The 55,765-nt window shown below is 65.7% G+C and carries 51 protein-coding genes and 1 tRNA gene (1 of these 52 cut by a window edge); 21 read left to right on the top strand and 31 right to left on the bottom strand.

Annotated elements, in window-relative coordinates; all coding sequences use genetic code 11:
• The 4 genes from PIJ50_RS14285 to PIJ50_RS14270 all read left to right on the top strand — a co-directional run.
• Positions 1-60, top strand: the 3' portion of a protein-coding gene (locus tag PIJ50_RS14285) for an N-acetylmuramidase domain-containing protein (RefSeq protein ID WP_271976142.1). Its footprint begins 774 nt before the window's first position; 60 of the gene's 834 nt are visible here — the last part of the coding sequence; its start codon lies off the left edge, out of view; the stop codon is at positions 58-60.
• Positions 57-266 carry a hypothetical protein gene (locus PIJ50_RS14280; RefSeq protein WP_271976141.1) on the top strand — a complete coding sequence of 70 codons (210 nt, stop codon included), beginning with the start codon at positions 57-59 and terminating at the stop codon, positions 264-266. Before PIJ50_RS14285 ends, PIJ50_RS14280 begins: the two co-directional genes overlap by 4 nt.
• Positions 266-496: a hypothetical protein gene (locus PIJ50_RS14275; protein ID WP_271976139.1), complete on the top strand. Its 231-nt coding sequence runs from the start codon at positions 266-268 to the stop codon at positions 494-496. Before PIJ50_RS14280 ends, PIJ50_RS14275 begins: the two co-directional genes overlap by 1 nt.
• Positions 497-836: 340 nt before the next feature.
• Positions 837-1,733, top strand: a complete 897-nt coding sequence (locus tag PIJ50_RS14270; protein ID WP_271976137.1) for a glycosyltransferase family 8 protein — start codon at positions 837-839, stop codon at positions 1,731-1,733.
• On the opposite strand, the gene PIJ50_RS14265 is transcribed toward PIJ50_RS14270, so the two are convergent.
• Both PIJ50_RS14265 and PIJ50_RS14260 read right to left on the bottom strand, forming a co-directional pair.
• Positions 1,720-2,679, bottom strand: coding sequence for a mitochondrial fission ELM1 family protein (locus tag PIJ50_RS14265; protein WP_271976136.1), 960 nt, complete (start codon positions 2,677-2,679; stop codon positions 1,720-1,722). The genes PIJ50_RS14270 and PIJ50_RS14265 overlap by 14 nt on opposite strands.
• Before the next feature lie 152 nt (positions 2,680-2,831).
• Positions 2,832-3,890, bottom strand: coding sequence for a site-specific integrase (locus PIJ50_RS14260; protein ID WP_271976135.1), 1,059 nt, complete (start codon positions 3,888-3,890; stop codon positions 2,832-2,834).
• A 168-nt stretch (positions 3,891-4,058) separates the two neighbouring features.
• On the opposite strand from PIJ50_RS14260, the gene dusA reads away from it, so the two are divergent.
• On the top strand, positions 4,059-5,000 hold the full coding sequence (gene dusA, locus PIJ50_RS14255) for a tRNA dihydrouridine(20/20a) synthase DusA (protein ID WP_442900744.1): 942 nt from the start codon (positions 4,059-4,061) through the stop codon (positions 4,998-5,000).
• On the opposite strand, the gene ruvX is transcribed toward dusA, so the two are convergent.
• The 6 genes from ruvX to PIJ50_RS14225 form a co-directional block, all read right to left on the bottom strand.
• Complete coding sequence (ruvX, locus tag PIJ50_RS14250; RefSeq protein WP_271976132.1) at positions 4,997-5,449, bottom strand: Holliday junction resolvase RuvX; 453 nt, start codon at positions 5,447-5,449, stop codon at positions 4,997-4,999. The two genes, dusA and ruvX, sit on opposite strands and share 4 nt — an antisense overlap.
• Positions 5,446-6,636, bottom strand: a complete 1,191-nt coding sequence (gene ccmI, locus PIJ50_RS14245; protein WP_271976131.1) for a c-type cytochrome biogenesis protein CcmI — start codon at positions 6,634-6,636, stop codon at positions 5,446-5,448. The genes ruvX and ccmI overlap by 4 nt, the downstream gene beginning before the upstream one ends.
• A 28-nt stretch (positions 6,637-6,664) precedes the next feature.
• Entirely contained in the window at positions 6,665-7,354 is a 690-nt protein-coding gene (gene rpe, locus PIJ50_RS14240; protein WP_271976130.1) for a ribulose-phosphate 3-epimerase, read from the bottom strand.
• A 69-nt stretch (positions 7,355-7,423) separates the two neighbouring features.
• Positions 7,424-8,299 carry an efflux RND transporter periplasmic adaptor subunit gene (locus tag PIJ50_RS14235; RefSeq protein ID WP_271976128.1) on the bottom strand — a complete coding sequence of 292 codons (876 nt, stop codon included), beginning with the start codon at positions 8,297-8,299 and terminating at the stop codon, positions 7,424-7,426.
• A 1-nt stretch (position 8,300) separates the two neighbouring features.
• Entirely contained in the window at positions 8,301-8,504 is a 204-nt protein-coding gene (locus tag PIJ50_RS14230) for a DUF1656 domain-containing protein (protein ID WP_271976127.1), read from the bottom strand.
• On the bottom strand, positions 8,501-10,564 hold the full coding sequence (locus PIJ50_RS14225) for an FUSC family protein (protein WP_271976126.1): 2,064 nt from the start codon (positions 10,562-10,564) through the stop codon (positions 8,501-8,503). The genes PIJ50_RS14230 and PIJ50_RS14225 overlap by 4 nt, the downstream gene beginning before the upstream one ends.
• 173 nt (positions 10,565-10,737) lie before the next feature.
• On the opposite strand from PIJ50_RS14225, the gene PIJ50_RS14220 reads away from it, so the two are divergent.
• The 3 genes from PIJ50_RS14220 to PIJ50_RS14210 all read left to right on the top strand — a co-directional run bounded on the left by PIJ50_RS14220 (position 10,738) and on the right by PIJ50_RS14210 (position 12,797).
• Positions 10,738-11,034 carry an HNH endonuclease gene (locus PIJ50_RS14220; RefSeq protein ID WP_271976124.1) on the top strand — a complete coding sequence of 99 codons (297 nt, stop codon included), beginning with the start codon at positions 10,738-10,740 and terminating at the stop codon, positions 11,032-11,034.
• 55 nt (positions 11,035-11,089) lie between these two features.
• Complete coding sequence (locus tag PIJ50_RS14215; RefSeq protein ID WP_271976122.1) at positions 11,090-11,251, top strand: hypothetical protein; 162 nt, start codon at positions 11,090-11,092, stop codon at positions 11,249-11,251.
• An 85-nt stretch (positions 11,252-11,336) separates the two neighbouring features.
• Positions 11,337-12,797 carry a serine hydrolase domain-containing protein gene (locus PIJ50_RS14210; RefSeq protein ID WP_271976121.1) on the top strand — a complete coding sequence of 487 codons (1,461 nt, stop codon included), beginning with the start codon at positions 11,337-11,339 and terminating at the stop codon, positions 12,795-12,797.
• Here PIJ50_RS14210 and PIJ50_RS14205 read toward each other — a convergent pair.
• The 4 genes from PIJ50_RS14205 to PIJ50_RS14190 all read right to left on the bottom strand — a co-directional run bounded on the left by PIJ50_RS14205 (position 12,781) and on the right by PIJ50_RS14190 (position 16,249).
• Positions 12,781-13,497: a COG3904 family protein gene (locus PIJ50_RS14205; RefSeq protein ID WP_334212733.1), complete on the bottom strand. Its 717-nt coding sequence runs from the start codon at positions 13,495-13,497 to the stop codon at positions 12,781-12,783. The genes PIJ50_RS14210 and PIJ50_RS14205 overlap by 17 nt on opposite strands.
• Positions 13,494-14,756: a hypothetical protein gene (locus tag PIJ50_RS14200; RefSeq protein WP_271976119.1), complete on the bottom strand. Its 1,263-nt coding sequence runs from the start codon at positions 14,754-14,756 to the stop codon at positions 13,494-13,496. Before PIJ50_RS14200 ends, PIJ50_RS14205 begins: the two co-directional genes overlap by 4 nt.
• Positions 14,757-14,857: 101 nt before the next feature.
• A complete protein-coding gene (locus PIJ50_RS14195) occupies positions 14,858-15,442 on the bottom strand; it encodes an HNH endonuclease (protein ID WP_271976117.1) in 585 nt (194 codons plus the stop codon).
• A gap of 141 nt (positions 15,443-15,583) precedes the next feature.
• Entirely contained in the window at positions 15,584-16,249 is a 666-nt protein-coding gene (locus PIJ50_RS14190) for an alpha/beta hydrolase (protein ID WP_271976116.1), read from the bottom strand.
• A gap of 151 nt (positions 16,250-16,400) precedes the next feature.
• Between PIJ50_RS14190 and PIJ50_RS14185 the strand changes: the two genes are divergently transcribed.
• Positions 16,401-16,475 (top strand) — tRNA-Asn (locus PIJ50_RS14185).
• A gap of 252 nt (positions 16,476-16,727) precedes the next feature.
• Here PIJ50_RS14185 and PIJ50_RS14180 read toward each other — a convergent pair.
• The 4 genes from PIJ50_RS14180 to PIJ50_RS14165 all read right to left on the bottom strand — a co-directional run bounded on the left by PIJ50_RS14180 (position 16,728) and on the right by PIJ50_RS14165 (position 20,892).
• Positions 16,728-17,489, bottom strand: coding sequence for an ABC transporter ATP-binding protein (locus PIJ50_RS14180; RefSeq protein ID WP_271976115.1), 762 nt, complete (start codon positions 17,487-17,489; stop codon positions 16,728-16,730).
• A complete protein-coding gene (locus tag PIJ50_RS14175) occupies positions 17,483-18,541 on the bottom strand; it encodes a FecCD family ABC transporter permease (protein WP_271976114.1) in 1,059 nt (352 codons plus the stop codon). The genes PIJ50_RS14180 and PIJ50_RS14175 overlap by 7 nt, the downstream gene beginning before the upstream one ends.
• Entirely contained in the window at positions 18,534-19,655 is a 1,122-nt protein-coding gene (locus PIJ50_RS14170; RefSeq protein ID WP_271976113.1) for an ABC transporter substrate-binding protein, read from the bottom strand. The genes PIJ50_RS14175 and PIJ50_RS14170 overlap by 8 nt, the downstream gene beginning before the upstream one ends.
• Before the next feature lie 256 nt (positions 19,656-19,911).
• On the bottom strand, positions 19,912-20,892 hold the full coding sequence (locus tag PIJ50_RS14165) for a mechanosensitive ion channel family protein (protein ID WP_271976112.1): 981 nt from the start codon (positions 20,890-20,892) through the stop codon (positions 19,912-19,914).
• Between the two features lie 844 nt (positions 20,893-21,736).
• Here PIJ50_RS14165 and PIJ50_RS14160 point away from each other — a divergent pair.
• Positions 21,737-22,237: an NUDIX hydrolase gene (locus PIJ50_RS14160; protein ID WP_334212732.1), complete on the top strand. Its 501-nt coding sequence runs from the start codon at positions 21,737-21,739 to the stop codon at positions 22,235-22,237.
• A gap of 319 nt (positions 22,238-22,556) precedes the next feature.
• On the opposite strand, the gene PIJ50_RS14155 is transcribed toward PIJ50_RS14160, so the two are convergent.
• From PIJ50_RS14155 to ytfQ, 5 genes are read right to left on the bottom strand one after another with little or no spacing between them, the layout of a single operon-like run.
• Complete coding sequence (locus PIJ50_RS14155) at positions 22,557-23,297, bottom strand: FadR/GntR family transcriptional regulator (RefSeq protein WP_271976109.1); 741 nt, start codon at positions 23,295-23,297, stop codon at positions 22,557-22,559.
• A 1-nt stretch (position 23,298) separates the two neighbouring features.
• Positions 23,299-24,279: a galactofuranose ABC transporter, permease protein YjfF gene (gene yjfF / locus PIJ50_RS14150; RefSeq protein ID WP_271976107.1), complete on the bottom strand. Its 981-nt coding sequence runs from the start codon at positions 24,277-24,279 to the stop codon at positions 23,299-23,301.
• The gene (locus tag PIJ50_RS14145; RefSeq protein ID WP_271976105.1) at positions 24,276-25,280 is read right to left on the bottom strand and encodes an ABC transporter permease; all 1,005 of its coding nucleotides are present in this window, start codon (positions 25,278-25,280) and stop codon (positions 24,276-24,278) included. The genes yjfF and PIJ50_RS14145 overlap by 4 nt, the downstream gene beginning before the upstream one ends.
• On the bottom strand, positions 25,277-26,797 hold the full coding sequence (locus PIJ50_RS14140) for a sugar ABC transporter ATP-binding protein (protein ID WP_271976104.1): 1,521 nt from the start codon (positions 26,795-26,797) through the stop codon (positions 25,277-25,279). The genes PIJ50_RS14145 and PIJ50_RS14140 overlap by 4 nt, the downstream gene beginning before the upstream one ends.
• Before the next feature lie 9 nt (positions 26,798-26,806).
• Complete coding sequence (gene ytfQ / locus PIJ50_RS14135; protein ID WP_271976103.1) at positions 26,807-27,769, bottom strand: galactofuranose ABC transporter, galactofuranose-binding protein YtfQ; 963 nt, start codon at positions 27,767-27,769, stop codon at positions 26,807-26,809.
• A gap of 355 nt (positions 27,770-28,124) precedes the next feature.
• Here ytfQ and PIJ50_RS14130 point away from each other — a divergent pair, with 355 nt between their 5' ends.
• A complete protein-coding gene (locus PIJ50_RS14130; protein WP_271976102.1) occupies positions 28,125-29,162 on the top strand; it encodes a nucleotidyltransferase family protein in 1,038 nt (345 codons plus the stop codon).
• Here PIJ50_RS14130 and PIJ50_RS14125 read toward each other — a convergent pair.
• Positions 29,159-30,259 (bottom strand): glycosyltransferase family 2 protein, encoded by a 1,101-nt coding sequence (locus PIJ50_RS14125; RefSeq protein ID WP_271976101.1) that lies wholly within the window; start codon positions 30,257-30,259, stop codon positions 29,159-29,161. The two genes, PIJ50_RS14130 and PIJ50_RS14125, sit on opposite strands and share 4 nt — an antisense overlap.
• 194 nt (positions 30,260-30,453) lie before the next feature.
• Here PIJ50_RS14125 and PIJ50_RS14120 point away from each other — a divergent pair, with 194 nt between their 5' ends.
• The gene (locus tag PIJ50_RS14120) at positions 30,454-31,149 is read left to right on the top strand and encodes a family 16 glycosylhydrolase (RefSeq protein ID WP_271976099.1); all 696 of its coding nucleotides are present in this window, start codon (positions 30,454-30,456) and stop codon (positions 31,147-31,149) included.
• A 151-nt stretch (positions 31,150-31,300) separates the two neighbouring features.
• Here the strand turns inward: PIJ50_RS14120 and PIJ50_RS14115 are convergent, their stop codons facing one another.
• The gene (locus tag PIJ50_RS14115; protein ID WP_271976098.1) at positions 31,301-32,032 is read right to left on the bottom strand and encodes a sugar transferase; all 732 of its coding nucleotides are present in this window, start codon (positions 32,030-32,032) and stop codon (positions 31,301-31,303) included.
• A gap of 245 nt (positions 32,033-32,277) precedes the next feature.
• Between PIJ50_RS14115 and PIJ50_RS14110 the strand changes: the two genes are divergently transcribed.
• Genes PIJ50_RS14110 through PIJ50_RS14085 form a run of 6 tightly spaced genes read left to right on the top strand, consistent with a single transcriptional unit; the run spans position 32,278 to position 37,687 of the window.
• Positions 32,278-32,415: a lasso RiPP family leader peptide-containing protein gene (locus PIJ50_RS14110; RefSeq protein ID WP_271976094.1), complete on the top strand. Its 138-nt coding sequence runs from the start codon at positions 32,278-32,280 to the stop codon at positions 32,413-32,415.
• 51 nt (positions 32,416-32,466) lie between these two features.
• Complete coding sequence (locus PIJ50_RS14105; protein ID WP_271976091.1) at positions 32,467-32,727, top strand: PqqD family protein; 261 nt, start codon at positions 32,467-32,469, stop codon at positions 32,725-32,727.
• Between the two features lie 4 nt (positions 32,728-32,731).
• On the top strand, positions 32,732-33,175 hold the full coding sequence (locus tag PIJ50_RS14100; RefSeq protein WP_271976090.1) for a lasso peptide biosynthesis B2 protein: 444 nt from the start codon (positions 32,732-32,734) through the stop codon (positions 33,173-33,175).
• Entirely contained in the window at positions 33,172-34,992 is a 1,821-nt protein-coding gene (locus PIJ50_RS14095) for an asparagine synthase-related protein (protein WP_271976089.1), read from the top strand. The genes PIJ50_RS14100 and PIJ50_RS14095 overlap by 4 nt, the downstream gene beginning before the upstream one ends.
• Positions 34,992-35,909, top strand: a complete 918-nt coding sequence (locus tag PIJ50_RS14090) for a serine kinase (RefSeq protein ID WP_271976087.1) — start codon at positions 34,992-34,994, stop codon at positions 35,907-35,909. The genes PIJ50_RS14095 and PIJ50_RS14090 overlap by 1 nt, the downstream gene beginning before the upstream one ends.
• A complete protein-coding gene (locus PIJ50_RS14085; protein WP_271976085.1) occupies positions 35,906-37,687 on the top strand; it encodes an ABC transporter ATP-binding protein in 1,782 nt (593 codons plus the stop codon). Before PIJ50_RS14090 ends, PIJ50_RS14085 begins: the two co-directional genes overlap by 4 nt.
• 283 nt (positions 37,688-37,970) lie before the next feature.
• Here the strand turns inward: PIJ50_RS14085 and PIJ50_RS14080 are convergent, their stop codons facing one another.
• From PIJ50_RS14080 to opgC, 6 genes are all read right to left on the bottom strand, one after another.
• The gene (locus PIJ50_RS14080; protein ID WP_271976083.1) at positions 37,971-40,304 is read right to left on the bottom strand and encodes a GNVR domain-containing protein; all 2,334 of its coding nucleotides are present in this window, start codon (positions 40,302-40,304) and stop codon (positions 37,971-37,973) included.
• Positions 40,301-41,233, bottom strand: a complete 933-nt coding sequence (locus PIJ50_RS14075) for a glycosyltransferase family A protein (protein WP_271976082.1) — start codon at positions 41,231-41,233, stop codon at positions 40,301-40,303. Before PIJ50_RS14075 ends, PIJ50_RS14080 begins: the two co-directional genes overlap by 4 nt.
• The gene (locus tag PIJ50_RS14070) at positions 41,226-42,215 is read right to left on the bottom strand and encodes a glycosyltransferase family 2 protein (RefSeq protein ID WP_271976081.1); all 990 of its coding nucleotides are present in this window, start codon (positions 42,213-42,215) and stop codon (positions 41,226-41,228) included. Before PIJ50_RS14070 ends, PIJ50_RS14075 begins: the two co-directional genes overlap by 8 nt.
• Positions 42,212-43,312 carry a glycosyltransferase gene (locus PIJ50_RS14065; protein ID WP_271976079.1) on the bottom strand — a complete coding sequence of 367 codons (1,101 nt, stop codon included), beginning with the start codon at positions 43,310-43,312 and terminating at the stop codon, positions 42,212-42,214. The genes PIJ50_RS14070 and PIJ50_RS14065 overlap by 4 nt, the downstream gene beginning before the upstream one ends.
• A 167-nt stretch (positions 43,313-43,479) precedes the next feature.
• Positions 43,480-44,478 carry a glycosyltransferase family 2 protein gene (locus tag PIJ50_RS14060; protein WP_271976077.1) on the bottom strand — a complete coding sequence of 333 codons (999 nt, stop codon included), beginning with the start codon at positions 44,476-44,478 and terminating at the stop codon, positions 43,480-43,482.
• 178 nt (positions 44,479-44,656) lie between these two features.
• The gene (opgC, locus tag PIJ50_RS14055) at positions 44,657-45,832 is read right to left on the bottom strand and encodes an OpgC domain-containing protein (protein WP_271976075.1); all 1,176 of its coding nucleotides are present in this window, start codon (positions 45,830-45,832) and stop codon (positions 44,657-44,659) included.
• Between the two features lie 774 nt (positions 45,833-46,606).
• Here opgC and PIJ50_RS14050 point away from each other — a divergent pair.
• The gene (locus tag PIJ50_RS14050; protein WP_271976074.1) at positions 46,607-47,827 is read left to right on the top strand and encodes a glycosyltransferase family 2 protein; all 1,221 of its coding nucleotides are present in this window, start codon (positions 46,607-46,609) and stop codon (positions 47,825-47,827) included.
• Between the two features lie 6 nt (positions 47,828-47,833).
• Here the strand turns inward: PIJ50_RS14050 and PIJ50_RS14045 are convergent, their stop codons facing one another.
• Together PIJ50_RS14045 and PIJ50_RS14040 are read right to left on the bottom strand one after the other, a co-directional pair.
• Positions 47,834-49,003 (bottom strand): glycosyltransferase, encoded by a 1,170-nt coding sequence (locus PIJ50_RS14045; RefSeq protein WP_271976073.1) that lies wholly within the window; start codon positions 49,001-49,003, stop codon positions 47,834-47,836.
• A 90-nt stretch (positions 49,004-49,093) separates the two neighbouring features.
• Positions 49,094-50,596, bottom strand: a complete 1,503-nt coding sequence (locus tag PIJ50_RS14040; RefSeq protein WP_271976072.1) for a lipopolysaccharide biosynthesis protein — start codon at positions 50,594-50,596, stop codon at positions 49,094-49,096.
• Between the two features lie 740 nt (positions 50,597-51,336).
• On the opposite strand from PIJ50_RS14040, the gene PIJ50_RS14035 reads away from it, so the two are divergent.
• Positions 51,337-52,332 carry a glycosyltransferase gene (locus tag PIJ50_RS14035; RefSeq protein WP_271976070.1) on the top strand — a complete coding sequence of 332 codons (996 nt, stop codon included), beginning with the start codon at positions 51,337-51,339 and terminating at the stop codon, positions 52,330-52,332.
• Positions 52,333-52,796: 464 nt separating this feature from the next.
• Complete coding sequence (locus PIJ50_RS14030; RefSeq protein WP_271976069.1) at positions 52,797-55,652, top strand: calcium-binding protein; 2,856 nt, start codon at positions 52,797-52,799, stop codon at positions 55,650-55,652.
• Positions 55,653-55,765: the final 113 nt, after the last annotated feature.

The following is a 55,765-nucleotide window of genomic DNA, read 5'->3' as shown; positions in this document are numbered from 1 at the left end:
GACGGCATCATTGGCCCGAAAACGTGGGCCGTTCTTACCCCTGAATTGGAGACAGCATGAGCCTTGCAAAACAGACCTCCCTCGCACCCACGAACAAGCTGATGGCGGGAGGCATAAGCGCGGCCGTCATCACCTCCGCCTGGTCCGAGGTGTTCGCGGCGTGGCCCGCGTTCTCTGGTCCTGGCATGTCGACGCTGGCGGGGATCCTGATCGCCATGGCGATCGGCTATGTCGTGCCCGATCGCTTAAACGCCCCGGTGGAATGATGGAAGGGCTGATCTCCATCCTCGGAGCGATCGGGACGGCCATTGCGGCTGTTCTGGTCGCCTACCTGCGCGGCAAGTCGAAAGGGAAGGCGCAGCAGGTGCAGGCCGAACGGCAGCGCCAGACGCAATCCTACATCAACACGAGGGAGAACGCCGATGCGGCAGATGTTACTGGCAATGCCCATGCTGGCCGTGAGTGGCTGCGCAACCGCGATCCCGACCAGCGGTGATGCGATCTGCGATGCCACCCGTGGCGATCGGGCCGCGCATGCAGGAGCGCTGGCGGATGAGGGCAGCGATCGGGTGGTGGTTACGGGCCAGACGCTGATCGCGAGGATCGATGCGGGGTGCCGCGCCTCGCGCTGATGAGAACCGCCACCGCCCCTCGGCGGGGGCTTCGGCTGCATCGAAGGTCGTTCCCTCAGCCCGACCGGCTGCGTGACGCCTACGCGATCAGGCCCGACGGTCTCTAGGCTGGTGAATCTAACGCCGAATTGCGTATACTTGGGACTGTTAGCCGACGCTCAAGCGGAGGGTGATTAACGCTTCAACGCACGCGGGGACGGATAATTGGCAGGGATCATAGGGGCAAGGATAGCTTTTGGCACGGACATGGGTTTCTTTGGTCCAACCGCCTTGTCGCTGTGGTCTGCAACGCGATCAACTCCGAACCTGCGACATATCGACATCCTCAGTCTGAACCTTACCAGCCATGCTATGGATGTGCTCCGCAGGATTGCGGGCGAGAGAGAGGTAAACATCCAATTTCACCTGCTTACGGACGATCACTTCGGTTCAGCGCCTGAGAAGGTCCGCCACCTATCGAAAACCTCACTAGCGCGGCTGCTGTTGCCGAGCTTGGTTCAGGAACGGGTCATATATATCGATGGTGATACCTTGGTGAAGCGTGATTTGGACGATTTGTATAATATTGATCTCAAGGGAAATCTTATCGGTGGCGTAAGGGATTTCGGAGTGGTCAAACGTCTGGACCTGTTGACGCACGGGAAAACTTGGGATCGTCAGGCTGAAACCGAGCAAATCATGGCACCATATCCCCCGGCGGATTATGTTAATGCTGGTGTTCTGTTGCTAGACTGCGTTTCCATTCGTGGAAATAAATGTATCTATTCAGGACTTAGCGATTTCAATAAGGCTTCTAACTATCGAAACTTCGATCAAGATCACATCAACCATTTATTCCGCGGTAGGATAAAACATCTTAACCCTGCTTGGAACGACTCCCGCGGGAGAGCGGTCCTGCAACGAACCCGGACCGAACGCCTTTATGGCGCTAGCGCTGAGACAGAACAGGAAAGAAGTGGGATTATCCACTACCACGGGAAGGTCAAGCCTTGGCGAAAGATGGGTTATAAAGATGCCAAGCGAAGCTTACATGCAGTGGCATTGTACAGAATGCACAAATGGATCTTTGACAGGCAGTATTCGAACATCATCTTCTACTGAAGAGAAAGCTAGATTTAGCCTGATGTAGAGAGTTCGACCGGACAAGAGATGCAATGCGTTTCGCTTCGTTTGGCACCGTGTAATCATAGTGTTCCAGTGAACCCAGATAAGGGCGCGTCAACCGGAGCGTCTCTTGCATGTCGGTGTGGAACCGCTCGAACTTTTGTAGTTTCCGCCCTGGCACCTTGCTCAAATCTAGAGAATAGACGGGCTTACCTGTCGAGAGCGCCTCAGAAGGCATAGTGACCGAGTCTTTTGCAATCAAAAATGCATCAGCGGCAGCAAGATATTCCACGTAGGGGTTATGACCCTCACCTTCCCAGATGATAACCCTATCTGACTGGAGAGTTCTAAAGGAGGCTCTTATGTCGCTATTCGTCCTTCGTGACACAGAAAGCAGTACCGTCCACCCTGCCTGAACTTGGTTTTGGATAGCCTCGAATATGGTGGTCAGGCTCTGCCGATCGTATGCGTAGGCGCCGTTTGCGCCACCGATGAGAACAACAGCCACTTGCTCATTATTTGGGGCATAGCGGGCTCGGGCCGCCTCTCGCAGATCTTGCCACATTTCAGGTATAAATCTATGAGGGACACCTACCATTTGGTGGTAGTTGGGACGCGCCTCAAATTCCGTCTTCCAGTCATGTCGAGATACGAATACCATATCATATCCGTCGATCCTCGGGTGCTGGAGATGAACCGCAATTGGCCTGCCACTATAGGCTAATTTCATCTTGATCACATGCGGTTCTGCTTCAGAACCACAGGAAACTATGATGTCAGGTGCGGCTTCATTCGAGTTGAACACAGGCTTCTGAAAAAACCTCGCTAGCCCTTGGCGCGGCACGACTATTTTCTTCTGGAAGTCTTCGTCTAAGATTTTTGCAACCCCGGAACACTGGGATAGCGCACCCATATTTGCCACACTTACAGTCCAAAGCGTCATATTACTCTCCACGGATCTTATTTGGTCACACCTTTAGGCTACCAATTTGAACGGCCACCAGCGCCACCATCGTGATGATCTGGAGAACGAGGGCGATGTGTTGAACTTTCATCCCTTGTTCTCCTGTGCGGGGCGGGACCATCCCGCCCCCTCTACACGTCCCCTTGTAGTGCCGGCGTCCACGGCCATTTAGTATAGCGGTCACCGGTTTGCTGCACGTGCGTATACCGCTGTAGGCTCTGCCAGCTCCTATGACCCGAAACGGCTGCTACATGCGGTATCGTCCACCCCATCTCGAACAGCCTAGTGACACCCTCGTGCCTCAGGTCATGAAATCGCAGGTCTTCGATCCCCAGCAGCTTGCAGGCGCGGGTGAAGGCCGCGCTGATCGCGTCGGTGGAATAGGGGAAGATCTCAACATGGGTCTTGGGCATGCGGCCGATGACAGCCGCGGCCTCGGGAGGGACATCGCACCAGATGTCATTGCCCTTCTTCTCGCCCGGGTTCTTCATGTCGCGCACAAGCACACGTGTTCCCGCGAAATCGTCCCACCGGATCCGCGTGATCTCCTCCTGACGCCGTGTGGAGAACAAGGCGAACAGGACCACAGTATGCATAGGGAGGGCGCGACGTCGATGAGAGCGGTCTTCGAAGTGGGCAAGCAGCTTGTCGAGTTCCTCCAATGTCGGCCGACGCGTGCGGCGGTTGGACTTGGTGGTCAGCCCTAGCCGTTTGCAGACGGCCATGGCCGCGTCCATCTCCGTCTTGTCCAACGGATATCCCCAAGCTGGCTTCGCGATCGCAAACACCGCCGACAGGTGGCTTAGGTAATTCAGCACGGTCTGGGGCTGCACCGTCTTCGAAAGAGTGGTGGCAAAGCTGACGATGTCGGAACTGCGGATGTCACCGCAGCGCTTTTCCCCGATCTCGTGCGAGCTGATGGAGCGCAGCACTTGAGCCTTGGTGCGGCCGATCTCCTTCCGGCTCTCCTTCACATACTTGTCGATCGCCTCGGACAAGGTGCCTTTGGGGTTTCCAAACCCATCTTTCGTGATCTCAGCCTCACGGCGTTTCATCCAAGCGCGGGCGGCGGGTTCACGATCAAAGGTCTGCGCCTCGCTGTGGACCTTGACGCCTCCGCGCTTTATGACGATCTGCGCTGTATAGCCGAAACTTCCGTCCGCGCGCTTGCGCTTGTTGATGGTGCCCACGGTCCTACAAGCCCTTTCACAGTCCTACATTCGTAGGACTACACCTCCGCGAATGGGTTTGAACAGGGGAAAAAGGGGAACAAGTCGGCAGTGTTATGAAAGGGCTTCTGGCCAATGAGCGTTGACAAAACCCAGTCCTACACGATGCCGAAGCTGGCCGTTGCACCGATGATCGATTGGACGGACCGTCACTGCCGGTTCTTTCACCGGCAGATGTCGCGACGGGCGATGCTGTATACTGAGATGGTGGTGGACCGGGCCATCATCCACGGCCCGCGCGACCGGCTTCTGCGTCACCATGCCACTGAACATCCTGTGGCGCTGCAACTGGGCGGGTCAGACCCGGAAACCCTGGCGCACGCCGTGCGGCACGCGGCGCCCTTCGGGTATGACGAGGTCAACCTGAACGTCGGCTGCCCCTCGGATCGGGTTCAGTCGGGATGCTTTGGCGCGGTGCTGATGAAGGATCCGGGTCTGGTCGCCCGCGCCCTGCGCGCCATGATCGCCGTGGCGGAGGTGCCGGTCACCGTCAAATGCCGGATCGGCGTGGACGATCAGGATCCGGAGGTCGTGCTGCCTGAGTTCCTGTCCCGGGTGCAGGAGGCGGGCGTGCGCTCCGTGACCATCCACGCGCGCAAGGCGTGGCTGCAAGGACTGTCCCCGAAGGAGAACCGGGAGGTTCCGCCCCTGGACTACGACCTCGTGCTGCGGATGAAGGCGGCGTTCCCCGACCTGTCCATCGCGCTGAACGGCGGGGTGAAGGATCTGGCGCAGGTGAAGGCCTTGCTGGCACAGGGTCTGGACGGCGTCATGGTCGGCCGTGCCGCCTATCACGAACCGATGGAGGTTCTGTCCGGCGCCGACGCCCTGTGGGGCGAGGATTTCGCGCCCGATCCCTTTGCCGTCCTCGCCTCCATGCGCCCTTACATCGAGGCGCATCTGGCCGAAGGCGGGCGCCTGAACCAGATCACCCGGCACATGCTTGGGCTGTTCGCCGGACAGCCGGGCGCGCGGGCGTGGCGGCGGACGCTGTCCGAACATTCGACCCGTCCCGGCGTGGGGGTGGAACTGCTGGATCAGGCGCAGGAGCAGATGCGCGAAGCGGCCTAAAGGTGCCGCAGCCGGTCCAGCGCGCCTTGCAGGATATAGGCGGCGGCGACATGGTCGATCACCTCGGCCCGCTTGCGGCGCGACATGTCCGCCTCCAGCAGCGCGCGTTCGGCGGCGACGGTGGACAGGCGTTCGTCCCAGAAGGTCATCGGCAGGTCGGTCAGGCGGGACAGGTTGCGGGCGAAGGCGTGTGTCTTCTGAACGCGGGGCCCTTCGCTTCCGTCCATGTTCAGGGGCAGGCCGAAAACGATCCCCACGACCTGCCGCCCCTTCAGAAGGGTCAGCAGCGCCTCGGCGTCCAGGGTGAACTTCACGCGGCGGATCGTCTGGACCGGAGTGGCCACGCCGCGCAGCGTGTCGGACAGGGCCACCCCGATGGTCTTGTCGCCCAGATCCAGCCCGGCGATGGCGCCGTAAGGGGGCAGGGCACGTGCGAAATCTTCGATCATGGGGCGGCTCCGGCGCTGCGGGCGGCGCGCTCGATCACCGCGCGCTCCTCCCCGGTGAAGAGGGGGGCGGCCTTGGCAGCGGCGGTCTGCGCCTCGTCCGCCCGGCCCAGCACGTTGTAGGCGTTGATCAGGCGCGCCCATTCGGCGGCGCTGCCGCCGGTGGTTTTCAGGCGCGTCGCAAGGCCGTCGACCATCCCCGCGATGGCCGCGTTGCGGTCGGCTTCGGGAAGGGCCTGCAGGGCCGCAACGCCGCCCGCATCGGGGCCGGGCAGGGCTTCGGGCGGTGTCCAGCGCTCGCCGGCGCGGGCCGCAATCTCCGGCATCGCCGCCAGCACGGTCGCGCGCCAGGGGGCGTCCGGGGCGGCGACGTCCAGCGCACGGGTCCAGTCGCGGAAGGCCAGATCGTCCCGTCCGCCCTGCGCCATCGTCACGCCCGACAGATACAGCGCCAAGGGCTGCTTCGGATCGCGCCGCAGGGATTGTGTCAGCACGGCCTCCGCCTCGGGCGAGACATATCCCCCGGCGGCGTAGATCATGAGTTCGGCCAGCGCCGCGTGATCGGCGGCCGAAGGTTCGGCTTTCAGGGCCAGCACCTGACGCTGCGCCTCCACCGCGGCGGGGAAGTTGCCCAAGGCCGCTTCATTTCGGGCCAGAAGCTGCTGGCCGCGCAGATCCTGCGGATTGCGCTGCACCGCAGCACGTAACTGCCCCACAAGGGCGGCGAACTTGGGATCGGGTGTTTCCGCCTGCACGGGCGGGGCCTGACGTTCGGCTTCGGCCTGCGTCGGGCGGGCGCTTCGTGCCGCCTCCAGCGCCGCAAGGCGCACGGCGTGGGGCAGGTCCGGATAGCCTGGCGCGCCCAGACGCAGATACAGAAGCCCCACGCCCGCCGCCGTCAGGATCACCAGCAGGGCCCCCGCCACCACGCTGCCGCGCCCCGTGGCGCGAACGGTCCGACGATCCGCTTCCAAAAGCCGGCGGGAGACTTCCAGCCGCGCGCGGTCCGCCTCATCCGGGGCCATGGTGCCGCGGGCAAGGTCGCGGTCCACCTCCTCCAACTGGTCGCGGTAGATGCGCACGTTGGGCGAGGGGGCGGCCGCGCCCGCGACGAACAGCGACCGCGCCAGAAGGGCCACCACCGCGACCGACAGGCACCCCGCCACCGCCCAGAAGATCCAGTTGTCCATCACGTTCCTTTCCCGGCCCGGCCGCCGGTCAGCGGGCGGCCTCGGCCGCGGCGCGAATGGCGCGGATGTTGTCGCCGTAAGCCGCCGGTTCGCGGGCCGAGCCGCCCTTGAACACGGCCGATCCTGCCACCAGCACATCGGCCCCGGCGGCGGCGACCAGCGGCGCGGTCTCCACCGTCACGCCGCCGTCGATCTCGATGTGAATGGGGCGGTCGCCGATCATGGCCCGCAGCGCCCGCGTCTTGTCCACCTGCGAATGGATGAACTTCTGCCCGCCGAAGCCGGGATTCACCGTCATCACGCAGATCAGGTCGATCATGTCCAGAAGATGGGCCACCGCCTCGATCCCCGTGCCGGGGTTCAGGGCGACGCCCGCCTTGCAGCCCACGCCGCGGATCGCCTGAAGCGTGCGGTGGATGTGCGGCCCGGCTTCCAGATGGGCGGTGATGATGTCGGCCCCCGCGGCGGCGAACGCCTCGATATACGGGTCCACCGGCGCGATCATCAGGTGGACGTCCATCACGCCCTTGATGTGCGGGCGGATCGCGGCGCACATCGCCGGCCCGAAGGTCAGGTTCGGCACGAAGTGGCCATCCATCACGTCCACATGCACCCAGTCCGCGCCCTGCGCCTCGATCGCGCGGCATTCGGCACCGAAATCGGCGAAATCGGCGGCCAGGATGGAGGGGGCGATCTTGATCGGGGGATGGACGGGCATGGCGTGCTCCTTGGTTTCGGGGCGGCGTCTATCAGCAAACGCCGCCAAGATGAAGCGGAACGGACAGGGTCAGCGTTCGCCCGCGCCGGAGGCATCGACGGTGACGCTGGCTGTCATTCCATTGGCCAGAAGGTGCCCGTCAGGGATGCGGTCCAGCGCGATCTCCACCGGGATGCGCTGGGCCAGCCGGATCCACTGGAAGGACGGGGTGGGCGCCTGCAGCAGCGACTGCGACATGTCCTCGGCATAGGAGATGCCCGAGGAGATGCCGAGAACGCGGCCCGGCATTTCATACCCCGAGGCCATGAGATGCACGCGCACCGGATCGCCCGCGCGGATGTGTTGGATCTGCGTTTCCATGAAGAAGGCATCGACACGGAAGCTGTCTTCGGCCACCAGCACCATGGCGTTGGCGCCGGCTGCGGCGTAATCGCCGACATTGGCCGTCAGGTTGGTGATCTGCCCGTCGCGCGGGGCCCGCACCTCGGTCCGGGTCAGGTCCAGCCGCGCGCGGTCCAGCGCCGCCTCGGCCGAACGCACCTGCGCGTCCGCCGCATCGGCCGAAAGGACGGAAGACCGCAGTTCCACCTCCGCCACGGAGCGGGGGCTTTGTTCCTGCTGCTGCAACAGCCGGTCGGCCTGCTGGCGGCTGTTTTCGGCGTTGGCGCGGGCGCTTGCCAGGCTCGCCTCGGCCTGGCTGAGGGCGAGTTCGTAGTTCTTGGGGTCGATCTTCATCAGCAGGTCGCCCGCCGCCACGTTCGCGTTGTTGGTCACCTCCACCTCCACCACCGCGCCGGAGACGAGGGGGGCGATCTGGATCAGGTCGGCGCGGATATGGGCGTCGCGCGTCCACGGATCGCGGAAGACCTGGTTCCAGACATAGATCCCGCCGAACGCGGCGGCGATGGCGATCAGGGTGGTGAGGATAAGGCGGATCAGGATCATCTCAGAATTCCGGGATAAGCGCGACGACAAGGCCGAGAAGGACGAAATACAGCGCAAGCCGCGCCAGCGGGGGATGCCAGAACCAGGTCCACCCCGCCACCCGCAGCATCAGCCCGTCGATCACGAACCACAGGACGGAGGCGATGACGGCGCAGATCAGCAGGCCGGGAACGTAAAGGCCAAGGATGGCGATCTCGGATCTCATGCGGCACCGGAGGGTTGGGGGACGGGGGACAGGATGCCGCTTTCGATCAGCGGGCGCAACGTTTCGGCTTCCAGAAGGCAGATGCGGGTCGGCCGGTCGGCATCGTGGCGGGCTGCGTCGCGCAGGCGGTCGAAGGGGGTCATGTCGGGCGTGCGGCCGGACACGGCGTCGCGCAGCGCCGCGCGCATCCCCGGGATCAATGCCGCCGTGGCGGGCGGCAGCCTTTGCGCCGAATTGCGCAGGCGGTCGCAGGCCAGCCCCGCCACAAGCGCGGCGCGGGTCCGGCGGATCAGCCGGGCATCCTCCGGCTTTTCCGCGCTGAGGCCGGAGGCGTAGTCGGTGAACATGTCGATGATCTCGTCAAAGAAGGCAAAGCGCGGCATGTGGCGCCGTTCGGCCGCGGTCCGCCGCAAAAGCCGGGTCGTGCCGCGCCGCAGGTGCCGCGACAGCCAAGCGTGGTTTTCGGGAAACACCACCGTGATCGCGACAATGAATGCGGGCGGCAGCAGCGCCATGGTGGCGGCCACGTTGAACAGGGTGGCCGGGTGGAAGTTCGGGGTGTTCGAGGGCTGCAACCCGATGGAGATCATGATCATGCTGCCGATCGCCAGCGGCAGAAGCTGGATCGCACCGCACAGGTAGAAGATCACGAAGACGGTGGTGCCCATCAGGATCGCGAGCGCCGGAAACCCTTCTACATGCGTCAGCGCGGTCATCAGCCCGGCGGCAATGCAAAGGCCCGCGAACAGCCCCAACGCCAGCGCCTTGCCCGCCATGACCCTCACCGGGCGCGGCACGATGGTGGGCAGCAGCAGCGACAGCGCCGCGACGATCATGGCGAGGGAGTTCCCCCCGTTCCACCCCGTGGAAAGCCAGAGGGTGGAGACGACGACCAGCATGATGGCCGGGCGCAGGCCGAACTGCACCGCCGCGAGATGATCGCGGTAGCGGCGCGAGGACGGGGTATGGCGCGGGGCGTTCGGGCGGCGCTGCTGCGCCAGGTTTGCGTCCTTCAGGAAGGCTGTGGCGCGGGCCAGCGCGGCAAGCCGGCCGGCAAGGTCGGCCAGCGCCTGTTCCAGCACGGCCACGGGCAGATCGCTGGTGTCCTCCATCGCACGGTTATGGATGCGGTCGGCCAGCGCCTCCACCTCGTCCCCCATGTCCAGAAGGGTGGGGGCGTCGTCATCGTCTGACAGGATGCGGCCGGCCAGATCGCGCAACTGCGCACGTGTGGCCTGCACCCGGTCCAGGTCGAAGACGCCGTCCGGCGCGTGCTCGCTGGCAAAGCGCACCGCCGTCAGCGACACCGACACGCGATCGAGTTCATGCGCGACGTTGGCCATCCACGGCCGGCCCCAATCCTTGCGCGACCGTTCGTAGACGAGCGAGCGCAGTTCCGTGTGCACCATGCCGATGGCGCCGATGACGTCCTTTTCCGGGGCGGCCGAGGGCAGGGGCCCTTCGGCCAAGACGGAATCCGACAGCCCCCGCACGGCCCCGCGCGCCCGCTGGATCGCCGTGGCCGCGTTGTCGGACACGGTGCGCGGGAACACGGTCAGCATCACCACGAACCCGCAGACGATGGGGATCATCGTTTCGGTCAGGCGCGCCAGCGTCAGCGGCCAGGCCAGGGTGGGGTCGGCCTGCGCGTCCAGCACGATGACCAGCGCGGTGAAGCCGCAGGTCGCGTAGCCATAGGCGTCGATCCCGCTTTCCATCCGGGTGAGGTAGCCGACAAGGAACAGAAGAACGGCGGTGGCGCCGATCGCCTGCGGGGCGGATTGTGCAAAGCACAGCGCGATGGCAAAGCCCGCCAGCCCCCCGGCAAAGGTTCCCGCCATCCGCGCCGTGCTGCGCCAGACCATGGTTCCCGCTTCGGGGCGAACGATCAGGGGCACCGTCATCAGGGCCCAGTAGGTGTGGTTCAGGTCGAATAGAAACGCCACGAACAGCGTCAGCACGACCGTCAGCGCCACCTTCAGCGCGTAGGTGGCCTGATACTGCGACAGACCCGGCCATGTGATGCGCGATAGCGCCGCCACGCCGCCCCCGTCAGCCATCTTCCGTGTCCTTCATCCTGTGGAATGCGCCCCGACCTGAAGAAGGGACGTTTTCGTGATAGGCCCCCGGCCGCTGAATGACAATGCGGGGAGGCGGTCGCGGCGGCACCGCACGCGATAGTGAGCGGCGCGTCCCGCTTGGTCCGCTGCCGCGCGCGCCCCATATCGGGGGCATGAGCGAACCGATCTGTCCCCTGTGCCGGCGGCCCATCCCGTCCGACGTGCCGCAAAGCCTGCACCACCTGATCCCGCGCGCCAAGGGCGGCGCCAAGGGGCCGACCGTGCTGCTGCATCACATCTGCCACAAGGAGGTGCATGCGGCGCTGTCGGAAACGGAACTCGCCCGCCGCTACAACACGGTGGAGGCGCTGCTGACCCATCCCCGCATCGCAGCCTTTGTTGACTGGGTGGCAAAGCGCCCGCCGGGGTTCCTGTCCCGCGTGCCGGGCGGAACGCGGCGGCGGCGCTGAGGGAACCTTGGCCACGGCGGCGTGTTGGTTCGGGGTAATGGAGAAGGAGGTTTCCATGGCCGACACGGACAAGGAAAAGGTGCCGGGGCAAGAGCAGGGCGACGATGTGCGTCCGGCCGGCACGGAAAACATGAAGGACCCGCCGAAGGAGTGGAAGAAGGAGGATGAGGAGTCCGACGAATCCTTCCCCGCCAGCGATCCGCCGGCGAACTACTGACCGACCCGGCCCCGGCGCATCGCGCCGGGGTTTTTCCTGACGGCCCCGCCGCTATGATGCGCGGGAATCAGGACAGGACGCCCCCATGATATTTCTTCACTGGTCCGCCGCCGCCGAACAGGCGCAAGCCCTTTGCGACGCGTGGCCGGCGGATGGTCCGGGCGGCGCTATCCTCGGCTTCGACCGCAACGGGCTGCATTTCGCCATCACGGGCGGGGTGGAGCGTGTGGGGGAGCACAAGGCCTTCACGCCCGACACGGTGGTGCGCTGGGCGTCCGTCACCAAGCATGTCTTTGCCGCCTTCGTTCTGGACAGCGGGTTGCCCCTGGACGCGATGCTGGGATCGCTGTTGCCGATGCATCCGGTGCCGGGTGCCGTCACGGTGCGGCAGGCGCTGGCGATGCAGGGCGGCCTTCCCGACACGCGCGAGATGCTGACCCTTCTGGGTTTGGGCGGCGAGGTGGACACTCGCGCGCCGGACCTCCTGGCTTGGTCCGCCGGGATCGGGCGACTGAACGCCGAGCCGGGGACCGAGGTTGCCTATTCCAACGCCGGCTATCGTCTGGTGGAGGCGGCGCTGGAGGCGCGGGGGCTGCGTTTTACTGAGTGGGTCGCGGCGCAGGGCCACGGCATCGCCGCACCCGATTACTGGAACGAGCCGGTGACGGGGCTGGTGCCGGGCCACGTGATGCGGGATGGCGTCTGGGTGCAGGGCGGGCAGGGGATGCACCTGTCGGCGGCGGGCGCGCTGGCGGGATCGGCCACGCAGCTGGCGTCGTGGCTGGCGGACCTGATGGACCGCGACGCGTTCGCGAGCTTGGCGCAGCCCGTGCCGCTGCGGGACGGCCGGCCGACAGGCTACGGCCTTGGCCTGCGTCTGACCCGCATCGGCGACCGGCTGGTGCCGGGGCATGGCGGGGCACAGTCGGGATACCGTTCGGGCTTCCTTCTGGATCCGGCGCTGGGGGCCGGCATCTGCGTCGTCACCAACCGCGACGACGGGGAAGCGACGGCGGCGGCCGAGGCGGTCATGACCGTTCTTCTGGGCGTATTGCCCGACGCCGAACCTGCCCGGGACTGGGCGCCGCCGGGGCTTTATGTGGCCGAGGAGGGGAACCTCTGGGCCGAGGTGCGCCCCGCCAGCATCGTGGTCCGCGACGCCGAGGAAAAGCTGTTCGCTGCGGGGGACGAGGCCATCTCCCACGCGCCGCAGTCGGAGATCCGGCTGCGCTGGACCGGAAAGGCGCTGGAGGGGGAGATCGGGCATCTGCCTGTGTGCCTGCATCCGGCCCAGGCGGAACCCTTGGACGAAATGCTGGACGGCTGGTGGGAGTGCGACGGCGCCACGTTCCGCATTGCGAAGGGCCAGGTACATTGGGGCGCCGGCCCACGCGCCGAACGTTCTGATCTGGTGGCGCTGGGGAACGGACGCTGGCTGTTCCAGGCGTTGGGCCGCCGCATCTGCCTGCGCCGGCTGGGTGCTGACCGGGTGGAACTCTCCCTCTCACGCGCCCGCGTGGTCGAGTATGTCAGGTTGTCAGCTTGAAATCCGTCATCTGCTCGGGCGTCAGGATGTTGATCTCCTCGGGCGGGGTTTTCAGGGCCTGACCCATCAGGCGCAGGTCCACCCCCATCTCGGTCAGGTAATCCAGAACGGCGGCCTGACCGCGCTGGACATCCTTCACCGCCATGAAGGCCGGAAGAAGGGTGTTTTCGCCGAAATAGCTTTGATGCACGCCGACGACGCCACCTTCGGCCACGGTCCGTTCGGTCCCGCCCGCGAACAGGTAGGGGCAGGCGGACATGCAGACGGCACCGTCGCCAATGGTCGTCGCGTATCCCGCTGCGCGGATCGTGCGCCCGATGGCCAGGGCGTCCGACACGGAGCCGCCGGAACTGTCCAGCGTCACCGTGGCTGTTTCGGGCCGGTTCTCCTCCAGCCAGGCGACGAAGCGGTCGGCGTCGCCCGGAGCGATCTGTCCGGTGATGCTCAGGGTGTCGCCCTCCGCCTCGAACAGCAGCTGTTCGGGCATGGGGCGCATGGCGGGGGCGCCCGGCGTGCCGGGGCGCAGGTCGGGGCGGTAGGGGCGGACGCTGGGCCCTTCGGCCGGCGGCACGAACAGGCCCGGCGCGGCGGCCGAAGGCGTTCCGCGCAGATCAAGGGCGACCAGCGCCACCCCGATCACCATCTGCGACAGAAGAACGGCCTTCATCGCGCCTTGCGGCGTGGACAGGCCCCGCATCATTCGGTGGGCCGGATCAGGACGGCCCGCGCCTCGGACACCGGGGGGGCGGGGCGGTCCGCCGCGCGCAGCACCTCGGCCGCGGCCAGGGCGGCGCGCAGTTCGCCCACGGTCATGGTGTCGTCGGTGATGTCCTCGCCCCGGCCCGACCGGATGGCGGCCTGCACCACCATCAGGATGAACACCAGCACGGCGGGCAGAAGGTCGATCGCGATGGCGCCCGCCCAGGCGGGGATGAAGTTGCCGCGATACATGATGATGGCGTCGGCGGCGGAGACGGGGGTGTAGACCGTCTCCTCGGGCTGGGGCAGGGCGATCACGGCGGCGGCGGCCTCGGCCAGCGTGTTCGCCCGCTGGTCCACGAGGTCCAGCACCGAGGTGATGGTGGAGGATTGACCGGCGCGGGTTTCGGCGCTGCTTCCGTCCAGTTCGGGCACAAGAACGGCGTCGCGCAGATCCTGCGCCGCCCGGTCCACCAGCGGGGCCGGGTTCAGCTGACGCAGCTGCGCGATCAGGCCGGACAGGTTCACCGCTTCTTCGGAGAAGCTGACCGTCCGGTCGCCGATCGGACCCGCCGCCACGCCCAGATCGCGCATCCGCGACAGGGTGGCGTTGCCGTCGGCAAAAGCGCGGGCGATGGGTTCGGCCACGCCGTTCAGCTGATCCTCCAGCGCCTGCAGCTCCGATCCCTTCTGGGTCAGGACGCGGAACACCGCGCCGCGGCCGGAAAAGCCCGACAGGTTGCCGCCCGCTTCCTGTTCCGACAGGTCGGTGAAGCTTTGCCGCACCCGGGCCACGTCGCGGGCCAGGGACTGCCCTGCGACGGCGTTGGCGTTCGCGCGTTCCAGCGCGGCCTGATAGCGTTGCGTGGTCGTGGCCATGTGCTGTTCCACGGCCGCCGAGCCGGCCAGCGCCGCCGCGTTCAGCCAGGACGACATGGCGATGATCGCGACGCAGCCCAGCGCCATCGTCAGGAGAAGCCCGATGCGCGAGGCGCCGCTGCGCACCGCCGGCAGAAGCCGCATCATGTAAGACCAGAAGACGAAGATGCCGACCGACACCGCGATGGAATAGGCCAGCGCCGCGAAGGTGGTCCAGATGCCGGGATCGTCCAGCAGCGCCCGGACGCCCAGATAGGTGTAGATCCCCGAGGCGGCGGCCAGAACGCCAAGTGCGGTGGTGGTGAAGGTGTCCAGCCAGGTCAGATGCCGTTCCAGTTCGCGCGCGTAACGGTCACCGGCCCGCACTTGAGGTTCGCCCATGTCAGCCCTTTCGGCAGAATGTAATGATCATCCACATGGGAACGCCGCGCGGCCCGCCAAAGGCCCACGCGTCCCTGTCCGATCAATCTATCGCGAGGACCTCAGGCGTCCAGTTCGCTGTCCCAGTAGAGGAAGTCGATCCAGCTTTCGTGCAGGTGGTTCGGCGGGAAGCGGCGGCCGTGGTTCTGCATTTCCTCGGCCGTGGGGCGGCGGGGCGGGCGGCCCAGCGCAAGGCCCGACTGGCGCAGGGTGCGCGAGCCCTTGTGCAGGTTGCAGGGCGAACAGGCGGCCACTACGTTTTCCCAGCTGGTGATGCCGCCGCGGCAGCGGGGCAGGACGTGGTCGAAGGTCAGATCGCCCCGCGCGCCGCAATACTGGCAGCAGAATTCGTCCCTCAGAAAAAGATTGAAGCGCGTGAAAGCCACGCGCTTCTGGGGTTTGACGAAATCTTTCAGCACGACGACGGAGGGTATCCGTATCTCGGCCCGCTGGCTTCGGACCGTCTGGTCGTATTCGGCCACGATGGTGACCCGGTCCAGAAAGGCCGCCTTGATCGCCTCCTGCCACGGCCAAAGGGACAGGGGGTAATAGGACAAGGGGCGATAGTCCGCATTCAGCACAAGGGCGGGAAACTGTTTCAACACAGCAGGTTCACGCACGAACTGGGTTCTGAAATCGACGCTCATCCCGCACTCCCCTCCGCCCCGTACCGCAAGGTCAAGGGGCGGGGAACCGCCCCATCGCCTGAGGCCCACTATATGTGGCGTCCCGCACCACGCAAGCCCCTTCTTTCGGTAGGTGTAGCCGGTGCAGGTGACGATTTCGTGTCAGCCCAGCCGGTCGCGCAGGAAGGACAAGGCCACCGCCACCCCGTCAGGTGCGATCCCGTGGCCCGTGTTCTTCATCACGTGGCCATAGGTGTCGAACCCGGCGGCGACCAGTACGTTGCCGGCCAGCCCCATCTCCTCGAACGGGACCATGGCGTCCTGGTCGCCATGCACCAGCAAGACGGGTGGGCGGGACAGCGTTTCCGCCTCCAGCCGTTCCGGCACCACGAGGCGGCCCGAGAAGCCGACCACGCCGCCGATCGGCAGCGGCCGGCGCGGGGCGATGTGCAGGCTCATCATCGTGCCTTGCGAGAACCCGACAAGAACCAGCCGGTCGGGCGTCAGCCCTTCCGCCGCCAGCCGGTCGTCTAGGAACGCCTGAAGCTGGCCGGACGCGTGAGCGAAGCCGGTCCGCATCTCCTCCTCGGTCGAACCGTCCAGCCGGGGGATGGGAAACCACTGACAGCCCATGGGGTTGTTGCGGCAGCGCTCGGGCGCGTCGGGGGCGATGAAGATCGTGCGGGGCAGCTGTTCGCCCAAGGGGCGCGCCAGATCCAGAAGATCCGCGCCGTTCGCGCCGTAGCCATGCACGAACACCACCATGCTGTCGGCCACGCCAGACACGGGCGCGATGCGGTCGAAGGTCAGGCTGGATGTGGGGGTCATGAAAGCTCCTGTGTTTTGAGGAGGGTAGGCGATGCCGTCCCCGGCGCAAGGCGCTTGCCGAAGGCCGTCGTAAAAAAGTGACCGGAACGCGTTTTTTCTGCTCGAAGCCTCTGGACACCCCCGGGGGAGGTGGCTATTACACCCCTCGTGTTCCGGCGTAGCTCAGCGGTAGAGCAGTTGACTGTTAATCAATTGGTCGTAGGTTCGATCCCTACCGCCGGAGCCAGAAATCTTCCAGATTTCTGCTACCTACGATGAAGCCCCTTGCGGGGCTTTTTTCGTTTCGGGCCCCTACGTACCCTCCATCGGGGACTGAATGCGGATGATCCTGCCCGGTGGGTGCAAGCGTGAGTAGGCCAGCCACCGCAGGCGCTTTCATTGCGTGTTTCCGCGAAGCCGGGAAGCAGCGGGCGGGGAGGATGTTGGCCAACAACCCTGACAAGCCCGTGAAGCCGCTTCGTCGTGCAATCCCCGCCCCTCAGGCCCGGTGGCCTGCGCGCCCGTCCACGATCAGATGCGGGCGGCCCATCGTGCACGGCTCGATCCGCGCCTCCACGTCGAAGACGTTCCGGAGGAGGTGGGGGGTGATGACGTCCTGCGTCGCGCCGCAGGCGACAAGGCCTCCATTGCCGATCACCATCGCCGCATCGGCAAAGCGCAAGGCGTGGCCCAGGTCGTGCAGGGCGACGACGATCAGCAGCCCTTCCTCCCGGGTCAGGCGATGCAGCAGCGCCAGAAGGTCGATCTGCCGCGACAGGTCCAGTGCAGAGGTCGGCTCATCCATCAGGAGGATCTGCGGGTTCTGCACCAGCGTCTGCGCCGCGCCGACCATCTGGCGCTGACCGCCCGACAGATCGCCCACATTGCGCGCGCGAAGGCTGCCGATGTTCAGAAGCCGCAGGATCCGCTCCACCTCGGCGTGATCTTCGGGCAGGACGCGCAGGCGGCGGCCCTGCATCCGGGCCAGCAGGATCGATTCGTAGACGGACAGCACCGGCCGGGCGCCGTTGTCCTGCGGCATGTAGGCGATGGGGCGAGGCACGGTGGCCCCTTCGACACGAATGTCGCCCTGGCCGCGCAGCAGGCCGAAGATGCGGCGGAACAGCGTGGACTTCCCGGCGCCGTTCGGCCCCAGCAGCGCGACCAGCTGCCCGCCTTGCAAGGGCGGCGTCGTGATTCCCGACAGCACCTCGCGCCCCCCGTAGGCGGCGGAAACATCGCGGAGGGTCAGGCTTACCATGACGCCACCCGACGGTTCAGGATGAGGTAGAGGAAGAACGGAATCCCCACGAGAGAGGTGACGATGCCGATGGGAATGATCGTGCCCGGGATCACCGTCTTGGACAGGATGGAGCCCAGAGACAGGATCAGCGCCCCCGACAACGCGGCGCCCGGCAGAAGGAAGCGCTGATCCTCGCCCAGCAGCATCCGCGCGATGTGGGGGCCGACCAGCCCGATGAAGCCGATGGTGCCCACGAACGACACCGAGATGGAGGCGAGGAGGCTGACGATCACCAGCACCTCCAGCCGAAGGGCGCGGGGACGCACGCCCATGCTTTCGGCCTTGGCGTCGCCTAGCCGCATCGCGGTCAGCGCCCAGCCCCGCCGGGCCAGCAGCGGGGTGGCGATGATCAGCACCGTCAGCGCGATCCACAGCTTCGGCCATGTCGCCTTTGTCAGGCTGCCCATGGTCCAGAACACGACGGCCGCCACCGCCTGCTGGCTGGCAAAGAACTGGATCAGCGACATCAGCGCGTTGAAGATGAAGACCAGCGCGATGCCCAGAAGCACGATCGTCTCGCTTCCCACGCCCTGCCGCAGGCTGAGGCCGTAGATCGCGAGCGAGGTGAGCATCGCCATCGCGAAGGCGTTGACGGGAATGATGTATTCTACCGAAAAGGGCACAAGGGCCACGCCGAAGGCCAGCGCCAGCGCCGCCCCGAAGCCCGCCCCGGCGGAAATGCCGAGCGTGAAGGGGCTGGCCAACGGGTTGTTCAGGATCGTCTGCATCTGCACGCCCGCAATCGACAGGCTGGCGCCCACCACGACGGCCATCAGCGCCACGGGCATGCGGATTTCCCACAGGATGACGCGGACCTGATCGTCCACTGCGCCGGGCCACAGCAGCGCCTCCACCACCTGACCAAGGGTGTAGCGCGCGGGGCCGAGCGCGAGGTCCACGCAGACGCTGAGGGCCAGCGCCAGCGCCAGCCCCCCAAGGATCAGCTGCCGGCGCAGCACAAGGGCGCGGTAGAACCCGCGCCGCCCCTCGGCCAGCGCGGCGTCAGTCATTCAGAGACACCCAGTAGCCCGGCTGATAGGGCACCGGCAGGAAACGCTCGTGCAGCTCCTTCAGCGTCGCTTCGGGGTCCAGATCGGCGAACAGGGCGGGCTGCTGCCACTTCGCAAGCTGCTGCACGGCGACGAAGTAGTAGGGGTTGTCGTAGAACTGGTGCCAGATGGCGTGGAACTGTCCCGTTTTGACCGCAGTGATGCCGGTCATCGCCGTGCGTTCGGTCAGGGCCTGAAGCTTGGTCTTCGCGGCCTGCATGTCCGCGCCGGGGCCCAGGCCCACCCACGCGCCGCCGGGCACGTAGGCGTCCCAGTTGCCGCCCGTGACGATCACCTGATCCGGGTTCGACGCGATGATCTGTTCGGGGTTCAGCGTGCCGAACGTGCCGGGGATGATGTCCTTGGCGATGTTGGTGCCGCCCGCGATCTCCACGTATTCGCCGAAGTTGCCGTTGCCGAAGCTCATGCAGCAATCGTCGCTGTAGCCGCCGGCGCGGTCGATGAAGACCTTGGGCCGGACGATGTCGTCCCCGGCGATGCGGTCGGTCACGCGTTTCATCTGCGCCTCGGCAAAGGCGATGTAGTCGTCGGCCCGCTGTTCCTGCCCGGTCAGCTTGCCCATGATGCGCATGGATTCGACGCTGTGCGCCATCGGGTCTTCGCGGAAGTCGACATAGACGATGGGGACGCCCAATTCGGCCAGCTTGTCGTCATAGCCCGCATCCTCGGTCGCAGCGCGGGCTTCGAGGTTCATCAGCACGACGTCGGGCTTCAGAGCAGCGGCCTGCTCCACGTCGAAGGTCCCGTCCTTGAAGCCGCCGAAGGTCGGCAGGTCCTTCAAATCGGGAAACTTTTCGGCATAGGCGGCATAGCCGTCGGGATCGGCCTGAAGCAGATCCTCGCGCCATCCGACGACATGGGCAAAGGGCGCCTCACGCTCCAGCACGCCCAGAAGGTAGATCTGGCGACCCTCGCCCAGAATGACGCGCTGAACAGGCGCCTCCACCGTCACCTCGCGCCCGGCGATGTCGGTCAGCGTGACGGGATCGGCAAGGGCCGGAAGGGCCGACGCAAGGAGCACGGTGGCAGCGGAAGCGGCGAAGCGAAGGCTCATCGGTCGATCCTGTGAGAAAGGGGCGCATGCAAAGGCGTGACGGAACGCTATACATTAGCTACAAAAACCGTCAAGAATCTTCGCGATATTCCACGATCAAGGAATACGCCGAAGCACGCTTCGGACTCCTTGGACCACACATCCGCAGTCAGAGTCTGCTCTGCGCGTCTTCAACTTGGCCGGGACGACCCTCCGATCCTCTCAGGCCCGCTGGCGCGCCAATCCATCATTCTCAGCCGGTTCGACGAGAGCGCGATCAGTCTTTGTCAACCTTGCGTGCCGGTTTCGGCGGCTCGCCTTCCGCCGGTGCAGGCCAGCCTTCGCGCTGGCGCCCGCGGTTGCCGTCGGCCTCGTCCGTCTGGTTGTGGAACAGGACCACTTGCGTGGGGAAGGCCATGTCGATCCCGGCCTCGTCCAGCGCATACTTGATCCGTTCCAGCAGGACGGCCTTCACATGCACCACATCCGTGCGCTTCGAATGCGTCCACCAGCGCACCCGCAGGTTCACGGTGGAGGATGCCAGATCCCACACTAGAACCTCCGGCGCGGGCTTTGCCTCCACCGTCTCAAGCCCCTCGAAACACTTCAGGATCACCTCGCGCGCGTGCACGATGTCGTCGCCGTATCCGATCCCCACATCGTAGTCGCTGCGCCGCGTTTCATGGGCGGTGTTGACGGTGACGGCGGTCGAATAGACGTCCGAGTTGGGGATGATCGCGTCCCGCCCGTCATAGGTGGTCAGGATGGTGGCCCGCGTCTCGATCCGCTTCACGGTGCCTTCATAGCCATTGACGATGATCTGGTCGCCCGGGCGGAAGGGCTGACCGAGCAGGAGCAGCAGGCCCGCCAGCCAGTTCTGCAGGATGTCCTTGAACGCGAAACCGATGGCCACCGACCCGATGCCCAGGCCGGCGATCAGGTCCCCCGGTCGCAGCGACGGGATGACGATCGTCAGCCCCAGAAGCACGCCCAGCAGGATGATCACCCATTTGAGGAACGAGCCGAGGACATCGCCCAGATTTTCGCGATGCCCATGCGCGGCCCAGTTGCGCACGCCGCGCGACACGACGAACCCGACGATGACAAAGAACGCGATCAGAACGGACGCGACGACGATGTTCGGCAGCATCGTCTGAAGGCCGATGATCCAGTCCTCGATCTTGGAGAACACGAAGGCCGGATCGACGGTGACGGCCTCCTCCATCGTGTCGGGCGCACCGGCGATCGTCTCCTCCATGTCCCGCCCTCCGTGGATCCAAGGAGAGATATGCGGCACGAACAGCCGCCGTCCATCTTCGCGTTCGCGGGCTAACGCCTTGCGACAGGGCGGCCGCGCGGAACAACGCGTCGCGAAGGTTGCTCGGAAGCTGTGCGGCGATGACCGCGCGGATTCCCCCGCCTTTGGATGGGGCCGATCTGCCGCGTGACGACGATAAGGGCAGGGCATTCCGCAAGGACGATGTTCGGGACGACAAGCCCGTCTGACCCTTTGCCGCATGGGAGGTCATGGCGAACAGGGTATCGATCTATGCGATCTCGTTCGTTTGGGCCGCTTTGCTGTCGACGGGGTGTGCAAGCGGCACTGCGGCGCAACTGGATGCCGGGGTAGGCTTTCTGGTCGTCGACTTGCGTCATCCTGGGCGGTTTCGACGGGGCGACGACGAACAGAGGCTTGGGCAGAAACCCGTTCCGCCGCAGCGTGGCTGGAAGATCGCGCTTCTCCGCCCTTGCGGCGCCGAGGCACCGGGGGCCACGTCCTGAAACGGGACGTCCGACTGTCCATGGGAAGCTTGGACTGCGGGTCCGGGCGGCTTTCCCGAAGCCTGCGATCGACTTGGGCGGGGCCGTCGCGCGTCAGACCGCCCGCTTTGCGAAGGGGGCATGACGGTTCGCGCCTATGCCCCTTCAGGCTGGCAGGAGCGCTGGAATGTCCATCCGTCAACCGAAAGCGCTCTGCCCTGAACGCCGCCGGGAGAAAGGCAGGCAAGGTCAGAATGGGCGCAAACCGGGCGCAGTCGCCGGCCATGAAAGGGTCACCCAGCCCATGTCGAGCGCGCTGCGGGCTCTAGATGAGCTGAAGGATGTCCCGCCTGTCAGGATCAAAGATGCCGAGTTATTCTGCAAAAGCCGGCCGCCTGTGGGGTTTCTTGACCCGGCGGCTTGTTTCCAAACAGAAGCGCGGACTTCCGTCCCAATGCGGTGCGCTCTGCTGGCGGGAGGTGGGAGGTCGCAAGGAGGTTCTGCTGATAACCAGCCGCGAGTCCGGCCGATGGATCATCCCGAAAGGCTGGCCCATGAAGGGCAAGACCCTCGCGGAAGCGGCGGCGCAGGAGGCGTGGGAGGAGGCGGGTGTCAGGGGCGTTGTGCATTCGACCTCGGTCGGCCGCTTCCGCTACGTCAAGCGGCCCCGCAGCCTCGCCGCGACAGAGGTGGAGGTGACGGTCTTCCCTCTGCATGTGCATGAGGAGCATGACGACTTTCCCGAGCGCGGGGAGCGTGAGAAGATGTGGGTGGCACCCCGGGACGCCGCTCAGTTGGTTGACAATCCCAGCCTTCGGGCGCTGCTCGCATCGTTTGGCTGAACCGGTCGGTTGGAATGCGGATCGCGATCGGGCACGATGTGCGTGCCGTTGGTCATTGCGCGGGTAATGTTCAGGGTCATGCATCTGCGCAAAGGCTGGATCGTGGCAGGGGCAGGGGATGACAGCCATTTCGATCTGCCGGGTCCAAAGAAGTGAATCATCTGCATTTGTCCCCGCTTCGGGTCCGGCATCAAGCAGGATGGGCCGGAAAGGGGCCGCAAAGCCTTTGCGGCTGGCTCATACCACTGCTTCACGATTACGGATGCCCGGGGCGTTCACCCTCAGGCCCAACGACCCTGCGCCGCCGCCTAAACGCGGTTCAGCGCCCGTCCTCGACCAGCGCGTTGCGCAGCCGGGCCATGCCGACCTCGATCACGTGGCGGGTCATGTCGGCTGCCTGATCCTCCTCGCGCGCCTCGATCGCGGCCAGGATCGCGGCGTGATCCTGCGCCAGCCTTTCGATCCCTTCGGGCGACAGGGCAGGGGAGGACATCTCGAACGCCAAGGCCAGGAACGCCTCGATCAGCGCTGTGACGGAGCGCATGAGCGGATTGCCCGACATGCAGGCGACCGCGACGTGAAACTCCAGATCCACCTGCGCGATGGTGGTGCGGCTGTGGGCGGGATCGCGCATGCGTGCGACGATGCCACGCAGGGATTCAAGGTCCTCCTCAGTTGCGCGGCGGGCGGCAAGGGCGGCGCAGGCCGGCTCCAGCGCCAGCCGCATCTCCACCAGATGGGTCACGAAGGCCAGATCCACGCCGACGCGCAGACGCCAGCCGATCACGTCAGCGTCCATGAAGTTCCAGGCGTCGCGCGGCAGGACGCGGGTGCCGACGCGGGACTTCGCCTGGATCAGGCGCTTGGCCGCGAGAGTCTTCATCGCCTCGCGCAGAACCGTCCGGGACACGCCGAAGCGTTCGATCAGTTCGGCGTCGCCCGGCAGGATCGTCCCCTCGGGCCATTCGCCCGCAAGGATCGCAAATCCCAGCGCGTCCACCACATGCCCGTGGCTGCCGCGCGGGCGCGTGTTGCGCAGCCTGTTTTCCAGAAGCCCCATGTCATCCTTTCAGCCGACCCCGCGGAAGGATCAGGATCAGCCGTTGCATCACGATGAAGGCGAACAGCAGCACCCCGACCACGATCTTCGTCCACCACGAGGACAGCGTGCCGTCAAAGACGATATAGGTCTGGATAAGGCCCTGAATCAACACGCCGAACAGCGTCCCGAGGACGAGGCCCGACCCCCCGGTCAGAAGCGTGCCCCCGATGACCACGGCCGCGATGGCGTCCAGCTCCATCCCCACGGTCGCCAGCGAATATCCCGCCGAGGTGTAGAGCGTGTAGACGATGCCCGCGAGGCCGGCCAGCGCCCCCGACAGCGCGTAGATGCGGATCGTCGTGCCGCGCAGGGGCACCCCCATCAGCGCGGCCGAGGCGCGATTGCCACCCAGCGCCATGACGTTGGCGCCAAAGCGCGTGCGGTGGGCCAGAAGCGCGCCGCACGCGAAGACCGCCAGCATCACCATCGCGATGAAGGTTAGCCGCCCCTTGCCCGGCAGGCGGACGAACAGATCTCCCAGCGTATCGAGGAAGGGATGAGAGATCGGGACCGAATCCGTGGTGATGAGGAACGCGGCCCCGCGCGCCAGGAACATCCCGGCCAGCGTCACGACAAAGGGCGGCATCGCCAGCAGGTCGATCATCAGCCCCATCGCGGCGCCGAAGGCTGTGGCCAGCGCCAGCGCCAGCACGAAGGCCAACGCCGGATGCACCCCCGCCCGCACCGTCACGGCCACGAAGACCGAGGTGAAGGCGATGACCGCGCCCACCGACAGGTCGATCCCGCCCGACAGGATCACGAAGGTCATGCCCACGGCGGCGATGCCAAGAAAGGCGTTGTCGGTCAGTAGGTTGCCCAACACACGGGTGGACAGCATGTTCGGGAACTGCGCCACGCACAGGGCATAGGCCGCCAGAAAGATCGCGACCGTGGCCACGAAAGGCAGGGTGCGCGTGCGGATCATGGGCAGGGCGGTCACGATTTCGCCTCCCTCGTCTTGCGCCAGTCGCGGCGGGCGGCGCGCAGGGCGCTGCCCCAGTCGGCCAGCGCCGGGGATTGCAGGGTCAGGATCAGCACGATGATCACCGCCTTGATGATGAGGTTGAACTGCGGCGGCCAGCCCGAGATCAGCGTGCCCGTGTTCACCGCCTGAAGGATCAGCGCCCCCAGAAGCGAGGCGGTGATGGAAAAGCGCCCGCCCGACAGGGCCGTGCCGCCGATGACCACGGCCAGGATCGCGTCCAGTTCCAGCCACAGGCCGGCGTTGTTGGCGTCGGCGCCGCGGATATCGGCCGTGACGATCATGCCGGCGGTCGCGGCGCACAGGCCCGAGACGACATAGACCGCGACCAGAAGGAAGCGCGCCTGGATGCCGGCAAGGGTGGACGCGCGGCGGTTGATGCCCACGGCCTCGATCAGCAGGCCAAGGGCGGTGCGGCGGACGGTCAGCCCGATGGCAAGGCCGGCGGCCACCCAGATCAGCACCGGCATGGGGAGGCCCAGGAACGCCCCCGACCCGATGAAGGAAAAGGCGGGGTTGTTGAAGGTCAGGATCGCGCCTTCGGTGATCAGCTGGGCGATGCCGCGCCCGGCCACCATCAGGATCAGCGTGGCGATGATCGGCTGGATGTCCAGAAAGGCGACCAGCATCCCGTTCCACAGCCCGCACAGAAGGCCGATGACCAGCACCGTCCCGATCACCACCGGCAGCGGTTCGTCCACCAGCGTGGCGGCGGTGGCGCCGCAGATCGCCATGACGGCGCCCACCGACAGGTCGATCCCGCGCGAGGCGATGACCAGCGTCATGCCGATGGCCAGCAGCGCCACGGGCGCCGCGCGGACAAGGATGTCGATCAGGCTGCCGTAAAGGCGCCCGTTGCGCAGGGTGACGTCCAGAAAGCCCGGCGCGATCAGGGTGATGGCCGCAAGGATCAGCGCCAGGGCGATCAGCTGCGGGGCCAGACGTTTCACCTTCGTCATGCCGCCCCCTCCACCGCCATGGCGTTCATCATGCCGCTCACCGTCACCTCGTGCCCGCGCAGTTCACGCACATGCCGGTGGTCCGACAGGATCACCACGCGCGAGGCGTAGCTCGCCAGCTCCTCCAGTTCCGACGAGATGACCACAAGGGCCATGCCCCTGGCGCACAGATCCTCGATCAGGCGGATGATCTCGGCATGGGCGCCGATGTCGATGCCGCGTGTGGGTTCATCCAGGATCAAAAGGCGCGGGTCCGTGGCCAGCCAGCGGGCCAGGATCGCCTTCTGCTGGTTGCCGCCCGACAGGAACTTGATCGGCCGGTCAGGATCGGCGGGCCGGATGTCCAAGGCGCGGATGTAGCGTTCGGCGATCTGCGCGGCCTCGGTGCCGGACAAGGGGCGGGCCCAGCCGCGGCGGGCCTGAAGGGCCAGGATGATGTTCTCGCGCACGCTCAGGTCGGCGATGATGCCGTCGGTCTTGCGTTCCTCCGGGCAGAAGCCGAAGCCGTGGCGGATCGCCCGTTCGGGGGAGTGCAGCGTGACGGGGGTGCCGTCGATCTCGGCCGTGCCCTGATCGGGGCGGTCGATGCCGAACAGAAGAAACGCCGTTTCCGACCGGCCGGAGCCGAGGAGGCCCGCGATGCCCACGACCTCGCCCGCGCGCAGGTCCAGATCGAAGGGATGGACCTTCCCGGCCTTGGCATAGTCGCGAAAGCGGATCGGGGCGGGCGCGTCGTCGGGCGGGGGCGCGGTGCGGTGATCCACCTCGTCCGCCAGTTCCCGCCCCAGCATCATCCCGACCAGATCCCGCCGGGGAAGCGAGGCGATGTCGCGGCTGCCCACAAGACGGCCGTTGCGCAGCACGGTGACGCGGTCGGCCACCTGATACACCTGATCCAGGAAGTGGGTGATGATGACGATGCCCAGCCCGCGGTCGCGCAGCTGGCGCAGGATGGCGAAGATTGCCTCCACCTCGCGCGCATCAAGGCTGGCGGTCGGTTCATCCAGAAACAGCACGCGGCCCGACAGGTCCACCGCGCGGGCGATGGCGATGATCTGGCGCACGGCGACGGAATGGGCCGACAGCGCCTCGCCCACATCCAGCGTCAGGCCGTAGCGGGAAAGAAGGGCGCGGGCCTCCGCCTCCATCCGGCGGACCCGCACCATGCCCCAGTGGCGGGGCTGGCGGCCCAGATACAGGTTTTCGGCCACGGACAGGTTTTCCAGCAGGTTCACCTCCTGGTAGACGGTGCCGATGCCCAAGGCCTGCGCCTCGCCCACGTCGCGGGGCGACACCTCCGCCCCGTTCAGCCGGATCGTGCCCCCGTCGCGGCGATAGGCGCCGGTCAGGATCTTCACCAGCGTCGATTTCCCGGCTCCGTTCTCGCCCAGAAGGGCGTGGATCTCACCCGCGCGAAGGGTGAAATCCACGTCTTCCAGCACGGTCACGCCGAGAAAGGCCTTCCGGATGCTCTTGGCAGCCAGAAGATCCGGGGCCCCCTGAAGGTCGTGATCCATGATGCTCCCTCAGTATCCGAGGTCTTTCTTCTGTTCATAGACCGCCTGCGGATCATCGGCCTGCGTGTACAGTTTCGATTCCGTCTGGATCCACTTCTCGGGCTCCGTCCCGTCGGCCAGATAGGCCTCGATCGCGTCCAGGGCGGGCCCGGCCATGTTCGGGGTCAGTTCCACCGTGGCGTTCGCCTCTCCGGCGGCCATTGCAAGGAAGATGTCCGGCACCGCGTCGATGGAGACGACCTTCACATCCTCGCCCGGTTTCAGGCCAGCTTCCTTGATCGCCTGGATCGCGCCCACGGCCATGTCGTCGTTGTGGGCGTAGACGGCGCAGATGTCGGCCCCGCCGCCTTCGGCCTTCAGGAAGCTTTCCATCACCTCCTTGCCCTTGGCGCGGGTGAAGTCGCCGGTCTGGGACCGCACGATCTGGATGTTGTCGTGGCCAGCGATCGCCTCCTCGAAGCCTTTCTTGCGGTTGATGGCGGGGGAGGAGCCGGTCGTGCCCTGCAACTCCACCACCTTGCAGTCGGCGTCGCCCACATCCTGCACCAGCCAGTCGCCCGCGACCTTGCCTTCATGCACCTGATCGGAGGTCACCGCCGTCAGGTACAGGTCGTCCGGCGCGTTGATGCCGCGGTCCAGAAGGACGACCGGGATCTCGGCGTCCTTGGCTTCCTCCAGCACGCCGTCCCAGCCGGTTTCCACCACCGGGGCGATCAGGATGGCGTCCACGCCCTGCGCGATGAAGCCGCGCACGGCCTTGATCTGGTTTTCCTGCTTCTGCTGGGCGTCCGCGAACTTGAGGTCGATGCCCCGGTCCTTCGCCTGCTGCTGGGTGACGGTCGTCTCGGCGGCGCGCCAGCCGGATTCGGATCCGATCTGGGAAAAGCCGATGGTCAGATCCTGCGCCGATGCCTGTCCCATGGACAAGGCGAGGCAGGCCACCGCCGTGGCGGTTGCAAACATACGTGTCATTCAATCCTCCCTGAAGCGGGATCCTCCTCACCCCGCTGAATCATATTGTATGACTATTGTGGTTCTCACAAGACAATTAAAACATGCTCACGGTCCGTTCGACACAAGCGGAGCGGGTGCGTGGGTCTTGCACGCTTTGCCGGATCTCCAAGCTGTTGGATACTGGGGAGACGGCGGGGGATGACGATGCCCGTGATGCGAGCCGCTTTGGGGGCAGGAGGGGCTGGCAAAGCTGCCCAGCGCCGCGCATCGGCTGCTCGCCAAATTCGCCATGTTCGAAGCGTGCCGCTTGCGGTGCCCACGCCTGCCCGCTACGCTCTGCGGCGGATGACAACATTTGCCGGGAGTGCCGAGCATGGTTCAGCTTGGTGCGGAGATCGACGGCGACGGCGCGTTGGAAATCCGGGCGTTGCTGGGTGAGGTCGGTTTCGAGGGGACGGACCCGCATCGGCTGTTCCACCTCGCCCGCTACAACAAGATGTTGCACCTGATCCCGATGACCGCGCACCCCACCCTTGCGCCGCGGCTGCTGGAGGCCCGCATCGCGACCGTGGGCATGAACGGCCGGGCGATCCGCGCGGGGGCAGAGATCTCGAAGGCGTTGGCGGCCGCGCAGGTGCGGCACGTCGTGATGAAGGGGCCGTGGCAGCAGGTCTCGGTTCACGACACGGGCTTCCTGCGCCCGTCGGGCGATGTGGATTTGTTCGTGGCGCCCAAGGACCGCGTCCGGGCGGCGGAGGTCGTTGGGACGCTCGACTATCGCGTCTTCGAGCACGGCCAGACGATCTGGTGGCTGCGTTTTCTGGGCGAGCAGCACTTCCACCGCGAAGCGGACGGTGCGGTGGTGGATCTGCACCATCGTCTGCTGCAGGTCGGCCTGCCCAGCTGGCGCCATGCCGAGGACGTGCTGGCCCGTTCCGTCCTGCAAGGGGAAGGGGATGACCGCGTGCCCGTGCCCGATCCCGCGACGGGCTGCCTGCTTCTGGCGATCACCATCGCAAAGGCCCTGCTGGGAAGCGAACCCTGCGGCTGGGCCGTGCGCGACCTGTCGCTGTGGCTGGCCCGCTTGTCGGTGGAGGAGCGTCGCGCACTGGACCGCGTCGCACGCCGTGCCGGCCAGACGCGCAGCCTGAGGCTGGCCCTGCAATTGGTCGAAGCGTGTTATGGTGGTTCGGCGGCCCAATCAGTGTTGCCCGGACCCGCGCGGACGAAGGAAGAGCTGCGGTCGATCGTCTACCAGCCGTGGCACCACCCGCAGCTTGCGCCGCGCCGCCGGCATCTGCTGCGCGCGCTGGGCAAGGGACGGCCGGTCGCCGTGGCGCAGCAGGGGGTCATGTCCGTGCTGTCTCCGGTGGTGCTGTCCGTGTTGAAGCGGCGCGAGGGGAAGGCCTAGCTCCGCACTGCGGCATCCAGCCACTGGCCCCAGTCCGGCAAGTCTGCCGCAACGGCAGCGCCGGCGCCAATCAACGCGGCGGCCCCGGCCGGGGGGTGGGCCCAGGCGTGTCCGGCTTGGGGCAGGGGAGGGCAGTCGACCGCTTGAGCGGCCGGGCGGATCACGGCGGTCTTGCGGCGCCGCCGGTCGCGCAGGCTGTCCGCCAGCCGCGCCAGCATCGCGGGTTCGGCCAAGCGCGGCAGGACCTGACGCAGCCGGCGCGCCTTGATGTCCAGCACCAGGCGTTCAAAGCGCAGGGCGCGTTCCAGATGCCGCTCCACCCCCGCCGCCGCGCGGGCCGAGGCGGCGTCGGGCATCGCGGGCAGGCTGCGATGCGCCGCCAGCATCGACGCCATTCGCTCTGCCGTCATGCGGTGCGAGATCGACGAGGCGTGCCGGCGATAGGCGTAAAGTGGATCGGGAACGACCACAAAGGACGCCCCGTCGATCAGCATCCGCATCACGAGGTCGAAATCCTCCCCGATGTGCAGGGACGTATCGTAGCGCCGGCCGCCCAAGGCTCGGCGCGAGATCAGAGGTTTGAGATAGCCGTAGCTTGGCAGGCCCGGCTCGGCCCCGTTGCTGCGCATGAACTGCGCGGCATCGAGGGGCATTGGCCGGGTCAGGTGCAAGGGCTGCAGCAGGGTCCGCCGTTCGTTCGCGCCGAAATGCACCAGATCATCGGCCACAAGATCGGCCCCCGTGTCCCGTGCCACGGCCAGAAGGCGTTGCAGACGGTCGGGGTGGATCAGGTCGTCGCTGTCGACGATGGCGATCCACTCCCCCCGCGCCGCGTCCAGCGCGCGGTTGCGCGTGGCGGCCGGACCGCCGTTTTCGGACGAGGGCAGGACCCGCACACGCTCATCCCCTGCGGACACCGCCTTCGCGATCGCGACGCTGTCATCGTCCGAGGCATCGTCCGCCACGATCAGCTCAAGCTTCGCATGGCTTTGCGAGAGGACAGAGCGCATCGAGGCTTCCAGCCACCGCGCCCCCCGGAAGTTCGCCATGATCACGCTGACAAGCGGCGGCGTTTCCGACACAAGGGGTGCTTCCATAGACTCCACGACGCCTTTCCGTTGACCCAACGCATGCCGGCTTGATAACCACCGGTGGAAATCGTGGCAACATCCGGTCGGGTGTTCATTTGTTTGGATGTTTGATGTTAAAAGTTTCCCCTTTCCGGGTGGCCATGACGGTCGCCGCCGCATCCCTCCCGGCCAATGCATCGCTTGCGCAGACGGCCGAGCCCATGATCACCCAAGGCTTCCGTGATGACTTCACGGCGCCCATGCTGAACACGCGCCGGTGGTATGTGTCCGACGGCTGGACGAACGGCAGGCATCAGGACTGCTACTGGGCGAAGTCGGCCGTTTCGGTGGCGGACGGGATGCTGAAGCTGGCTCATGTTCCGGGCACGGAAGCCGAGCGTTCGGAATGCGGCGAGGTTCAGTTGCGCGGCCTCATCCACTACGGCACGATCGAGGCGGAGATCCGCACGCCGGCCGCGTCCGGCCTGAACGCCTCCATCTTCACCTATACGGGGGGCACGCAGGGCACGCGGCATGATGAAATCGACATCGAAGTGCTGACCCGGCGGACGGACCGCATCACCTTCAACACCTTTGTCGATGGCAAGGCGATGAACGGCGACGACGCGCCCGCCGACCCGCCGCTGGACGAAGCTTTCCACCGCGTCGCGATCCAATGGGGGCCGGACGCCATCGTCTGGTTCGTGGATGGCGAGGAGGTGCACCGCACCCCGGCCGGCGCGACCCTGCCGGATCTGCCGCAAAAGCTGATGATGTCGTTCTGGAGCACGACCACCCTGACGGACTGGATGGGCAAACAGGGACGGCGGACCGGCCAGCTGGACTATCTGATCGACTGGATCGCCTACACGCCGCTGGGCGAGACGTGCCTGTTCGCGGGGTCCATCACGTGCTGAGCTGGGGACGTGCATCAACGATCCATCCGTGATCACCATTCACAACAGCGTGATCGGTGCATAGATCCGACGTTCTTCCTCCGGCGTCGCGCCGTATTCATCGCTTGGGCATGCAGGCAGGCGGATGTCAGATACATCCGCCTGAAAGTCTTCAGCGCGCGCCGCGCGAGCTGAGCAGCGCCGGGATGGTGCGCAGGATGATCTTGATGTCCAGCAGCATGCTCCAGCCCTGGACGTATTGGCGGTCCAGCCGGACACGTTCGGCATAGGTGGTGTCGCTGCGACCGCTGACCTGCCAAAGACCGGTCAGGCCCGGGCGCGTGATCAGGTAAAGCGGCGCGGTGGCGGCATAGTTGTCGAGCTCGGCCCGGACGACGGGACGGGGGCCGACGATGCTCATCTGACCGCAGAGCACGTTCAGAAGCTGCGGAAGTTCATCCAGGCTCAGCTTGCGGAGGATCGCGCCCACGCGCGTGACCCGTGGATCGTTCGACAGCTTGCGCTCCGTCTCCCACTGGAGCCGGTCCGCCGGGTTTGACTCAAGGTGACGGGCAAGGATCTCGTCCCCGTTCACGACCATGGTGCGGAACTTCCAGCACTTGAACTCGGTCCCGTTGAAGCCGACGCGGCGGTGACCGTAGAGGAGGGGGCCACGATCCGTTGCCTTGATCAGCGCGATCAGGCCAAGAATCAGGATGCCGAAGAGCGGAAGGCTGAGCAGCACAAGCGCCACGTCCAGGGACCGCTTTGCGAGGCCGCCGACGGGCTTGGTGGAACGGGGTTGCGGGGCGGCTCCGGGAGCCGTCCCCAGATTCGGGGAGGAGGAGGAAAGCGAAACGGCCAACTTGCCGTCAATACCGACACTGGTGCCATCAGGGGGCATGGGGAGAAGCTCCTGAACAATCGTTAAAACAACATGAATACTGACCCATGAACGGGAGTCAGATGGAGGGTTGTCAGAAACCGGAGCGGTTTTCAACGTTAATAGATAGTTAACAAAGAATTTTCATTTTATTAACCTAACTTTTCTATACTCTGTCATTTCATGTTGACAATTTGGTCATCTGCGCTGAATCAACAGGTGCTGGCGAATTTCCGCGCAGCGTCCCTTAGTAATGGTTGTGTACGATGAAAAAAGCTTACTCCGCGCCCGCCCTCCGCGTTCACGGCACCCTCGAAGCCCTGACCCAAGGTTCGTCCAACGGCTCCATGCTGGACCAGGCGTTCCCCGTCGGGACTCCCAAAGGTGAACTGACCTTCTCGTAAAAGCGCGAATGGGCGGCGGTCACGCCGCCCTTTTTCATCGGAAGGCACATCATGTCCTATGTTGTCTCGCCGGACTGCGTCGCTTGCGACGTGGACGGTGGTCTCGCGATTCTGAACCTCAAAACCAACCTGTACTTCGGCTTGGACGAGGTCGGGGCAGAAGTCTGGGGGCTTCTGAAGGAGCCGACGTCGGTTCCCGAATTGGCCCAATCCATCGCCTCGAACTTCGAGGTGTCGCAGGCCGAATGTGAGAACGACATCTCGCGCCTTCTGGACGAGATGGCGCAAAACGGCCTCGTTGTAAGGGCCTGACGCAATGGCCCGCCTGCGTCGGATTTCGGCAAGGCAGGTGTGCCTTTTGCTGGAGTGCCTGTTCACGGTGGCGGTCGTCCGCTGCGCCCTGTCGTCGCGCCGGAGCGACTGGCTGCGGCGTCGGATCGGCACCTTTACCGTTCATTCGATGGCCCCCAACCACCGCCTTGCCGAGATCGCCTGGGCGGTTGCCGCGGTGTCACGCTCTGTGCCCAAGGCCAGCTGCCTGACGCAGGCGACCGCGGGGCAGTGGATTCTGGCGCGCCGCGGTTTCGATTCGATCGTCCGGATCTCGGTGCCGCCGCTGGCGGACGCCCAAGGGCGGATCGCGCCCCATGCCTGGCTGATGGCGGGCGATACGGTGGTGCTTGGCGGAACCGTCGATCTTTATCAACGTCACCGAATGCTGCACGACTACCCGGTGCGCGCCCCGTCGGTGGCGCGATGAGCCATTTTGCCGTTCTGGGCGGGATCGGGCGGCCGATCCTCGGCCTTGCCTCTGCCGCGATGCGGATGCGGGCGGGGTGCCCCGACTCGGCGGAAAGCCGTTCGCCGGGTGATCGTCTTCTGCAATGGGGATGCCTGGCACAACAGGGGCCGCTGTCGCTGTGCGGCGATCTGGGGCTGACGGACATTCCGCAGTTGCGGGCTGATTCAGGGCATGGAACGGATGCCGATCCGGCGCAGATGGTCCTATCCTTGTGGGCGCGGCATCAGGAAGGTGCGCTGCATCGGCTGAACGGCTGCTTTGCCTTCACCATCCATGACGCCCGGACGGGCGAAACCTGGGCCGTGCGGGATCGCATGGGCGTCCGACCGCTGGCCTATGCGGTGGAGGCGGACCGCATCGTCGTCGCCTCCACGATCCGCCTGGTGCGGCTTGGCCTGTCGGGTGCGACCGACATCGACCGGGCGTGGATGGCCGACTTCCTATGCGGGCAGGACACGAGCCACGAACGCACCGCGCACGCGCAGATCCGCCGTCTTCCGCCGGGCCACCTGCTCCGCCTTTCCGCAAACGGCACGCTGACCACGCGGGGCTGGTACAGCCTGCACGAACGGATCGTCCCGAGCGAGGCCGACGGGGCCGAGGCGCTGCATGAGGCCCTTCGACATGCGACGCGGGAAGCCTGCGCGGGCCGCAGCATCGCCACCTTCCTCAGCGGTGGACTGGATTCCAGCACCCTGTCCCTGCTGTCGGTGGGTCCGGGGGAAGAACGGGCCGCTCTTTCGCTGCGCTATGACAATCCCGCGCTGGACGAGGGCGTGTATATCGACGCGGTGCTGGCGAAGTCCAGAGGCGCGCTCATTCCCGAAAACATCCCGGCCGCTGATGTCGCCCCGGACCTGCGGGCCCTGTTGACCGACAACGACCAGCCCCTTTTTGCGCCCGGACTTCCGGGAAACCGTCATCTTTACCTCGCGTCAAGACGAATGGGATATCGCGACGTCCTAGACGGCCATGGGGGCGATGAAGTGATCGACGGCGGCTTGCGGAGCCTGATGCATATCGCGGGTCGCGGTGCCTGGGGGCCGGCGCTGGGACTGGCATGGCAGCATGCGCGTTTCACCGGCGTCTCGCCCACAAGTGTCTGGATGCAACTGGTCGCGGCGCGCGGCCCGCGGCTGTTGGCGGCCTTGGCGCGCCGTGCGTCCCGGGCGCCGCACCATGACCGTCTGGAATGGCGGGCGCTGCTGGATCCGGCCTTGGTGGCCGACACGGACCTTGTGGCACGTGTGCAGGCCCTTCATTCCCCGGTGGGCGGGGATCTGCCCGAAGGCGTGCGGGCGCATCTGGACACGATGACGGCCCCGCTGCTCAGCGGCGCATTGGAGGTTCTGGATGTGGCCGCCCGCAGCGCCGGGGTCACGCCCCATTACCCCTTCTACGATCACCGCGTGGTTGAGCTTTGCGTCGCCCAACCCGACCATGCCCTTATTGCCCAAGGCCAGCCGCGCAGCCTTTTGCGGCGGGCGATGCGGGACGTCCTGCCCGAGAAGGTCCGTCAACGGCGCGACAAGATCGACTTCCTCCCCAACTTTTGGGCCCGCCTTCAACGCGATCCCGACCTGCGCCGGCTTCTGGTGGATCCGCAACCGTTGCAGGGCTGGGTGAACATCGACACCCTGCGGGCCGATGGCACCCTTCTGCAGTCCGACAGCCCGGATCCCGGCGCCGCCTTCCGGATCGCCCGCGCGCTGGCGCTGGCCACCTGGTTCGACCTGCGCGAGGCGGCCCCCCTTCTTCAACACAAGGCGTCATGATGAGCCAGTCTGCCCCGTTTTCGTACATGGCTTACGGTCTGGTGATCCGATCCGACCTGCGCCTTCCCGAACTCGCTTCCATCGAGGCCGGGGGGCAGCCGGACCTGACGATCACCCTTGATCCGGCCCCCATGCCCGCCGATGCCGTGCCGGAGATCGGATTTGCCGAGGACGGGACCGCCCTGTTCTGGCCGGCGGTCGGCAACTTCCGGGTGTCGCAAGCCGGAGACGCGATCCGGATCACCCGGGCGGCGGAGGCGTCGGACGATCTTCTGGCCTTCCCGCTGCTGGGGCCGATCCTGTTCGAGGTTCTGCGTCGCCGCGGCTATTTCGTGCTGCACGCCAGCGCGGTGCTGTTCCAAGGTGGGGCGGTGGCGTTTCTGGCCGACAAGGGCACTGGCAAATCGACCACGGCCACCGCCCTTATCGCGCGCGGCGGCCGGCTTCTGGCCGACGATCTGGTCGCGATCGATCCCGCCGGACGCATCCAGCCGGGCTTCGCCCAGCTCAAGCTCTCGGACGAGGCGCGCCGTTTCGCGCCGGGTGGGGCCACCCTGCGGGGGCACGTCCACGACCTGATCGACAAGACCCGCGTTCTGCTGCCGCCCGAGATGCTGGCGAAGGAGCCGGTTCCGGTGGCACGTCTTTACACGTTGCAGCGGCTGGCACCGGGGGAGGCGTCGCGCGTTCTGCCGCCTGATCCGGCACTTTCCCTTCCGACGCTCTTGCGCTTTTCATACGCCACGCGGTTCGGCGATGCGCTGCTGAAGGGGCAGGCGGCGGCCCAGCACTTCCGCGCGGCCGCGGCGCTGGCCGCGTCACATCCGCCACAGGTCCTTGGGATCGCCGAAGGCCTCGACCGCGCGGATGAGATTGCGGACACCATCGCGGCCGATCTGTCCCGCGTTCCCGCATGACCGGCTCCCGGACGGAACTGTCGTCGTTCTTCACCGCGCTCGCCCGGATGGAGCGGCGCCGTCTGACGATCGGCACCACGCTTCTGGTGCTGGGCACGCTGACCGAAGGCATCTCCATCCTCTTGTTCCTGCCGATCCTGCAACTGGTCGGCAATGGCGAAAATGTGGTGGATCTGGCGCGCCTGAACCTTCCGGCCTTTGTGCCCGACGCCATCCCTCTTTGGGTGCTTCTGGTGTTCATCGTGCTGCTGACGGCGGCGCAGGCAGCCTTCAACCGCTCCAAGGGCATCTACCTGACAGAGCTGGTCCACGACTTCACCGATCGTTTCCGCCTGTCGCTGTTCCGCGACATCGCCGCCGCGCGCTGGGACAGCCTGGTGCGCCTGCCGCGATCGCGGATCGAGCACGCCCTGACCGGCGAGATCGAGCGTCTTTATATGGCGACCTTCAACCTGCTGACCATCCTGCAAGGGGCGATCGGTCTGGGGCTGTATCTGGTGCTCAGCCTTCTCGTCTCGGTTCCCATGACGCTGCTGTCCTTTGGTTTCGGGCTTGTGGCGCTGTCGCTGATGCGGCCGTTCCGCAAGGCAGCGGGACGTCATGGCACCCGGTTGCAGGAAAAGCGAAAACGGCAAAGCCATGCCGTCAGCGAATTCGTGGGCGGGCTGAAGGTCGCCCGCAGCATGAACCTGGAGCGGCGGTATCAGGGCGTCTTCTCGGACATTCTGCACCAGACGCGGATCGATGCGGTCCAATATGTCCGCCAGTCCAGCGTCGGGTCGGGGCTGTTCCAGGTGTCGGCCGTGGCCGGGGCGGCATTGTTCATCTGGGTGGCACGGTCCGGCCTCGGTATGGACCTTGCGCGCATCGCCGTGCTTCTGATCCTGTTCATGCGGGCCGGGCCGCGGTTCCTGGGTCTGCAAGCGTCGGTCCAGCAGTTGCTGGTCGATCTGCCCGCTTGGCGTGACATCCGCACGCTTCAGGATCAGCTGGACGAATGGCGCGATCCGGCGGCGGATGGCACTCTGCCCGCCCCGGCGCCGCAGCATGAGATTTGTCTGGACCGCGTCACCTGGCGCTTCCCGGGGGCCACGCGAAACGTGCTGACCGACCTGACGCTGCGCATTCCGGCCAACCGCATCTCGGTGATCACCGGCCCGTCCGGTGCGGGGAAAAGCACGATCGCCGATCTGGTGATCGGCTTGTTGCAGGCCGATCAGGGGCGGCTTCTGGTGGATGGGCAGCCGTTGGAGGCCGGGCAGTTGCGCGCGTGGCGGGATCGCACCGCTTATGTCACGCAGGATCCGCATCTGATCGACGGCACCATCCGCGCCAACCTGATGCTGGCCGTGGCCGAGCCCGGCCCGGGGGATGAGGGTGCCATGCAGCTGGCCCTCTCACGCGCCTCGGCGAATTTCGTGGCGGCGCTGCCCGATGGAATCGACAGCCCGGTGGGAGAGCGCGGCGGCCTGCTCTCGGGCGGGGAACGCCAGCGGATCGCGCTGGCCCGTGCGCTGATGCGTGATCCGGACATCCTCATCCTGGATGAGGCGACGAGCGCGCTGGACTGGGAAAACGAGCTCGCCCTGGCCGAGACGATCGGAAAGCTGAAGGGCAGCGTTACTGTTCTGGTCATCACGCACCGCCCGGCTTTGCTGGCCGTGGCGGACGTCGTTCATGTCATGGATGATGGCCGGATCGTTCAGAGTGAGCAACCGGGTGATGGTCCCGGTCAGCCCGATGGCTATCTCTCCGGTCTGCGGACGCAGGGAGCGTGACCGTGGACCGGATCGCGATATAGGCCAGCAGGGCCAGCTGCCCGATCACCAGCACCGCCGCGGCGGCGCCAATAGTCTGCCATCCTGACCATCCCGCGGACAAGGCCGCGAGGATCGCCGCCACAACGGCGGCCAGCATGACGGCGATGTAGCAAGTGACGAACATCTGTGTCCCTTAACGGCCTAGGCGCATCCGGTTGTGACAACCTATGGTGCACCATAGCCGAAAAAAAGGAAAGGAAAGGTTAACAGGTTCGTCACTCTTAGGTTGTAGAGGCCTGGATCAGGCCTCCACCAGCATCCGTTCCACCGAATTCGGGGTCGTGAAGCTGCGAAGCTTGCGCAGGTTCACACGGTCGTAGACCACGCCCAGGCAAAGGCTTTCCAACAGCGGATGGTTCAGGAGCGCGGCTTCCGCGACGTCGCGCGGCGTCTCGCCCCATTCTCCGACCACGGCAAAGCTTGGCAGTTCGTAGAGCATCGCAAGGCCCTGCGCCGTCGGATACAGCGCCGGAACATCCACGACGATGGCAGCGAACTCGCCCCGAACCTCGTTCAGGATGCGGCGGATCAGCTGGGCGGATTGCAGATCGTCCGGGATGCCCTTGCCGGCGGGAAGCACGGTCAGATTGGCGTCTTCGACATCCAGCAGCATCGACTGCCAGTGGTCGTCAGAGGACGCACCCTCTGCGAAGCCGGGCTTGCTGTCCAGGCGCAGCAGGCGGGTGAGGGTGCCTTCCCGGCTGTCTGTGTCGATGACCAGCACACGCTTCTTCGACGTGGCGGCGATCTGACCGGCCAGGTTCAGCGTGACCGAGGCACGGCCGTGGTAAGGGTTGAACGAGGTCACGGCCACAACGGCGGCGCCGTCGCTTTGCCCTTGCGCCGCCAGCCGCACGTGGCGCAGCGTTTCGGCGTAGATGGAGTTCGGCTGCTGCAGCACGGGGATCTGGACGGAAGGCGCCAGCGGGCGCTGGATGGGCATGTTCGCCTCGTGCGACGCGGCGCGGATCTGCGGCGCGTGGGACCCGCGGAAGGACCGCAGGGGCGGCAGGTGTCCGAGGAAGCGCAGCGGCGAATAGGCCGTCAGGTCGTTGGCCGTGCGCAGCACGCTTTGGCGCGTTTCGCGCCGGATGGCCCAGCACAGGCCGAAGAACAGGCCCAGCATCCCGGCGGCGATGGCATAACGCAGTGTGGCCGGCCCCGAGGGCTGCCGCGGCGTTTCGGCATAGGACAGAACGCGCACATTGGCGACGGGGAACGAGCTTTGCTGGCGAATCTCCTGCGAGCCGGCCAGCGTCTGCTGGTACAGCGTCGACAGGGTTTGCGCTTCCTGCTGCATCGATTTCAGGCGGACAAGGGCCGCCGCCTGACCGGCGTTCTGGGCGGTCATCTCGTCCAAGGTGGCGCGCAGGGCGTCCACGCGGGCCTTGGCGACGTTCAGATCGCTGGCCGCCGTCTGGCGACGGGCCTGCAATTCCACGAACAGCCGTCCGGCCGACGTCTGCAACGCTTCCTTAAGCCCCGCGATCTGGGGGTGGTTCGGTCCGGCATTGATCGTCAGTTCGCGCAGGCGCGACTGCAACCCGTTGAAGTTGTCGAGCCGGCTGAGAAGCTGTTCCGGCAACTGGTCCGAGCCGAAGCTGATCGAGTTGCCGTCCAGAAGACCTTCCACGCCCCCCGCCAGCACATCATCATAGGTGCTGAGGATGGCCTGCGCCTTGGCGCGGTCGCCGATGGCGGCGGTCAGGCTCGCGTTCAGTTCCGCCTGGGCCTGCTCGCTTAGCAGCGTGCCGTCCTGCGAGATCGCAAGGCGGTTGTCGGCGGCGAACTTCTCGGCCGCCTGGGCAGCCTCTTGCGACTGCTGGCGCAGTTGTTGCAGGCGTTCCGCCATCCAGCCTTCGGTGGCCGTGACGGCCTGCGCGTTGGCGCCCAGAAGGTCCTGGCGATAGGCGTCGGCATAGGCGTTCGCAACCGTGGACGCGATGGCCGGATCGTGCGAGGTGTAGGTGATGCCGATGGCGCTGCTCTGGCTCAGCCGTGAAACGTTCAGGTCCCGTTGCAGCAGATAGGCCGCAAAGCGTTGCTGGGGGTCCGTCGTCGTTTCGTCCGACGCGGTGGCAACGGCTGCGCTCACCGGCTCCTCGGCTGGTGTCACCAGGCTTTTCAGCCAGGTGACCGGCGTCAGGACAAAGGCAATCGTGCGGCCGATGGCGGTGGAGATCGGCGAGCTCGGCACGTCAAGGAACGTCGCGTTCTCCGTCAGCCCCGTCGTGTTCAGCACGTCATAGGCCAGCTTGTTCGAGGCCATGACGATCCGCGCATCCTCGATCGCGGCGGTGGGCGTCAGGCTGGGCGCGCCCAGGCCCCCCGCCTGCCGCGTGGCGGTGTTCAGCGTGTCGTCCAGCAGCATCGTGGCGGTGGCGCTGTAGGTGTCGGGCTTCGACATGCCATAGGCCAGACCGAAAATCCCCAGCCCTAGGGCCGGAAGAAGGATGTGCAGGCGCTGGCGGCGGGCGCCGGCCAGAAGGCGCTGCAGTTCGATGGTCTGCGACGGCTCGGCCGGGTGATCGACGGACACGGGCGGGACGTAGGAGCGGAGTTCGCGCATGTTCATGCTTGCCTTTTCTTGGTGGCTGCCGGGCCATAAAGCTCGACGGGGCCTGCGCCCAGGATGCGGGCGACGACACCGGCGTGAAGTCCGGCGCGCATCAATTGCGGATTGCGGCGTGACGACGTTCCCGACGCCACGGCCATGGTCAGGCAGGCCGCGCATTTCGCGGCGGCCACCGCGCCCAGCTTCCACCGGGCCGGATTGCCCCGGCCCAGCGTTGCGGTTTCGGCATGGGTCTGGCCCATGCGATACCGCCGGCGCAAAAGCCAGCGCAGCGAGGTGCGGTCGCTTGGCACCGTTTCATCGACGATGGCGCGGGGGGCGGGCGCGATGCGTCCACCGGCGGCAAGATAGCGGGCAAACCACTCGGTGTCCTCGCCCCCGCTGCGGCCGCGCGACAGATCGAAGTCCAGACCCTGCCAAGCCGGATCGGCCAGATCGACAAGGTTGTTGCCGGTGTAGCCCGCGCGGCAGGACCCGTCGGGCGACAGGACCGGGTGCGTGTCATGCGGGCGCGCGGACAGCATCCAGCGCGGCGCGTCCGGAGAATAAGCGCCGTGGACGACGCCCAGAACCGCCCCCGCGCCGCTGTCAGCCCGCGCCTGCATCAGGGCCTGCAGGGTGTCGGGACGCAGGGTCTGGTCATCGTCGACATAGACGAAGAACCGCGCCCCCTGCGCCCGCGCGTGATCCAGCAGCGCGTTCCGCGCGATGGAGATGTTGCCCGCCGGCGCGTGCAGATAGGTGATCGGCAGGGGAAAGCCGTTCGCGATCCCCGTCACCAGCTTCATCGCCGAGGGTTCGTTGTCGTTGTCGGCCACGGCCACGCTGACCTGGGCCCCACAGGGCAGCATGTCGCGCAGCGATTCCAGTGTCCGCGCCAGTTCGGGCCGGCGATAGGTGCAAATTCCGACGATCAGCCGCTCAGGCATGACGGACCCTTTCCTGTTTCGGCCGTGCCGAGATCCATTCACGCCAATATCCCACGGACCATGCCAAATGCATGATGCCCGCGAAGAAACCTGCGAACAGCCCCGCCACATGGCGTTCGGAAAGCGCGATCGCGACGCCGCCTGCCAGACAGCCCGCGATCCACAGCAGCAGGGGCAAGGCGAAGATCGCGTTCAGCGGGGCCAGAACCGCGCAGGCCAGAGCCGGGGCCAGCGCCGCCACGACGGCCTGCCGCGTGGCGGGCCGCATACCGTGCTTGGTCAGGTTGCGGCGCCGGCCGCGCCCGAAGTTCTGATATTGCCGCCACAGCGACGCCACCGTGCGGCGGGGGAAATAGGTCAGCCGCGTGCGCTGCGTCAGCCAGATGCGGAACCCGGCCGCGCGCAGACGATGGTCCAGTTCGGCATCCTCGTTGTGGCTGAAGCCGGGATCGTAGCCCCCGGCGGCGCGGAAGGCCGCCATCCGCATCAGGGCGTGGTGGCCGTGATCCACCCATTTTCCCGGCCCGTCCAGCCGGTGCGCCGACCCACCATTGCCGAGGCGGGAGTTCTGCGCCAGCGCGACCGCCTGCTGCCAGAAACCTTCCCCTTCGGCCACCATGGAGACGACAACGCTGTCCGCCCCCTGCTGCTGCGCCTCGTGGAGGACGACGTCGGCGAAATCGGCGGGATAGGCGCTGTGCGCGTCCAGCCGCAGCAGCCATTCATGATCCGCGCCGAACTCCTCGACCGCGCGGTTGACAGCGGCGGATTGAAGGCGCTGCGGATTGTGCATCAGGTGGACCCGCGGTTCCGTCCCCGCGATCCGACGCACGATGTCGGGGGTGCCGTCGGTGGAGCCGCCATCGGCCACCACGATCCGGGCGTCCCGTGCCGCCGGAAAGGCCAGCACCGACGCCAGAACCTGGGCGATGTGTTTGGCCTCGTTCAAGGTGGGGATGACGATCAGGAGGGAAGGGGTCATGCGGCACCTCCGCAGATTGCGGCCGTCAGGGAACGGCATTCCGCATCGTCCATCCGCAGGGCATCCCGGGGCACGGCGGCCAGCGCCTGTTGCAGGGCGGGCAGGTCCCCGGCGGCGTTGGCAAGGCCCTCGGCGATCGCGTCATCCTTCGGCGCACGGATTGTCAGCGTGCAGCCCCAGCCGGCCGCCTTGCGCGCGACCTCCGTCCCCTCCAGCACGATGGGAACGGCGCCGTTCAGGCAGCCTTCGTACAGGCGGTTCGGCAGCAGCCAGTCCGAATTCTCCCCCGCCTGATAGCGGTCGATCAGCCACGCATAGTCCACCTCGCCATAGATGGCGGGCAGGTCGTCGGGCCAGCGATAAGGGCCGAGGAAGTGCAGGTCGGGGTTCGCATCGACCACCGCCTGAAAATCACCCAGCACGTCCAGCGCCGGGCGGCCTCGAAGGATCACTTGGAACTGGCCGGGGTGGCGGCGCGTCAGTCGGTCCAGCGCGTCGAGCGAGAAGCGGCAGCGCAGGATGCCGAACCAGCCAATGGTGACCGGCGCGCGGGCAGGGGCCGTGGCCGGTTTGGTAGCGGGGCCGTCGAAGGGCTTGTTCTCGGCCAGGATGACCGGAATGTCCGGCTGCCCGTAGGCCCGCAGGTAGTTCCGGGCAAAGGCGGGGGAGGAGGTGACGACGGCGGCGCAGCGGCGCATCAGCGTCGCCTCCACCTGCCGCAGAGCGCGGGCGGTCTTTCCCTGGCCCAGCATCATGCCGTGAATATCAAGCAGTTCGTAGCACAGCCGGGCGCGGCCGCCGCGGGCCAGCCATGCCCCCAGAACCAGCGTTTCCAGATTGCGTGCAAGGATGGTTTCCGGACGGGCCGCGGGCGGCACCATGCGGCCGATTCGCGGCAAAGCCCGAAGAATCGACGCCAGCCGCTGCTTCATCCGGCCATTCTCGGTCTGACCAAGCACGGTAACATCGGGCGCCAAAGCCCCGGAACCGCGCCGGAAACCGGCCAGGCGAACCTCGGCCCCGCCCCGGCGAAGCATCTCGACCCGGCGGGAGATGGCGGGATCGTCAAGATCATGTGCCAAATACGTCACAAGCACGCGGACAACCTTCCGAAATCTTTAAAAAAATGCCCGTTCATCAGGGCAGGACACGTGAAAACAAAGGGAAAGGTGCGACCCGTTCACTCTCAGCCTTTACCCGATTGCGGCCAAACGGTCCAGAGAGGCCGGAAAGGAACGGTATTGTTGGTAAACAAGGCGCGGGCTCAGCGGTCTGCCTGCAGCAGATAGCGGATGCCGGAATATTCGTGCGGGACCTTCACAAGGCCCATCTTCCGCAGGAAGGTGCCCCGCTTGTCCCGCGCGGTCAGCCGAAGGATGGGCCAAAGTGCCGCGGGCAGGGCCATGGCCCGGCGGGCGGCCGACAAAAGACCTTGTTCGGACTTCTGGTCAAGGAACAGCCGGTGGTGAAACTTGTTGCGGGTGAACCGTTCCTGCTGGCGCAGAAGCTCCTGCGCGTCGGCAGGCAGGGCGTCGTCCCGCAGGATCCCGGCCGCGGCATCGGCGAAGGCCTTCAGATCCGCCGTCCGGTGCTTCACGCTGAGGGAGTCCGGGCGCTGGAAGGCGACATAGCCGCAGGACCGGATCGTGATGAACCGCGCCCCACGCGCCATCAGGCGGACGTAAAGAATGAAATCCTCGCCCAGCCGAAGACCTTCGTCATAGCGCAGACCGCTGCGCAGGAGGAATTCACGGCGGATGATCGGCTTCAGAAGGCCTGTCTCATCCCGGCCCATACCGGCGCGCCCGCCAAGGTTTCCGGCCACGAAGCCGGAAAGCGACATCGGCGTCGGGGCGTCGGGAAAGACGGCGACGTCCTGCGGCGTCACGGTGTCACGCATGTGGTCGGGGACCAGCGCGATGTTGTCGGCCGCCAGATCGAACGGGCCTGCCGCGAACAGCCGCGCAAAGCGTCCGGGCAGAAGGATGTCATCAGAATCGAGGATGGCGATCCAAGAGGCGGTCGCGATCTCGATCGCCTCGTTCCGGGCCTTGGCGGGGCCCACGTTCCGATCCAGACGGATCACGCGCAGACGGCCACTGCCATCCTCGCATCCCTGCGCCACCGCCGCCGTGTCGTCGGCCGAGGCATCGTCCACGACGAGCACCTCCGCCACCTCAGGCTCGGCCAGGGCCGAGCGGATGGCCTGCGCGATGGTCCTGCGGGAGTTGTGCGCGGGAATGATGACCGAAACCGTGTTCATGAAGGGCACTCGTATGTAACTGACACACCGTGTCTAGGCCGGACTTGGCGCGGGACCAATGGTTTTCTGCCAGAAAGGTTGCCGTTTGGGCGGGGCGCGTGCTTTGAGGTAACCTGAACCCGCGCCGGCGGCCGCCACTGCAGGCGTGCCGGCTGGGTGCGAGCATTGGCAACATCACCTACTTCGCCAAGGACAACCCGGTGAGCCGGTCGAGCGGTCTGTTCACGACCGCCAGCAGCGTGCGGGCCGAGTCGGAATGGCGCATGATCAGGTCGAACAGCAGGCTCATCAGACAGATCGTGGCCAGAAGAAGCGCGGCCATGCCGAAGGCGCCGACCTCGGTCGTCGGCCGATGGTCCACGAGGTAGAGAAGCATGTTCCCCCAGGCGAAGGTGAACATGCTCGTCCGGCCGAAGAAGGACAACCCGCGCCACATCGACGCCCGACCCGGCGCGCGGACGTCCACGATCCAGATGAAGGCCAGCGTCAGGCACAGCGCGGCCAAGGCGCCCGCCGCGAAGTAGATCACGTGGCTGTTCATCCGCAAGCTCATGTTCGACAGGCCGCGGAACACCCAGTCGGGCGCCGTCAGGAGCGCGGTGACGCTCATCGCCACCAGTGGCAAGAGGGCCAACGAGATCCTGCGCCCAAAAGCCGCCGCCCTTTCCTCGTCCGTGGGGCCGCGCCGTCCGGCGGCGATGAACCGGCCTAGGCACAGCCCGCCGATCACCAAGGTAAGCCCGTGCAGCACGGAAGGGCCCGCAAGGTGCGAGCTGCCAAAGCCGGTCAGGAACTTCACGATCCGTGCAACCTGTCGGGGGAAGCCCAGATCGGTCCGGACGTCGGGAAGGTCATGAAGAAGGGGCCAGGCCAATTGGTAGGCGAGGGCGAAAGCGACCAGCGGCCAAAGTTCCACCCGTTCGCGGACCCACAGCAGAAGCGGAGCCAAGGCCAGGATGAACGCGTAGAACTTCAGGATCTCGGTATACGGCGAATTTCCCATGAACAGCAGGCAGGAGATGCTGAATTTCAACGAATAGCCATCATCGACCAGAAAGAGGCAGAAGATCGACAAGGCGTAGAGGATCCAGCATTGCAATGCCCGCTTGAACAGCCGCGAGGTGACGAGGGCCTTCTGTCCGGAAATCCAGCGCGGATAGTAGACAAGTTCCAGCATTGTGCCCAACAACAGCACAAAGATGGGCGTCGCGGTTTGCATGAGGACCCGCAGCGGGATCGACACCTCCGGCGTCAGGTACCGGCCGACCCCGGTTTCAGAGTAGACGTGGGAGCCCATGGCCAGCAGGATGGCCATGCTCCTCATGGCGTCGATGCCCAGGATGCGCGTCTTCATGATGTCCTGGCCTCCTGAAGCATGGCATGGGGCGCGTCGGAGTGAGGCGCGAGGTTCCGTGGCCGATCCGTGAGGATTGCCTTTACGATACGGCCTGAGGGCCGTCGTGAAGCATTGATGTCAAATCGCACACGTCGTCTTTCTCGATATCGTCGATATCAGGTCCGCCCGATGGGGCAGGCGAACTGCGCGGCGCATGCGCCGTCGAAGGATTGTCAGGATCAATGGCAATCACAAGGATCACCTTTCCGGCTCGACGCCCATTGGGCCCGCAAACAATCAAGGCATACACGGCTCGAGTCGAGACAAGAGCCTGTAAAATTTTACGCCCTTCGCACTGGGACGCGTTGGCTTTGTGCCGCATCTCTTGTACCGGCCGACGGTGTGGCTGAGGCCGTTCAAATAATCTTAGACTTCCCATGCCATCACCGGGGCTGGGGAACGCCGCCCCTGCCAGGCACGGAAAAACGATTTGTGGTGGATTAACGATTTGTCAGGACATTATCGCCAAGCCCCAGTTGCGCAGGATTGCGGGCGGAACGGCAATATCGACGCGTTAAGCCCGATCGCGGTCGTGGAATTCTCCTGTGAATGTTCAGGACCCGACTTGGCCCTTCCGGGAAGTTCATCCCGCCGGTGCGCTCGCTTTGCCACCCACGCGAGAGCCAGCGGTGCGGCCGAACGCGGTCGGAACAAGCTGCCGGGATGGCAGCGTGGAGATGGTGACGTCGGTTCCGTTTCGCGTTTCTGGCCTGCGGAAGACTCGGAGACGGTATGCGCATATTCGGGGCAAATCATGATGCGCCGGCCCAGCCGATCTGCAACCGCCTACCCTCGACATTCGCCAAGCTCAGCGAAAGAAGCAGAATGAAACAGCGCATCAGCGTCATCCTCCCTACCTATAACCGTGCCAGCCTGATCGGTGAGACGATCGAGAGCCTTCTTGCTCAGACCCGCAAGCCGGACGAGATCCTGGTCATCGACGATGGCTCCACCGATGGTACGGCGGAGGTTCTGGCGGGCTACGAGGGGCTGAGGGTCGTGCGAATTCCCAACGGCGGGAAAGCGTCGGCGCTGAACCTCGCGATGGGGATGATTTCGGGCGATCTCGTCTGGATCGTGGACGATGACGATCTGCTTCTCCCCGAGGCGTGCGCGGCCCTGTCCGCGCCGCTTGAGGCGGACGAAGATTTAGGATTTTGCGCCGGGCGCCATATCGACTTCGAGGTCGATCCGGCCAGCGGGCAAAAGGTGACGCGTCCCCCTGGCTACATGCGCGACTCTGCCCCAGACCAGATCTTTCCGGATCTTCTGGAGGGCTGCCACATCTTCCAGCCCGGGCTGATGGTCCGGCGCCGGGTCTATGACGCGGTGGGGCCGTTTGACACGAGCTTGGTGCGGTCGCAGGATTACGAGATGCTGCTGCGGATCGCCCGCAGCCATCGCGGGCTGCAACTGCCGGACACGGTTTTCCTGCACCGGGAGCACAAGGGCACGCGGGGGACGGCGACGACGAGTTTCGCCGCATCCCGCAACTCTGACATGTGGGCGGTCTACAACCGCATCATCTTTGAACTGATGCTTGCGGGCTTGTCCGATGCGCAATTGATTGCGGCTTCCGACCTTGATGCGGTGCCGCAGCCTTTGCACGCACGCGCAGCCCGCATCAAGCGCGGCTGCGTCCTTGCCCGGCAGCGGATGTGGCCCGAAGCAGTGGCGGCGTGGCGCGAAGCTGCAGGGATGCAGGCCTCGGCGCTGTCGGGGCTGGAGCGCGACATGCTGGCCCGCAGCCCGAACTCGGCCCTTGGTGCGCCGGAACTCTTTGCCTCTGCAGAAGTGCGTGCCGGTCTTCTGGCCTTGTCGCGGATGCCCGGGCCGGGGCCTGAAATCGTGGCCGTCCTGCGCCGTGCCGCACGCTGGCACGTCCGCGCCGCAATCAAGGCGCGCGACTGGCGCTGCGGCTTGAACGGGGCCCGCTTCCTGTTGGGGCGGTGAGCGGGGTCATTGCCCCGCCCGTTGCCTCGCCAGGTCGTTGAGGATCGCGGCGATCCGGTCGTCCAGAGCCGCGTTGTCGTGGTCCGCCTCGATCTTTGCGCGCGCAGCGGCCACGATCCGGTCGCAGCTGGCCGGATCTGCGATGACTTGCAGGATACGTGCGGCCAGCGCCTCGTGGTCCCGTTCGGGGGCGAGAAAGCCCGTTTCTCCATCCGTGATCAGTTCGGGAATGCCCGAGTGATAGGAGCTGATGACCGGAAGGCCCGAGGCCATGGCCTCCATCAGGGCCACGGGTACGCCTTCCATGTCGCCGGTGCGGCTGGTGATGCTGGGAAGGATGAAGGCGTGGTAGTCGTGCAGCCGCCGCTTCACCTCGTCATGGGGCAGGCTGCCTGCGAAGGTCACGCGGTCGCGGATGCCGAGTTTCGTCGCAAGCGCCTCCAGTTCCGAAGTAAGAGGACCACCCCCGATGATGTCGTAGCGCCAGTCCGTGCCGCGCAGCGTTTCATGCGCAAAGGCGCGCAGGGCGAATTCAATCCCCTTCTTTTCCACCAGCCGGCAGACCGACACGAAGCGGACGGCGCCTTCGGTGCGGGTCCGGGGCGTGTAGGGGATCCTTGTCACGTCGACGCCCATCCGGTGCACCGCAACCTTCTTCGCTTCGGCCCCGGACTCGATCAGCATGTCGCGGAAGACCTTGTTGACCGTCAGGTGAAGGTCGCCGTTCCGGAAGAGGTCTGCGTATTCGCGGCACTTGTTGTCCTTGAACGGAACGCCGACGTCATAGCCGTGGAAGATGGTCACCACCGGCGTGCGGGTCCGCCCCATGCGCTTTGCACGGGCCACACGCGCGCCGTTCTTGCCGAAATGGGCGATAATGACGTCGTAATCGTTCAGCTTTCCGCCAAAACGAAGGTCCAGAAGCGCCGCAACCTTGTAGCGCAGGCCATAGGGCAGCCGGTCCACCGCCCGCTGAAGACGCGCCGAGGACCACCAGAGCCGGGTGTTTCGGATCAGCGAGGATAGGGGTTCGCGCTGCCGATCCGGATGGGTGTCCATCACGGTGTCGCAAATCACGCCCACCTCGAACCCCCGGGCAAGAAGTCCCTCCATCTGCGAGATGACAAAGGTTTCCGACAGGAGGGGAAACTGACTGACCACGAAACCGACACGCATGCGACACTCCTGAAAACCAAACCGTGGTGGCGCCGGCGCGTGGATGACCTTCCGCCGGCACGATGTTCTTGCGCAAAGCGCTGCAGGCGCTCAGGCCCGCATGCGGCGGATGGGGCCCGACAGAGCGTTGCGCGCCATGCTGCACACGTCTGCCAGCGTTTCCCGCCCGGCGGGGAACAACGCGGCCACGCCGGCGACGATCGCATAGCTGAGGAGGGTGGCCAGAACCAGGACAACGGCGGGATCGCCAGGCAGATGCTGCTTGATCGTACACAGCACCGCCACTGAGATATGGGCCCCCAGCACGAAAGGCAGCGCAGTGCGCAGGATGTGTCGGGGCTGCACCGGCCCCTTGCGACCGATGTAGAGCCAAAGAAGCGGCGTCCGGACATATTCGCTGATCGCATAGGCCATGGCCACGCCAAAGGCCCCGTAGGGCAAGCCGAGCAGCAACGCCGCAGCCGTGGTCGCGGCCCCGAAGATGCCCCAGCGCATGAACTCCATCGATCGGCCCTGGCTGATGAACAGCCAGCCCGACGGGTTGTTGAGCGGCTGCAAAAGCCCCGCGAAACCCAGCGCTTGGAAGATCGTCACGGTCCCATGCCATTGTTCCCCCAAAGCCAGCGGGATCAGCAAATCGGCCGCACCGATGGCGACCGCCACCCCCGGCAGGGCCACGAACAGCAGGAGCGGGACCACGCGAAGGTAGGCGCGCCGATACCGATGGGGTTCATCCACGATCCGGGACAAGGCCGGGATCATCACCCGTCCCAGCGGATTGGTGATCTGCTGCAGCGGGAACAGCAGCAGCCGGTTCGCCCGGTCGTAAAGCCCCAGTTCCTGATTGCCCCAGCGGCGCCCGATCAGGATCTGGTCCAGGTTGCGCGCGAAATAGTTGGCGAAGTTGAAGCCGGTAATGCCGGCGCCGAAACTGACCATGCCTCCGGTCCCGCTGACCCAGCGCGGCAGGCCCGGAAGCCAGCGCGAGGTGAGCCAGCATCCCAGCGTCGTGATCGCCATCGTTGTAAGACCGCCAATGAACAGCGCCCAGTAGGTGTGCCAGATCATGGCCCAGCCGATGGCCACGGCCAGCCCTAGGACGGCGGCCACGCTTTCCAGAACCGCAAGGCGCCCGAACTCCATCCGGCGGGTGACGAGGGCGAAGTGCTGCGCCCCCGAGCCCAGGATTACGAGTTGCAAGCTCATCGCCGCCACAAGCGGTGCCACCTGCGGCTGGGAGTAGAAGCGCGCGACCAGTGGCGCGATCAGGATCATCACGACCCCCAGGAGCGTGCTGACGCCCATGTTGATCCAGAACAGGCTGTTGACTTCAGAATGGGTGATGCCCTTCTTCTGGACCGTTGCCTGCGTCAGGCCCAAATCCTGGAACAGCCCCACAAAGGCGATGACCGGGGCGGCCATGGCGACGATGCCGAAATCTTCGGGCTGAAGCAGCCGTGACAGCGCGATGACGGAAATGATCTGGCATCCGAGCTTCACGATCTGGGCACCGCCGGTGACCACCGCACCGCGGCCTACGGAGCGTCCAAGAGACTGATCGGGTGGGTCGAACCGCTTGCTGTCGGTGTCCATGATCAAGGCCCTTCAACCAGATTTTGGGAATTTGCGCGTCGCTCCCATGGCGAGGGCCGGAAAGGCTTCAAAACCAACATCACGAGCGGAGGAGGAGCGGAAGTGCAGGCGCTTCGAATGGGCGGGATTTGGGCTGCGGCGAATGCGTGGTACAGGGTCGCAGTGGCATCACGTCCAAGCGGTCCGCGACGTTGTCCCCCATGTTCAGCCGAACGCCCATCGCCAAGCAGTGCCTGGTCGCGATCGACCACGTCCGTTCGATGCCGCGTCATCTTCACCCCACATACGAAAGACGACAGGATGGGTCACCTGGCGCTACCGATCAACAACGCGAACACATCCCGCGCCGGGCAACTGTTAGCGGCATGCCCTTCGCTTGTCGATGCGGAACCGGCAGCGCGGTAAACGCCGACACAGTTGCACCGCATTCCAGTCCGGCAAGTGTGTTCGCGTGACGTGGAATCTTTCAGAGTTTGCAAGTGGACTCGGGTTTGAACTGCAATCAACGGCACATGCGGCAGAAGGATTGAAAGTCCGTTCCGAAGTCGATGCAGCGAGGTGTGCGGGCCGCACTCTTTGCGCCCTGCCGCCTGCACCTGTGCATTAACGTTGCCCTCCCTTAATCATCGACAAACGAGATGTATTTCGTTATCAGGCCGGCATCGTGGTGATGGATGGATTGCCGGTTCAATCAATATTGCGGCCGACGACCAGCCGTTCTTTGTTCAGACGGGGCGAAAATGGCACGGCGGCGCATAGATCTGATCTATCATGGTTATGAACTGCACGCGCTGGATCGGCCGCTTGGCCGTGTGCAGTCCGAGCTGCGGCTGAAGGCGCGCACGGTCTATCGCGGGTTGCGGCGGCGCCAGCTTTACACGGGCTTCTACACCGCGTTCCAGAACCTGCGGCAGGGCCTTACTTCTCTGGGTATGGACGTGCATGTGAACGATTTCGCACATGCGCGTCGCCACCCACAGCAGCCCATCGGCATCTCCGGCTATCCCGGCGTGTATGATCGGGTCCGGCTGCCCAATCCCGCCATCTTCGGTCCCGGTTTCGTGCCCCCGCCGCATGAGATCGAGGCGATCGGTGAGCGGTGCAACATCAAGATCTTCACCGCCCCCTCCGAATGGGCCTGCAAGATCTGGCGCCCGACGCTGGGCGACCGGGTGCAGCCCCTGTTCGCGCCGATCATCCTTTCGGACTGGCCGGATGTTTCGCAAGGCACAAAGACGAACGATGTCCTGATCTATGACAAGATCCGCTGGCAGCGCGAGGAACTGGTTCCCCGCATCCACGGACGTCTTGAAGCCCACCTGCGCCAGCGGGGTCTGACCTCACAGACTCTGCGCTACGGTGCCCATCACGGAAGCGATTTTCGTGCTGCGCTGGGGCGCTCCCGTGCGATGGTGTTCCTGTGCGAACACGAGACGCAGGGCCTTGCCTATCAGGAGGCGATGGCCTCGGGCATCCCGATCCTCGCATGGGACGAGGGCCGGCTGATCGACCCGACGGAACGCAAGATGGCGCCGGCCGATCTTGTGGTTTCGTCCGTTCCTTATTTCGACGCGCGCTGCGGGATGACCTTCACCGAGCCTCAGATAGAGGACGCGTTCGACCGGTTCTGGAGTGCGCGGAAGGAGTTCCGCCCCCGTGACTACGTGGCCGAGATGTTGAGCCCGGAGAAAAGCGCGCAGATTTATCTCGACCTGCTGGATCGGGCGGCACGCTAGCTTCGGACGCCGCACTCGACGCCCGTCTGGCCGGAAGAACGCGAAACCGCTGTGATGGTCATCAAGAGCGTTGGCGGGTTTTCCTGCTGCGCCATCCTCGCCGAGTGGACCACGCAGGTTCGTACCGGGCCGCTCCCATACCTGAAGTCGCACGATCTTCACACGCCGGCGGACAGCAGGCGCGTTGCAGGATTCCGGCACCCTGATCCCCGCGAGTGTCACAATTCTTAGTTGAACCGCGTGCTAGTCAGCCCGGGTATCGCCGACCCGATTAATAAAATTTTAAACATACGTTGTTTGTCTTGTAGCGAGCCTGTTGGGTGCAATATATGCAACCACAGGTTGTTTACGATTGCGCTCAGGATGAAGCAGAAGCCGCCCCGCCGCCGGGGCCTTCGTGGATCGTAAAGAACTTGCGTCTACCGAAAATCGCAAGTTTCAGACAACGCATGGAAGAGCTGCGCATGACAAGCACATCCCAACTGAACATCATCAACCTTCAGGTTCAGGCCGAAGACCAGATCGCGATCGACAAGGCCAATGGCACCTACGAAGCCAATCTGAGGGCGAACGACAAGTACTACCTGTGGCAGAGCGACTTCCAGACGATCCCCGTCAGCATGTGGGGCGATCCGGAGCTGTATGCCGCGCGCCTGCGCGACGCGCTGCCCGAGGTGACGACGCTGCGGCTCCCGTTCAACGCGAACAGCTTCAACGCCGACGGCTCGCTTCATCCGCAATACGAACGCTTCCTCGAGGCCGCCGCGAAGGAGGGCTTCAGCTTCATCATGGTCCAGATGGACGGGGACGCGCAGACCCTGACCGCCAGCGGCACAGGCGCGTTGCAAGAGATGCGGACCGAGCTGACAGGCGAAGTCTATGACAATATGGAGCAGGCCTGGACCCAGATGCTGGACTGGATGGACGCCCATCCCGCCGTCAGCGACGCGGTCTATGCCTACGAGGTGGTGAACGAGCCCGCCGCCTACAACACCGCGACCTTTTACGCCGACAAGCGTTCGGCGGGCCTGCAGGAGTTCGTGACGCTCTACGCCCAGCACATGGTGCAACTGGGCCAGATGATCGACGAACGGTCGGGCGACGCCAAGATCATGGTGGGGGGATGGAACTATTCGGCCAACTTCCAGCAGCTGGCGGACATCAAGATCGGGACTGTCAGCGCGCTGGACTACATCCGCGCGGGTCTGGGCGACAGCCTCGTGTGGTCGGCCCACCTGTATCCCGGCTGGCTGGGGACCACGGGCCTGTCCGATCCCGACGACGTCCGCGCCATGCTGGACCAGATCTACGGCCCCATCCTGAACGACTCCCTCATCCTGACGGAAACGAACGCGCAGGGGAACGAGGCTTACAACCTGATCTCGGACCGCAAGGAGGTGCAGGGCTTCACCCAGGCCTATGACTGGTTCGCCGATCACGGGGTCGCGGTCAGCTGGTTCACCGGCAGCCAGTACGGCGAATCCAACCTGTCGCGGATGGACCCGGACGGCACGCTGCGCTTCGTGCAGCAAGGCAGCTATGCCGCGGCCATGGACGCCTTCACGCTGGGGGGCGAGGATCCGGCCCATGCGACGGGCGAGGTCGTGGAGATCCAGCTGATCAAGGGACGGCTGCGCAACCAGACCAACGATCCGGATTACGACGCCACCAATGAATTCGACATCGCGCAGAACCTTGGGCTGGGCGTTGGCCATGCCGGCAACGACACGCTGAACGGCAGCGCCGAGGCGAACAACTTCCTTTATGGCGGCACGGGGAACGATCAGGTCTTCGGCAACCTGCGTGACGACTTCCTGTTCGGGCAGGATGGCGACGATCTAATCAATGGCGGCACGGGCGGGCATGACCTTCTGTTCGGCGGGCGCGGAACGGACCGGATCATCGGCGGCGCCGGCGTCACCCAGATGTATGGCGGGGCGGGGGGCGACACCTTCGTGGCGCATCCGCGCGGGCGGACGATCCTCGTGGACTATTCCCCCTCCGAAGGCGATCTGCTGATCGTGAATGAGGCCGGCTTCACCGCCGCGAACTTCCGTGCCCAAGCCACCTCGGTCGACTGGGACCGTTCGGGCCCCCGCGACCTGCGTGTCGCCCTTCCGGGCGGGGGTGAGCTCATCATCCTCGGCATGGGCGACCGTCTGGACGAGGTGATCGCCTCGCTTCTTCCGGCCGAAGGAAATGTGGATCCGGTGGATCCCGTGTCGATCCATGACCTGCTGCAAGGCCGTCCGGGCGTGGACATCCTGTATGGCGGTGTCGGCAATGACACCATCTATGGCGATCCGGCGGACGCGGTGGGCGACGACCAGCTTTACGGCGGTTCCGGCAACGATATCCTGTATGGCGGCGGGGCCGCAGACCGGATGGAAGGCGGCGACGACTTCGACCTGATGTATGGCGGCGAAGGCAACGACCTGATGTATGGCGGCCTGCACAACGACACCATGGACGGCGGCGGCAGCAACGACCTGATGTATGGCGACAACGGTTCCGATGTCATGAGCGGCGGTCTGGGCAACGACACGCTGTATGGCGGGGGCGGCAACGACACGCTGGACGGCGGCGACAGCAACGATCTGCTGTCGGGCGACGGGGGCAACGATTCCCTGTCGGGCGGGCTCGGGTTCGACACGCTGTATGGCGGGAACGGGGCCGACGTCCTGTACGGGAACGAGTCCAACGACGTCCTGTATGGCGACAAGGACAACGACACGCTCTATGGCGGCGCCAACACCGACGACCTCTATGGCGGGACCGAGAATGACCTCCTCTACGGGAACGAGGGGACGGACCGGCTTTATGGCGACAGCGGCAACGACACCCTGTATGGCGGGGCCGGCGGTGACAGCCTGTATGGTGGCCTTGGCAATGACGACGTGAACGGCGACGCGGGCGAGGATGTCGTCTATGGCGACGACGGCGACGACATCGTGCGCGGCGGCGACATGAACGACAAGATCTATGGCGGTGCGGGCAACGACTTCCTTTACGGGGACGCCGGCAACGACTGGATCTATGGTGGTCCGGGTCAGGACGTGGCCAGCGGCGGCAAGGGCGCGGACACCTTTGTCTTCAGCTTCGGCGACCAGCGTCTGGGCATCACGGACTTCAACACCGGGCAGGGCGACGTGCTGCGCATCGATGCCGCCCTGCTGAACGGGGTCGGCACGATCGCGGCCCTGCAGGAAAGGGCCGTGGTGACGAGCACCGGAACGTCGATCACCTTCGCGGACGGGGAATCGATCTTCATCGACAACTTCCGCGGAACGCTGACCGACAGCCTCGTGGACTTCTTCTGACAGGGGCGGGGGGGGGGGGGGGGGGGGGGGGGGGGGGGGGGCGGGGCGCCCCCCCCCCCCCCCCCCCGATAAATTATCAGGGGGGGGGGCCGAGCCGCCGCCCGCCCGCGGCG

The sequence above is a fragment of the Falsirhodobacter sp. 20TX0035 genome (genome assembly GCF_028307215.1).
Classification (GTDB): Bacteria; Pseudomonadota; Alphaproteobacteria; order Rhodobacterales; family Rhodobacteraceae; genus Falsirhodobacter.
The sequence above is the reverse complement of the archived record's forward strand: the minus strand, read 5'-3'. Positions and strand labels throughout refer to the sequence as shown.

Coding starts and splice junctions, on each gene's coding strand:
- PIJ50_RS14280 (WP_271976141.1), top strand. CDS start 57: ATGAGCCTTGCAAAACAGACCTCCCTCGCACCCACGAACAAGCTGATG.
- PIJ50_RS14275 (WP_271976139.1), top strand. CDS start 266: ATGGAAGGGCTGATCTCCATCCTCGGAGCGATCGGGACGGCCATTGCG.
- PIJ50_RS14265 (WP_271976136.1), bottom strand. CDS start 2,679: ATGACGCTTTGGACTGTAAGTGTGGCAAATATGGGTGCGCTATCCCAG.
- dusA (WP_442900744.1), top strand. CDS start 4,059: ATGATCGATTGGACGGACCGTCACTGCCGGTTCTTTCACCGGCAGATG.
- ruvX (WP_271976132.1), bottom strand. CDS start 5,449: ATGATCGAAGATTTCGCACGTGCCCTGCCCCCTTACGGCGCCATCGCC.
- ccmI (WP_271976131.1), bottom strand. CDS start 6,636: ATGGACAACTGGATCTTCTGGGCGGTGGCGGGGTGCCTGTCGGTCGCG.
- rpe (WP_271976130.1), bottom strand. CDS start 7,354: ATGCCCGTCCATCCCCCGATCAAGATCGCCCCCTCCATCCTGGCCGCC.
- PIJ50_RS14235 (WP_271976128.1), bottom strand. CDS start 8,299: ATGATCCTGATCCGCCTTATCCTCACCACCCTGATCGCCATCGCCGCC.
- PIJ50_RS14230 (WP_271976127.1), bottom strand. CDS start 8,504: ATGAGATCCGAGATCGCCATCCTTGGCCTTTACGTTCCCGGCCTGCTG.
- PIJ50_RS14225 (WP_271976126.1), bottom strand. CDS start 10,564: ATGGCTGACGGGGGCGGCGTGGCGGCGCTATCGCGCATCACATGGCCG.
- PIJ50_RS14220 (WP_271976124.1), top strand. CDS start 10,738: ATGAGCGAACCGATCTGTCCCCTGTGCCGGCGGCCCATCCCGTCCGAC.
- PIJ50_RS14215 (WP_271976122.1), top strand. CDS start 11,090: ATGGCCGACACGGACAAGGAAAAGGTGCCGGGGCAAGAGCAGGGCGAC.
- PIJ50_RS14210 (WP_271976121.1), top strand. CDS start 11,337: ATGATATTTCTTCACTGGTCCGCCGCCGCCGAACAGGCGCAAGCCCTT.
- PIJ50_RS14205 (WP_334212733.1), bottom strand. CDS start 13,497: ATGATGCGGGGCCTGTCCACGCCGCAAGGCGCGATGAAGGCCGTTCTT.
- PIJ50_RS14200 (WP_271976119.1), bottom strand. CDS start 14,756: ATGGGCGAACCTCAAGTGCGGGCCGGTGACCGTTACGCGCGCGAACTG.
- PIJ50_RS14195 (WP_271976117.1), bottom strand. CDS start 15,442: ATGAGCGTCGATTTCAGAACCCAGTTCGTGCGTGAACCTGCTGTGTTG.
- PIJ50_RS14190 (WP_271976116.1), bottom strand. CDS start 16,249: ATGACCCCCACATCCAGCCTGACCTTCGACCGCATCGCGCCCGTGTCT.
- PIJ50_RS14180 (WP_271976115.1), bottom strand. CDS start 17,489: ATGGTAAGCCTGACCCTCCGCGATGTTTCCGCCGCCTACGGGGGGCGC.
- PIJ50_RS14175 (WP_271976114.1), bottom strand. CDS start 18,541: ATGACTGACGCCGCGCTGGCCGAGGGGCGGCGCGGGTTCTACCGCGCC.
- PIJ50_RS14170 (WP_271976113.1), bottom strand. CDS start 19,655: ATGAGCCTTCGCTTCGCCGCTTCCGCTGCCACCGTGCTCCTTGCGTCG.
- PIJ50_RS14165 (WP_271976112.1), bottom strand. CDS start 20,892: ATGGAGGAGACGATCGCCGGTGCGCCCGACACGATGGAGGAGGCCGTC.
- PIJ50_RS14160 (WP_334212732.1), top strand. CDS start 21,737: ATGTCCCGCCTGTCAGGATCAAAGATGCCGAGTTATTCTGCAAAAGCC.
- PIJ50_RS14155 (WP_271976109.1), bottom strand. CDS start 23,297: ATGGGGCTTCTGGAAAACAGGCTGCGCAACACGCGCCCGCGCGGCAGC.
- PIJ50_RS14145 (WP_271976105.1), bottom strand. CDS start 25,280: ATGACGAAGGTGAAACGTCTGGCCCCGCAGCTGATCGCCCTGGCGCTG.
- PIJ50_RS14140 (WP_271976104.1), bottom strand. CDS start 26,797: ATGGATCACGACCTTCAGGGGGCCCCGGATCTTCTGGCTGCCAAGAGC.
- ytfQ (WP_271976103.1), bottom strand. CDS start 27,769: ATGACACGTATGTTTGCAACCGCCACGGCGGTGGCCTGCCTCGCCTTG.
- PIJ50_RS14130 (WP_271976102.1), top strand. CDS start 28,125: ATGGTTCAGCTTGGTGCGGAGATCGACGGCGACGGCGCGTTGGAAATC.
- PIJ50_RS14125 (WP_271976101.1), bottom strand. CDS start 30,259: ATGGAAGCACCCCTTGTGTCGGAAACGCCGCCGCTTGTCAGCGTGATC.
- PIJ50_RS14120 (WP_271976099.1), top strand. CDS start 30,454: ATGATCACCCAAGGCTTCCGTGATGACTTCACGGCGCCCATGCTGAAC.
- PIJ50_RS14115 (WP_271976098.1), bottom strand. CDS start 32,032: ATGCCCCCTGATGGCACCAGTGTCGGTATTGACGGCAAGTTGGCCGTT.
- PIJ50_RS14110 (WP_271976094.1), top strand. CDS start 32,278: ATGAAAAAAGCTTACTCCGCGCCCGCCCTCCGCGTTCACGGCACCCTC.
- PIJ50_RS14105 (WP_271976091.1), top strand. CDS start 32,467: ATGTCCTATGTTGTCTCGCCGGACTGCGTCGCTTGCGACGTGGACGGT.
- PIJ50_RS14100 (WP_271976090.1), top strand. CDS start 32,732: ATGGCCCGCCTGCGTCGGATTTCGGCAAGGCAGGTGTGCCTTTTGCTG.
- PIJ50_RS14095 (WP_271976089.1), top strand. CDS start 33,172: ATGAGCCATTTTGCCGTTCTGGGCGGGATCGGGCGGCCGATCCTCGGC.
- PIJ50_RS14090 (WP_271976087.1), top strand. CDS start 34,992: ATGAGCCAGTCTGCCCCGTTTTCGTACATGGCTTACGGTCTGGTGATC.
- PIJ50_RS14085 (WP_271976085.1), top strand. CDS start 35,906: ATGACCGGCTCCCGGACGGAACTGTCGTCGTTCTTCACCGCGCTCGCC.
- PIJ50_RS14080 (WP_271976083.1), bottom strand. CDS start 40,304: ATGAACATGCGCGAACTCCGCTCCTACGTCCCGCCCGTGTCCGTCGAT.
- PIJ50_RS14075 (WP_271976082.1), bottom strand. CDS start 41,233: ATGCCTGAGCGGCTGATCGTCGGAATTTGCACCTATCGCCGGCCCGAA.
- PIJ50_RS14070 (WP_271976081.1), bottom strand. CDS start 42,215: ATGACCCCTTCCCTCCTGATCGTCATCCCCACCTTGAACGAGGCCAAA.
- PIJ50_RS14060 (WP_271976077.1), bottom strand. CDS start 44,478: ATGAACACGGTTTCGGTCATCATTCCCGCGCACAACTCCCGCAGGACC.
- opgC (WP_271976075.1), bottom strand. CDS start 45,832: ATGAAGACGCGCATCCTGGGCATCGACGCCATGAGGAGCATGGCCATC.
- PIJ50_RS14050 (WP_271976074.1), top strand. CDS start 46,607: ATGCGCATATTCGGGGCAAATCATGATGCGCCGGCCCAGCCGATCTGC.
- PIJ50_RS14045 (WP_271976073.1), bottom strand. CDS start 49,003: ATGCGTGTCGGTTTCGTGGTCAGTCAGTTTCCCCTCCTGTCGGAAACC.
- PIJ50_RS14040 (WP_271976072.1), bottom strand. CDS start 50,596: ATGGACACCGACAGCAAGCGGTTCGACCCACCCGATCAGTCTCTTGGA.
- PIJ50_RS14035 (WP_271976070.1), top strand. CDS start 51,337: ATGGCACGGCGGCGCATAGATCTGATCTATCATGGTTATGAACTGCAC.
- PIJ50_RS14030 (WP_271976069.1), top strand. CDS start 52,797: ATGACAAGCACATCCCAACTGAACATCATCAACCTTCAGGTTCAGGCC.